The 56,386-nt window shown below is 37.0% G+C and carries 69 protein-coding genes and 2 other annotated features (1 of these 71 cut by a window edge); all 69 genes read left to right on the plus strand.

Features of this window, described 5'->3' with window-relative positions; all coding sequences use genetic code 11:
- Nucleotides 1-356 precede the first annotated feature (356 nt).
- Entirely contained in the window at nucleotides 357-818 is a 462-nt protein-coding gene (locus tag NCCP28_RS21340; RefSeq protein WP_248563241.1) for a CtsR family transcriptional regulator, read from the plus strand.
- A gap of 24 nt (nucleotides 819-842) precedes the next feature.
- Nucleotides 843-1,391, plus strand: a complete 549-nt coding sequence (gene mcsA, locus NCCP28_RS21345) for a protein-arginine kinase activator protein McsA (RefSeq protein WP_248563242.1) — start codon at nucleotides 843-845, stop codon at nucleotides 1,389-1,391.
- A gap of 3 nt (nucleotides 1,392-1,394) precedes the next feature.
- Nucleotides 1,395-2,459, plus strand: a complete 1,065-nt coding sequence (mcsB, locus tag NCCP28_RS21350) for a protein-arginine kinase McsB (RefSeq protein WP_248563243.1) — start codon at nucleotides 1,395-1,397, stop codon at nucleotides 2,457-2,459.
- Between the two features lie 26 nt (nucleotides 2,460-2,485).
- Entirely contained in the window at nucleotides 2,486-4,939 is a 2,454-nt protein-coding gene (gene clpC, locus NCCP28_RS21355; RefSeq protein ID WP_248563244.1) for an ATP-dependent Clp protease ATP-binding subunit, read from the plus strand.
- 90 nt (nucleotides 4,940-5,029) lie between these two features.
- Nucleotides 5,030-6,409, plus strand: a complete 1,380-nt coding sequence (radA, locus tag NCCP28_RS21360) for a DNA repair protein RadA (RefSeq protein WP_248563245.1) — start codon at nucleotides 5,030-5,032, stop codon at nucleotides 6,407-6,409.
- Nucleotides 6,410-6,671: 262 nt separating this feature from the next.
- Nucleotides 6,672-7,751, plus strand: a complete 1,080-nt coding sequence (locus NCCP28_RS21365) for a PIN/TRAM domain-containing protein (RefSeq protein ID WP_248563246.1) — start codon at nucleotides 6,672-6,674, stop codon at nucleotides 7,749-7,751.
- Nucleotides 7,752-7,768: 17 nt separating this feature from the next.
- Entirely contained in the window at nucleotides 7,769-8,467 is a 699-nt protein-coding gene (ispD, locus tag NCCP28_RS21370) for a 2-C-methyl-D-erythritol 4-phosphate cytidylyltransferase (protein WP_248563247.1), read from the plus strand.
- A 5-nt stretch (nucleotides 8,468-8,472) separates the two neighbouring features.
- On the plus strand, nucleotides 8,473-8,955 hold the full coding sequence (gene ispF, locus NCCP28_RS21375) for a 2-C-methyl-D-erythritol 2,4-cyclodiphosphate synthase (RefSeq protein WP_248563248.1): 483 nt from the start codon (nucleotides 8,473-8,475) through the stop codon (nucleotides 8,953-8,955).
- Between the two features lie 79 nt (nucleotides 8,956-9,034).
- Entirely contained in the window at nucleotides 9,035-10,492 is a 1,458-nt protein-coding gene (gene gltX / locus NCCP28_RS21380; protein WP_248563249.1) for a glutamate--tRNA ligase, read from the plus strand.
- Between the two features lie 39 nt (nucleotides 10,493-10,531).
- Nucleotides 10,532-10,819 (plus strand) — a binding site (T-box leader).
- A gap of 134 nt (nucleotides 10,820-10,953) precedes the next feature.
- Nucleotides 10,954-11,604, plus strand: a complete 651-nt coding sequence (cysE, locus tag NCCP28_RS21385; RefSeq protein WP_248563250.1) for a serine O-acetyltransferase — start codon at nucleotides 10,954-10,956, stop codon at nucleotides 11,602-11,604.
- Nucleotides 11,604-13,004 (plus strand): cysteine--tRNA ligase, encoded by a 1,401-nt coding sequence (gene cysS, locus NCCP28_RS21390; RefSeq protein ID WP_248563251.1) that lies wholly within the window; start codon nucleotides 11,604-11,606, stop codon nucleotides 13,002-13,004. Before cysE ends, cysS begins: the two co-directional genes overlap by 1 nt.
- 3 nt (nucleotides 13,005-13,007) lie before the next feature.
- Nucleotides 13,008-13,430 (plus strand): Mini-ribonuclease 3, encoded by a 423-nt coding sequence (locus tag NCCP28_RS21395; RefSeq protein ID WP_248563252.1) that lies wholly within the window; start codon nucleotides 13,008-13,010, stop codon nucleotides 13,428-13,430.
- Nucleotides 13,427-14,170 carry a 23S rRNA (guanosine(2251)-2'-O)-methyltransferase RlmB gene (gene rlmB / locus NCCP28_RS21400; RefSeq protein WP_248563253.1) on the plus strand — a complete coding sequence of 248 codons (744 nt, stop codon included), beginning with the start codon at nucleotides 13,427-13,429 and terminating at the stop codon, nucleotides 14,168-14,170. Before NCCP28_RS21395 ends, rlmB begins: the two co-directional genes overlap by 4 nt.
- Before the next feature lie 2 nt (nucleotides 14,171-14,172).
- Nucleotides 14,173-14,682: an NYN domain-containing protein gene (locus NCCP28_RS21405; RefSeq protein WP_248563254.1), complete on the plus strand. Its 510-nt coding sequence runs from the start codon at nucleotides 14,173-14,175 to the stop codon at nucleotides 14,680-14,682.
- A 70-nt stretch (nucleotides 14,683-14,752) separates the two neighbouring features.
- Nucleotides 14,753-15,412, plus strand: a complete 660-nt coding sequence (sigH, locus tag NCCP28_RS21410) for an RNA polymerase sporulation sigma factor SigH (protein ID WP_248563255.1) — start codon at nucleotides 14,753-14,755, stop codon at nucleotides 15,410-15,412.
- A 99-nt stretch (nucleotides 15,413-15,511) separates the two neighbouring features.
- Nucleotides 15,512-15,655 (plus strand): 50S ribosomal protein L33, encoded by a 144-nt coding sequence (gene rpmG, locus NCCP28_RS21415; RefSeq protein ID WP_248563256.1) that lies wholly within the window; start codon nucleotides 15,512-15,514, stop codon nucleotides 15,653-15,655.
- Nucleotides 15,656-15,708: 53 nt separating this feature from the next.
- Nucleotides 15,709-15,891, plus strand: a complete 183-nt coding sequence (gene secE / locus NCCP28_RS21420) for a preprotein translocase subunit SecE (RefSeq protein ID WP_101176298.1) — start codon at nucleotides 15,709-15,711, stop codon at nucleotides 15,889-15,891.
- A gap of 230 nt (nucleotides 15,892-16,121) precedes the next feature.
- A complete protein-coding gene (nusG, locus tag NCCP28_RS21425; RefSeq protein WP_248563257.1) occupies nucleotides 16,122-16,655 on the plus strand; it encodes a transcription termination/antitermination protein NusG in 534 nt (177 codons plus the stop codon).
- 170 nt (nucleotides 16,656-16,825) lie between these two features.
- Nucleotides 16,826-17,251 (plus strand): 50S ribosomal protein L11, encoded by a 426-nt coding sequence (gene rplK, locus NCCP28_RS21430; RefSeq protein ID WP_141434103.1) that lies wholly within the window; start codon nucleotides 16,826-16,828, stop codon nucleotides 17,249-17,251.
- Between the two features lie 112 nt (nucleotides 17,252-17,363).
- The gene (gene rplA, locus NCCP28_RS21435) at nucleotides 17,364-18,053 is read left to right on the plus strand and encodes a 50S ribosomal protein L1 (protein WP_248563258.1); all 690 of its coding nucleotides are present in this window, start codon (nucleotides 17,364-17,366) and stop codon (nucleotides 18,051-18,053) included.
- 55 nt (nucleotides 18,054-18,108) lie between these two features.
- Nucleotides 18,109-18,260 (plus strand) — a sequence feature (ribosomal protein L10 leader region).
- A 30-nt stretch (nucleotides 18,261-18,290) separates the two neighbouring features.
- Entirely contained in the window at nucleotides 18,291-18,788 is a 498-nt protein-coding gene (gene rplJ / locus NCCP28_RS21440; protein WP_248563259.1) for a 50S ribosomal protein L10, read from the plus strand.
- A gap of 60 nt (nucleotides 18,789-18,848) precedes the next feature.
- Nucleotides 18,849-19,211, plus strand: coding sequence for a 50S ribosomal protein L7/L12 (rplL, locus tag NCCP28_RS21445; RefSeq protein ID WP_248563260.1), 363 nt, complete (start codon nucleotides 18,849-18,851; stop codon nucleotides 19,209-19,211).
- Between the two features lie 117 nt (nucleotides 19,212-19,328).
- Nucleotides 19,329-19,934, plus strand: a complete 606-nt coding sequence (locus NCCP28_RS21450; RefSeq protein WP_248563261.1) for a class I SAM-dependent methyltransferase — start codon at nucleotides 19,329-19,331, stop codon at nucleotides 19,932-19,934.
- A gap of 245 nt (nucleotides 19,935-20,179) precedes the next feature.
- Nucleotides 20,180-23,737: a DNA-directed RNA polymerase subunit beta gene (gene rpoB, locus NCCP28_RS21455; protein ID WP_248563262.1), complete on the plus strand. Its 3,558-nt coding sequence runs from the start codon at nucleotides 20,180-20,182 to the stop codon at nucleotides 23,735-23,737.
- 124 nt (nucleotides 23,738-23,861) lie between these two features.
- Nucleotides 23,862-27,461 carry a DNA-directed RNA polymerase subunit beta' gene (gene rpoC / locus NCCP28_RS21460; protein ID WP_248563263.1) on the plus strand — a complete coding sequence of 1,200 codons (3,600 nt, stop codon included), beginning with the start codon at nucleotides 23,862-23,864 and terminating at the stop codon, nucleotides 27,459-27,461.
- Between the two features lie 155 nt (nucleotides 27,462-27,616).
- Nucleotides 27,617-27,865, plus strand: coding sequence for a 50S ribosomal protein L7ae-like protein (locus NCCP28_RS21465; RefSeq protein ID WP_248563264.1), 249 nt, complete (start codon nucleotides 27,617-27,619; stop codon nucleotides 27,863-27,865).
- Between the two features lie 99 nt (nucleotides 27,866-27,964).
- Entirely contained in the window at nucleotides 27,965-28,387 is a 423-nt protein-coding gene (gene rpsL, locus NCCP28_RS21470) for a 30S ribosomal protein S12 (RefSeq protein WP_101176308.1), read from the plus strand.
- A gap of 37 nt (nucleotides 28,388-28,424) precedes the next feature.
- The gene (gene rpsG, locus NCCP28_RS21475; RefSeq protein ID WP_248563265.1) at nucleotides 28,425-28,895 is read left to right on the plus strand and encodes a 30S ribosomal protein S7; all 471 of its coding nucleotides are present in this window, start codon (nucleotides 28,425-28,427) and stop codon (nucleotides 28,893-28,895) included.
- A gap of 48 nt (nucleotides 28,896-28,943) precedes the next feature.
- On the plus strand, nucleotides 28,944-31,019 hold the full coding sequence (fusA, locus tag NCCP28_RS21480; protein ID WP_248563266.1) for an elongation factor G: 2,076 nt from the start codon (nucleotides 28,944-28,946) through the stop codon (nucleotides 31,017-31,019).
- 114 nt (nucleotides 31,020-31,133) lie between these two features.
- Complete coding sequence (gene tuf, locus NCCP28_RS21485; RefSeq protein WP_248563267.1) at nucleotides 31,134-32,321, plus strand: elongation factor Tu; 1,188 nt, start codon at nucleotides 31,134-31,136, stop codon at nucleotides 32,319-32,321.
- 574 nt (nucleotides 32,322-32,895) lie between these two features.
- A complete protein-coding gene (gene rpsJ, locus NCCP28_RS21490; protein ID WP_009336571.1) occupies nucleotides 32,896-33,204 on the plus strand; it encodes a 30S ribosomal protein S10 in 309 nt (102 codons plus the stop codon).
- Nucleotides 33,205-33,244: 40 nt separating this feature from the next.
- Nucleotides 33,245-33,874: a 50S ribosomal protein L3 gene (rplC, locus tag NCCP28_RS21495; protein WP_248563268.1), complete on the plus strand. Its 630-nt coding sequence runs from the start codon at nucleotides 33,245-33,247 to the stop codon at nucleotides 33,872-33,874.
- A gap of 25 nt (nucleotides 33,875-33,899) precedes the next feature.
- On the plus strand, nucleotides 33,900-34,523 hold the full coding sequence (gene rplD, locus NCCP28_RS21500; protein ID WP_248563269.1) for a 50S ribosomal protein L4: 624 nt from the start codon (nucleotides 33,900-33,902) through the stop codon (nucleotides 34,521-34,523).
- Nucleotides 34,523-34,807 carry a 50S ribosomal protein L23 gene (gene rplW / locus NCCP28_RS21505; RefSeq protein ID WP_101176314.1) on the plus strand — a complete coding sequence of 95 codons (285 nt, stop codon included), beginning with the start codon at nucleotides 34,523-34,525 and terminating at the stop codon, nucleotides 34,805-34,807. Before rplD ends, rplW begins: the two co-directional genes overlap by 1 nt.
- 28 nt (nucleotides 34,808-34,835) lie before the next feature.
- Nucleotides 34,836-35,666, plus strand: a complete 831-nt coding sequence (rplB, locus tag NCCP28_RS21510) for a 50S ribosomal protein L2 (RefSeq protein WP_101176315.1) — start codon at nucleotides 34,836-34,838, stop codon at nucleotides 35,664-35,666.
- 60 nt (nucleotides 35,667-35,726) lie between these two features.
- The gene (gene rpsS, locus NCCP28_RS21515; protein ID WP_248563270.1) at nucleotides 35,727-36,005 is read left to right on the plus strand and encodes a 30S ribosomal protein S19; all 279 of its coding nucleotides are present in this window, start codon (nucleotides 35,727-35,729) and stop codon (nucleotides 36,003-36,005) included.
- A gap of 18 nt (nucleotides 36,006-36,023) precedes the next feature.
- Entirely contained in the window at nucleotides 36,024-36,365 is a 342-nt protein-coding gene (rplV, locus tag NCCP28_RS21520; protein ID WP_233318686.1) for a 50S ribosomal protein L22, read from the plus strand.
- Nucleotides 36,366-36,368: 3 nt separating this feature from the next.
- Nucleotides 36,369-37,025, plus strand: a complete 657-nt coding sequence (gene rpsC, locus NCCP28_RS21525; RefSeq protein ID WP_101176318.1) for a 30S ribosomal protein S3 — start codon at nucleotides 36,369-36,371, stop codon at nucleotides 37,023-37,025.
- A gap of 1 nt (nucleotide 37,026) precedes the next feature.
- Nucleotides 37,027-37,461 carry a 50S ribosomal protein L16 gene (gene rplP, locus NCCP28_RS21530; RefSeq protein ID WP_101176319.1) on the plus strand — a complete coding sequence of 145 codons (435 nt, stop codon included), beginning with the start codon at nucleotides 37,027-37,029 and terminating at the stop codon, nucleotides 37,459-37,461.
- Nucleotides 37,451-37,654 carry a 50S ribosomal protein L29 gene (gene rpmC, locus NCCP28_RS21535; RefSeq protein WP_003351417.1) on the plus strand — a complete coding sequence of 68 codons (204 nt, stop codon included), beginning with the start codon at nucleotides 37,451-37,453 and terminating at the stop codon, nucleotides 37,652-37,654. The genes rplP and rpmC overlap by 11 nt, the downstream gene beginning before the upstream one ends.
- 20 nt (nucleotides 37,655-37,674) lie before the next feature.
- Nucleotides 37,675-37,938, plus strand: a complete 264-nt coding sequence (gene rpsQ, locus NCCP28_RS21540; protein WP_248563271.1) for a 30S ribosomal protein S17 — start codon at nucleotides 37,675-37,677, stop codon at nucleotides 37,936-37,938.
- A gap of 41 nt (nucleotides 37,939-37,979) precedes the next feature.
- A complete protein-coding gene (gene rplN / locus NCCP28_RS21545; RefSeq protein WP_248563272.1) occupies nucleotides 37,980-38,348 on the plus strand; it encodes a 50S ribosomal protein L14 in 369 nt (122 codons plus the stop codon).
- A gap of 35 nt (nucleotides 38,349-38,383) precedes the next feature.
- Nucleotides 38,384-38,695, plus strand: coding sequence for a 50S ribosomal protein L24 (gene rplX / locus NCCP28_RS21550; protein ID WP_248563273.1), 312 nt, complete (start codon nucleotides 38,384-38,386; stop codon nucleotides 38,693-38,695).
- A gap of 26 nt (nucleotides 38,696-38,721) precedes the next feature.
- Complete coding sequence (rplE, locus tag NCCP28_RS21555; protein ID WP_101176323.1) at nucleotides 38,722-39,261, plus strand: 50S ribosomal protein L5; 540 nt, start codon at nucleotides 38,722-38,724, stop codon at nucleotides 39,259-39,261.
- Nucleotides 39,262-39,286: 25 nt separating this feature from the next.
- Nucleotides 39,287-39,472 (plus strand): 30S ribosomal protein S14, encoded by a 186-nt coding sequence (gene rpsN, locus NCCP28_RS21560; RefSeq protein ID WP_009499044.1) that lies wholly within the window; start codon nucleotides 39,287-39,289, stop codon nucleotides 39,470-39,472.
- Nucleotides 39,473-39,501: 29 nt separating this feature from the next.
- Complete coding sequence (rpsH, locus tag NCCP28_RS21565) at nucleotides 39,502-39,900, plus strand: 30S ribosomal protein S8 (protein ID WP_101176324.1); 399 nt, start codon at nucleotides 39,502-39,504, stop codon at nucleotides 39,898-39,900.
- Nucleotides 39,901-39,931: 31 nt separating this feature from the next.
- Nucleotides 39,932-40,468, plus strand: a complete 537-nt coding sequence (gene rplF, locus NCCP28_RS21570; protein WP_248563274.1) for a 50S ribosomal protein L6 — start codon at nucleotides 39,932-39,934, stop codon at nucleotides 40,466-40,468.
- A gap of 32 nt (nucleotides 40,469-40,500) precedes the next feature.
- A complete protein-coding gene (rplR, locus tag NCCP28_RS21575; protein ID WP_248563275.1) occupies nucleotides 40,501-40,863 on the plus strand; it encodes a 50S ribosomal protein L18 in 363 nt (120 codons plus the stop codon).
- A gap of 24 nt (nucleotides 40,864-40,887) precedes the next feature.
- Complete coding sequence (gene rpsE, locus NCCP28_RS21580) at nucleotides 40,888-41,388, plus strand: 30S ribosomal protein S5 (RefSeq protein WP_101176327.1); 501 nt, start codon at nucleotides 40,888-40,890, stop codon at nucleotides 41,386-41,388.
- Nucleotides 41,389-41,401: 13 nt separating this feature from the next.
- Complete coding sequence (gene rpmD / locus NCCP28_RS21585; protein WP_248563276.1) at nucleotides 41,402-41,584, plus strand: 50S ribosomal protein L30; 183 nt, start codon at nucleotides 41,402-41,404, stop codon at nucleotides 41,582-41,584.
- A 32-nt stretch (nucleotides 41,585-41,616) separates the two neighbouring features.
- Entirely contained in the window at nucleotides 41,617-42,057 is a 441-nt protein-coding gene (gene rplO, locus NCCP28_RS21590) for a 50S ribosomal protein L15 (protein ID WP_101176329.1), read from the plus strand.
- Nucleotides 42,057-43,352 carry a preprotein translocase subunit SecY gene (gene secY, locus NCCP28_RS21595; protein WP_248563277.1) on the plus strand — a complete coding sequence of 432 codons (1,296 nt, stop codon included), beginning with the start codon at nucleotides 42,057-42,059 and terminating at the stop codon, nucleotides 43,350-43,352. The genes rplO and secY overlap by 1 nt, the downstream gene beginning before the upstream one ends.
- Before the next feature lie 60 nt (nucleotides 43,353-43,412).
- Complete coding sequence (locus NCCP28_RS21600) at nucleotides 43,413-44,063, plus strand: adenylate kinase (protein ID WP_248563278.1); 651 nt, start codon at nucleotides 43,413-43,415, stop codon at nucleotides 44,061-44,063.
- A gap of 882 nt (nucleotides 44,064-44,945) precedes the next feature.
- Entirely contained in the window at nucleotides 44,946-45,164 is a 219-nt protein-coding gene (gene infA / locus NCCP28_RS21605; RefSeq protein ID WP_016204578.1) for a translation initiation factor IF-1, read from the plus strand.
- 37 nt (nucleotides 45,165-45,201) lie between these two features.
- Nucleotides 45,202-45,315 (plus strand): 50S ribosomal protein L36, encoded by a 114-nt coding sequence (rpmJ, locus tag NCCP28_RS21610; protein WP_000868344.1) that lies wholly within the window; start codon nucleotides 45,202-45,204, stop codon nucleotides 45,313-45,315.
- Between the two features lie 22 nt (nucleotides 45,316-45,337).
- Nucleotides 45,338-45,703, plus strand: coding sequence for a 30S ribosomal protein S13 (rpsM, locus tag NCCP28_RS21615; protein WP_026565543.1), 366 nt, complete (start codon nucleotides 45,338-45,340; stop codon nucleotides 45,701-45,703).
- A 21-nt stretch (nucleotides 45,704-45,724) separates the two neighbouring features.
- A complete protein-coding gene (gene rpsK / locus NCCP28_RS21620; RefSeq protein WP_009791303.1) occupies nucleotides 45,725-46,114 on the plus strand; it encodes a 30S ribosomal protein S11 in 390 nt (129 codons plus the stop codon).
- Between the two features lie 171 nt (nucleotides 46,115-46,285).
- Entirely contained in the window at nucleotides 46,286-47,230 is a 945-nt protein-coding gene (locus NCCP28_RS21625; protein WP_248563293.1) for a DNA-directed RNA polymerase subunit alpha, read from the plus strand.
- A 55-nt stretch (nucleotides 47,231-47,285) separates the two neighbouring features.
- Complete coding sequence (gene rplQ, locus NCCP28_RS21630) at nucleotides 47,286-47,648, plus strand: 50S ribosomal protein L17 (protein ID WP_248563279.1); 363 nt, start codon at nucleotides 47,286-47,288, stop codon at nucleotides 47,646-47,648.
- A 405-nt stretch (nucleotides 47,649-48,053) separates the two neighbouring features.
- Nucleotides 48,054-48,893, plus strand: a complete 840-nt coding sequence (locus tag NCCP28_RS21635; RefSeq protein ID WP_248563280.1) for an energy-coupling factor ABC transporter ATP-binding protein — start codon at nucleotides 48,054-48,056, stop codon at nucleotides 48,891-48,893.
- Entirely contained in the window at nucleotides 48,869-49,741 is an 873-nt protein-coding gene (locus tag NCCP28_RS21640) for an energy-coupling factor ABC transporter ATP-binding protein (RefSeq protein WP_248563281.1), read from the plus strand. The genes NCCP28_RS21635 and NCCP28_RS21640 overlap by 25 nt, the downstream gene beginning before the upstream one ends.
- Nucleotides 49,738-50,535, plus strand: a complete 798-nt coding sequence (locus NCCP28_RS21645) for an energy-coupling factor transporter transmembrane component T family protein (protein ID WP_248563282.1) — start codon at nucleotides 49,738-49,740, stop codon at nucleotides 50,533-50,535. The genes NCCP28_RS21640 and NCCP28_RS21645 overlap by 4 nt, the downstream gene beginning before the upstream one ends.
- An 11-nt stretch (nucleotides 50,536-50,546) precedes the next feature.
- Entirely contained in the window at nucleotides 50,547-51,284 is a 738-nt protein-coding gene (gene truA, locus NCCP28_RS21650; protein ID WP_248563283.1) for a tRNA pseudouridine(38-40) synthase TruA, read from the plus strand.
- A gap of 219 nt (nucleotides 51,285-51,503) precedes the next feature.
- The gene (gene rplM, locus NCCP28_RS21655) at nucleotides 51,504-51,941 is read left to right on the plus strand and encodes a 50S ribosomal protein L13 (RefSeq protein WP_248563284.1); all 438 of its coding nucleotides are present in this window, start codon (nucleotides 51,504-51,506) and stop codon (nucleotides 51,939-51,941) included.
- A 21-nt stretch (nucleotides 51,942-51,962) separates the two neighbouring features.
- Nucleotides 51,963-52,355: a 30S ribosomal protein S9 gene (gene rpsI, locus NCCP28_RS21660; protein ID WP_101176340.1), complete on the plus strand. Its 393-nt coding sequence runs from the start codon at nucleotides 51,963-51,965 to the stop codon at nucleotides 52,353-52,355.
- Between the two features lie 504 nt (nucleotides 52,356-52,859).
- Nucleotides 52,860-53,693, plus strand: a complete 834-nt coding sequence (gene proC, locus NCCP28_RS21665) for a pyrroline-5-carboxylate reductase (RefSeq protein WP_248563285.1) — start codon at nucleotides 52,860-52,862, stop codon at nucleotides 53,691-53,693.
- 74 nt (nucleotides 53,694-53,767) lie between these two features.
- A complete protein-coding gene (gene proB / locus NCCP28_RS21670; protein WP_375709441.1) occupies nucleotides 53,768-54,877 on the plus strand; it encodes a glutamate 5-kinase in 1,110 nt (369 codons plus the stop codon).
- A gap of 21 nt (nucleotides 54,878-54,898) precedes the next feature.
- On the plus strand, nucleotides 54,899-56,164 hold the full coding sequence (locus NCCP28_RS21675; RefSeq protein WP_248563286.1) for a glutamate-5-semialdehyde dehydrogenase: 1,266 nt from the start codon (nucleotides 54,899-54,901) through the stop codon (nucleotides 56,162-56,164).
- A gap of 163 nt (nucleotides 56,165-56,327) precedes the next feature.
- Nucleotides 56,328-56,386, plus strand: partial view of a DUF2521 family protein gene (locus NCCP28_RS21680; RefSeq protein WP_248563287.1) — the 5' portion only. Its footprint extends 382 nt past the window's final position; 59 of the gene's 441 nt are visible here — the first part of the coding sequence; it begins with the start codon at nucleotides 56,328-56,330; its stop codon lies beyond the right edge, outside the window.

Below are 56,386 nucleotides of genomic sequence, written 5' to 3' on the forward strand. Positions count from 1 at the left end.
AAGCAAAAAGATACTCATTTGGGTATCTTTTTTTGTTTAAATTGGAATAAAAACTGATAAATATTAATAAATTGTTAGTTAGACAAAGAAAAAGAAAGTCGATTTTTTAAAATTATAACTTTACAAATGAATAAAAGCATAAAAAGAAGGTTTCTGCTTGAAATATTAGAAAAGTCAGACTATATTTAATGTAACTTAAAAACTCCCCTTTAACATTTTTAATACATAGAAATAAATATGCACGTTTGGAAAGGAAGGAAATTGGGAAAATTAATAAAACGTCAACGTTGCGATAAAACGGTAGTTTCGTGTATAATTATAGTCAAATATAGTCAAAGTCAGAAGGGGGAGGCTTGGTGAAGAATATTTCGGATATAATTGAGAACTATTTAAAAGAAGTTTTAGAAATGAGTGAAAAATCCCTTGTTGAAATAAAACGAAGCGAAGTCGCCGATAAGTTCGAATGTGTACCCTCCCAAATTAATTATGTCATAAATACAAGGTTTACCATAGAAAAAGGCTATGTAGTAGAAAGCAAACGCGGCGGCGGTGGATTTATTCGAATCATGAAAGTACAGTCTCATGATTATGCTCATTTAATTGATCAATTACTATCCCTTATACAAACAAGAATTCCTCAAAGTAGCGCAGAGGATGTTATTTATCGTCTGGTGGAAGAAAAAGTGATTAATGATAGAGAAGCAAAAATAATGCTTAGCGTAATTGATCGCTCTGTCTTGTATCTTGATTTACCCTATAGAGATGAACTAAGAGCAAGGATATTAAAGGCAATGTTAACTACATTAAAATATAAATAAACACAGTAGTTTTGAGGTGGTAAAGTGCTTTGTTCTGAATGTAAACAAAAACCAGCAACCCTGCATTATTCGAAGATTATTAATGGAAAAAAAACTGAATTTCATCTTTGTGAACAATGTGCAGCTGAAAAAGGCGAATTATTTATGTTCAATGGATCTTCAGGTTTTTCATTCAATAGTTTATTAGCAAATTTACTGAATATTGAACCGAGTTTCCAACAAATTAAGCAAAATCCTTATAAAAGGGAAGATGCTCTCCAATGCAAAGAGTGCTCTATGACATTTTCTCAATTTTTAAAAGTTGGCAGGTTTGGCTGCCATAGTTGCTATGAAACATTCAAGGAACAACTTCAACCAGTCCTTAAAAGGCTTCATGGGGGAAATATTGAACACAAAGGCAAAGTTCCCGAAAGAATAGGCGGCCATATATTAATCAAAAAAGATATGGGCAAATTAAAAGAGGAACTTAAAGAACTTATTAATACAGAAGAATTTGAAAAAGCAGCAGAAGTTCGCGATGAGATTAGAAGAAAGGAAAAGCAGCTTTTAGCTTTTCATGAGGGAGGAGAGTGAAGGGTGTCTGTAGAAAACTTTATAAATAAGGCAAAAACATCCTGGATGTGCTCAGAAGGTCCTGATTCTGAAATTGTCTTAACCTCTCGTATTAGACTAGCTAGAAATATAAAAAGAATTAAATTTCCTACTATATTTTCTAAGGAAGATGCTTCTCAAATTATAGAAATATTGAACCAAAGACTTCAAAATCAGGAAGACTTAAGTCTAGAAAAATTAGAATTGCTAAAAATGGATAATCTTCAACAGCTAGAAAAAAGGGTACTTGTCGAAAAGCACTTAATCAGCCCCCAATTGGTAGAGTCAGAACATAGTGCCTGTGTACTTTCAGAAAACGAAGAGATAAGTATAATGTTAAATGAGGAAGATCATATTCGGGTTCAGTGCATTAAGCCAGGATTGCAGCTATTGGAAGCTTTAAATTTAGCAGATAAAATTGATGACTGGTTAGAACAGAAGATTGATTATGCCTATCATTTAGAAATGGGATATCTCACAAGCTGTCCTACTAATATTGGTACGGGTTTAAGAGCTTCTGTTATGCTTCATTTGCCAGGAATGGTGTTAACACAACAAATGAAGCGAATAATACCTGCTATTAACCAGCTTGGTCTAGTTGTTAGAGGTATTTATGGAGAAGGCAGCGAAGCCCAAGGGAATATTTTTCAGATATCCAATCAAATTACATTAGGAAAATCCGAAAAGGATATTGTAGAAGAATTAATAAGTGTTGTCCATCAATTAATTGAACAGGAAAAGCAAGCAAGAAAGTCATTAGTAGAGTCTTCAAACATAGAATTAGAAGATAGGATTTACCGATCCTTTGGAACATTGTGCCATAGTAGAATAATTGAAACAAAGGAAGCAGCACAATGCCTGTCAGATGTCCGTTTGGGTATAGATATGGGATATATCAAAAATATTTCTAAAAATATTTTAAATGAACTTTTAATTTTAACACAGCCGGGTTTTTTACAACTTTACGCAGGGGAGCAAATGACTCCTAATGAACGTGACATCCGTCGAGCTACTCTAATAAGAGAAAGACTTCAAATGGAAGTAAAATAAATAAAAGGAATAGGGAGGATGAAAGCATGATGTTTGGTCGATTTACAGAAAGAGCGCAAAAAGTATTGGCTTTATCACAAGAAGAGGCAATTCGTTTAGGGCATAATAATATTGGTACAGAGCATATTTTACTTGGTTTAGTGCGTGAAGGTGAAGGGATAGCTGCTAAAGCTTTATTAGCGTTAGGACTAGGACCAGAAAAGATCCAAGAAGAAGTAGAAAATCTAATTGGGCGAGGACAGGATGCTTCCCAAACTATTCATTACACACCACGAGCCAAAAAGGTAATTGAATTATCTATGGATGAGGCAAGGAAATTAGGCCATTCCTATGTCGGCACAGAGCATATTTTATTAGGGCTTATTCGTGAAGGAGAAGGAGTTGCAGCTAGAGTATTAAATAACTTAGGTGTCAGCCTTAATAAAGCTCGACAACAAGTGCTGCAATTATTAGGAAGCAATGAATCCAGCAGTCATCAAGGCGGATCGGCAGCTAGTGCAAATACGCCTACATTAGATAGCTTAGCTAGAGACTTAACTGCCATTGCTCGGGAAGGAAGCCTAGATCCTGTCATTGGAAGAAGTAAAGAAATACAACGTGTAATTGAAGTGCTAAGCAGAAGAACAAAAAACAATCCAGTGTTAATAGGAGAACCAGGTGTTGGTAAAACTGCTATTGCAGAAGGGCTAGCACAACAAATTGTTCAAAATGAAGTACCGGAAATTTTACGGGATAAAAGAGTAATGACATTAGATATGGGGACAGTTGTGGCTGGAACAAAATATCGCGGGGAATTTGAAGATCGTCTAAAAAAGGTAATGGATGAAATTCGCCAAGCGGGCAATATTATTTTGTTTATCGATGAACTGCATACTTTAATTGGCGCAGGTGGTGCAGAAGGGGCAATCGATGCATCTAATATATTAAAACCTTCCTTAGCAAGAGGAGAGCTGCAATGTATTGGAGCGACAACATTAGATGAATATAGAAAATATATTGAAAAAGATGCTGCATTAGAAAGACGTTTTCAGCCTATTACAGTAGATGAACCTACAGCAGAGGAATCTGTACAAATTCTTAAAGGGCTGCGAGATCGTTATGAGGCACATCACCGTGTATCTATTACAGATGAGGCAATTGAAGCTGCGGTAAAGTTATCAGATCGTTATATATCAGATCGTTTCTTACCGGATAAAGCAATCGATTTAATAGATGAGGCAGGTTCGAAGGTACGATTAAGATCTTATACAACTCCGCCTAACTTAAAAGAATTAGAAGTGAAACTAGAGGAGGTACGAAAAGAAAAGGATGCCTCTGTTCAAAGTCAAGAGTTTGAAAAGGCTGCATCTTTACGTGATACAGAACAAAGGTTAAGAGAGCAGTTAGAAGAAACGAAAAAAAATTGGAAAGAGAAGCAAGGCCAAGAAAATTCAGAAGTAACAGTGGAAGATATTGCGAGTGTGGTAGCTAGCTGGACTGGTATACCTGTTTCAAAACTGGCACAAACAGAGACAGATAAATTGCTTAATATGGAATCAATCCTGCATAATCGTGTTATCGGGCAAGAAGAAGCAGTTATTGCAATTTCAAAAGCAGTTAGACGTGCAAGAGCAGGATTAAAAGATCCTAAACGTCCAATTGGTTCCTTTATTTTCCTAGGGCCTACAGGTGTAGGGAAAACTGAACTGGCTAGAGCACTGGCAGAATCCATGTTTGGTGACGAGGATGCAATGATTCGTATTGACATGTCAGAATATATGGAAAAGCACTCCACTTCTAGACTTGTAGGTTCTCCTCCAGGATATGTAGGATATGAAGAAGGTGGACAGCTGACGGAAAAGGTTAGAAGAAAACCATATTCTGTTGTTTTATTAGATGAAATTGAAAAAGCTCATCCTGATGTTTTTAATATATTATTGCAAGTATTAGAGGATGGACGTTTAACAGATTCTAAAGGGAGAACAGTTGATTTTAGGAATACAGTCTTAATTATGACATCTAACGTTGGTGCGTCTGCATTAAAACGCAATAAATATGTAGGCTTTAATATCCAAGATGGAGAAGCTGATTACAAAGATATGAAGGGTAAAGTAATGGAAGAGTTAAAAAGGGCGTTCCGTCCAGAGTTTTTAAATCGTATTGATGAAATCATCGTATTCCATTCTTTAGAGAAAAAGCATTTAAAAGAAATTGTTACATTAATGGCAGATCAGTTAGTAAAAAGATTGGCAGAACAGGATATACGATTAACTATTACAGAGGCTGCAAAAGAAAAAATTGCTGCTGAAGGTTACGATCCAGAATATGGAGCAAGACCACTTCGCAGAGCAATTCAAAAACATATTGAAGATCGTTTGTCAGAAGAATTGTTAAAAGGAACAGTTTTAACTGGTCAAAACATCAATTTAGATATAGAAAACGGCACATTTGTTGTAAAGGTTAAAGAAATAAATGAGCCGACACCTAATTTGCAGAAATAAGCAGAAGTAAAAATAAAAAGGGCACACGTGTTACTATTATGCGTGTGCTATTTTTTTTAGAGTATAAAAACAAGGAGGAAATGTGAACAAATGGCGAAGCGCAAAACAAAATTCCTTTGTCAAGAATGTGGCTATGAATCAGCTAAATGGATGGGAAGGTGTCCTGGATGTGGCAATTGGAACACAATGGTCGAGGAAGTGGAGAAAAGTCAATCGCAGCGAAAAGGAGCCTTCGCACATACTCAAAGTTCTGCTATTCTTGCAAAGCCTATTCCTATTACAAGTATAGAAACAGTAAATGAACCACGAGTTTTAACAGATCTTGGAGAACTTAATCGGGTATTAGGCGGTGGAGTAGTGCAAGGTTCGCTTGTATTAATTGGCGGAGATCCCGGCATAGGGAAATCTACTCTACTTCTTCAAGTTTCATCTCAATTGGCAAATAAAAAACATAATGTTTTATACGTGTCCGGAGAAGAGTCGCAAAAACAAACTAAATTAAGAGCGGACCGATTAGGTGTTACTACAGAACATCTTCTTGTATATTCCGAAACAAATTTAGAGGAAATAAGCAAAACAATTGAAAGTTCAGATGTCCAGTTTGTAGTAATAGATTCTATTCAGACAATCTATCATCCTGAAGTAACTTCAGCTCCAGGAAGTGTTTCACAAGTAAGGGAATGTACAGCAGAGTTGATGCGGATTGGAAAAACAAAGGGAATTGCAATCTTTATCGTTGGACATGTTACGAAAGAAGGTTCTATTGCAGGACCAAGGCTTTTAGAGCATATGGTAGATACGGTTCTGTATTTTGAAGGAGAAAGACATCACACATATCGGATATTAAGAGCTGTAAAAAACCGTTTTGGTTCAACAAATGAAATGGGAATTTTTGAAATGAAGGAGTTTGGATTAGAAGAAGTAGAGAACCCGTCTGAAATATTTTTAGAGGAGCGATCTCAAGGAGCTGCTGGATCAACAGTTGTTGCATCTATGGAAGGAACCCGTCCTGTATTAGTAGAGATACAAGCACTCATTTCTCCAACAAGTTTTGGAAATCCTAGGAGAATGGCCACTGGCATTGATCATAACAGGGTCCCATTATTAATGGCCGTTTTGGAAAAAAGAGTGGGGCTGCTATTGCAAAATCAAGATGCTTATTTAAAGGTAGCTGGAGGAGTAAAGTTGGATGAGCCAGCAATTGATTTAGCCATTGCGGTAAGCATTGCATCAAGCTTTAGAGATAAGCCGACAAAAGCAACCGATTGTATAATTGGGGAAGTGGGATTAACAGGAGAAGTAAGAAGAGTATCCAGAATAGAGCAAAGGGTACAAGAAGCAGCAAAATTGGGCTTCGAGCGAGTTATCCTTCCATTTAATAATTTAAATGGCTTGAAGGCGCCAAGCGGTGTAAAACTTATAGGAGTGAATTCTGTAGGTGAAGCGTTAAAAGCAGCATTGGAAGATTAAAAAGGGAGGCTGGCAATAATTTTTGAGAAGAATAATTTAAGAAGTTGGAAAAAAACAAATTGATGCAAAATAGTATGTATGTTAGAATGTACTGTTTATATTTGACATTTTATTATTAATAATGCTACGCTAAATTTATTCTTAAAGGTAATATGTAGTAATTAACGAAAATAACTTTTTCATTACAAATAAACAAATTCTCTGTAATAACAGGTTTTAAATTCAAGAATTTGTTTATAATGTGAAAGAGGAGGTGAAAGTATTGTTAAAACGCATTGTTCAAGCTGGTTTCATCATTATTGGAGGGACGCTTGGAATATTTTTTATTCCAGATTTATTGAAATTATTGACATTTGAATCGAATTTTATAAATAATCCCTATGTTTCTGCAATACTTGGTGCCATTATTTTTTATCTTATCATATTTTGGGCGGTTGATTATGTTGTTAATTTTGTTAAGTTAATGGAAGAATCTCTTGTAAAGGCCCCAATAACGGATATTATATTTGGAAGTGTAGGATTAGCATTTGGTCTTATATTAGCTTTTTTAATAGGGTATGCATTAACAGCTATAAAAGTACCAATTCTTAATACAATTGCACCCATACTATTAACCTTGCTGTTTGGATATTTAGGTTTTCAAGTTGGTTTCAAAAAACGAGATGAATTATTGACTCTTTTTACCGCTAAAAAGAAAAAAGGCACGGAAGAAGATGCAACTAAAACAGAAAAAAATAATTTAAAAATCCTTGATACTAGTGTTATTATTGATGGAAGAATTGCTGATATATGCCAAACAGGCTTTTTAGAAGGGACTATTGTCATTCCTCAATTTGTATTGGGCGAATTGCAGCATATTGCAGATTCCTCAGATGCTTTAAAACGTAATCGAGGGAGAAGAGGATTAGATATTCTTAATCGCATTCAGAAGGAATTGGCCATTAAGGTTGAGATCTATGAAGGGGATTTTGAAGATATTCAAGAAGTAGACAGCAAACTTGTTAAACTGGCCAAGTTGACAAATGGTGTTGTGGTAACAAATGATTTTAATTTAAACAAGGTTTGTGAACTCCAAAAGGTTTCTGTATTGAATATCAATGATTTAGCAAATGCAGTAAAACCAGTAGTTCTTCCAGGCGAAGAAATGAAGATTCAGATTATTAAAGATGGAAAAGAACACAATCAAGGAATTGCTTATTTAGATGATGGAACAATGATTGTGGTAGAAGAGGGCCGCAATTATATCGGCAAACATATTGATGTACTTGTTACAAGTGTGTTGCAGACCTCTGCAGGAAGAATGATATTTGCAAAACCTAAATTATTAGAAAAAGCATTGTAGGAATAGGAGATTGTTTTATGGCTTATGAAGTCATTATACCAGCAGCAGGACAAGGTAAAAGAATGCAGGCGGGGAAAAATAAATTGTTTCTGACAATAGATGATTCGCCTATTTTTATTCATACATTACAGGTTTTTGAACAGGATTCTGACTGTACCCGTATTTGGCTGGTGATAAATCCTGAAGAAAAGCAGCAAATGCAGGAGTGGATAGCTAAATTTGATATCCAAAAAATCGCTGGTCTTGTTGATGGAGGAATAGAGAGACAATACAGCATTTATAATGCAATGAAATTGTTAGGAAACAACGGTATAGTATTAGTGCATGATGCGGCTAGGCCTTTTATTAACAAAAACCAAATAAAACAATTAATAGAAGTTGCAAAAGAAAACGGTGCAGCTGTCTTAGCTGTTCCTATAAAGGACACGGTGAAAAAAGTTTCCGGCGGTATTGTAGAGGCGACAGTTGACCGTTCAAGCTTGTGGGCTATTCAAACCCCACAAGCTTTTCGTATTTCCATCTTAAAAGAAGCGTATGAACAAGCATTGCAAGATGATTTTTTTGGTACAGATGATGCAAGTTTAGTGGAGCGTCTTGGAAAAGAAGTGAAAATTGTATTGGGGGACTATGATAATATTAAGCTAACGACCCCAGAGGATTTATATTTTGCCGAGGCCATTATGCAAAAAAGGAAAAAAGTTAATGAAAAGGAGTAAATTAGATGTTTCGAATAGGACAAGGTTTTGATGTGCATCAGCTTGTGGAGGGAAGACCACTTATTATAGGAGGAATAGAAATCCCTTTTGAAAAAGGACTATTAGGTCATTCTGATGCAGATGTGCTTTTACATACAATAGCGGATGCATGCCTTGGTGCAATAGGCGAGGGAGATATTGGAAAGCATTTTCCAGATACAGACGAGGCATTTAAAGATGCGGATTCTGCAAAATTACTGAAACATGTTTGGGAGATAGTTAAGTCACAAGGTTATGAATTGGTAAATGCTGATTGTACAATCATGGCGCAAATGCCTAAAATGGCTCCTCATATAGATAGTATGCAGGAAAGAATTGCATCTTTATTAGAAACAGAAAAAAGCAATGTAAATGTAAAAGCGACCACAACAGAAAAATTAGGTTTTACTGGAAGAGGAGAAGGGATTGCTTCACAGGCAGTTGTTCTTTTGCAGAAAAAAGTAAAGTAAACACTCTTTTAAAGAAAAAAATGTAATGATAGAATAGATTAGATGAAAATTCAATGATTGAAATCGAGGAGGCAATAGCATGACCAACGAAATCCGTGTTCGTTATGCCCCAAGTCCAACAGGACATTTGCATATTGGGAATGCACGTACTGCATTATTTAATTATTTATTTGCAAGAAATAAAGGCGGGAAATTTATTATCCGCATTGAAGATACAGACAAAAAAAGAAATATTGAAGGCGGAGAAGAAAGCCAATTAAAATATTTAAAATGGCTTGGAATGGATTGGGATGAAAGTGTAGATATAGGCGGTGAATACGGCCCATATAGACAATCAGAACGCACTGATATTTACAAAAAATACTATACGGAATTATTAGAAAGAGAACTTGCCTACAAATGCTATTGTACGGAAGAAGAGATAGAAGCTGAGCGAGAAGATCAGCTGAAAAACAATGAAACTCCTAAATACTCAGGTAAGTGCCGTCACCTGACTAAAGAAGAACAAGAAAAACTTGAAGCAGAAGGAAGAGAACCAAGCATCCGCATAAAGGTTCCTGAAAATGTGGTTTATGAATTTGAAGATATGGTAAAAGGTTCCGTTTCCTTTGATTCCGAAACAATTGGTGATTATGTAATCATTAAAAAGGATGGCACTCCAACATATAATTTTGCAGTGGCAATTGATGATCACTTAATGGAAATCTCTCATGTATTAAGAGGAGATGACCATATTACCAATACACCAAAACAGTTAATGATATATGATGCTTTCGGATGGACAAGGCCGATTTTTGGACACATGACTTTAATTGTGAATGAAAATAGAAAAAAATTAAGTAAACGAGATGAGTCCATTATTCAATTTATTGAACAATATGAAGAGTTGGGCTACTTGCCGGATGCTTTATTTAACTTTATCACATTATTAGGATGGTCGCCGGAAGGGGAAGAAGAACTTTTCTCTAAGGATGAGTTTATTAATATTTTTGATGCTGCTCGCCTTTCAAAATCTCCTGCATTATTTGATCAGCAAAAATTAGCATGGATGAATAATCAATACATTAAAAAAGCTGAATTAAGCAAAGTGGTAGAATTGGCAGCACCGCATTTAGTGAAAGCTGGTTTAATAAATGAACAGGCAACGGAAGAAGAAAAAAATTGGGCGGAAAGTCTAATTGACCTTTATCAAGATCAAATGAGCTATGGGGCAGAGATTGTTGAACTTTCCAAACTGTTTTTCAGTGATGAAATCAGTTATGAAGGGGAGGCCGCTGAAGTATTGGCAGGAGAACAGGTTCCGGCAGTGATTCAATCATTTAGAGAAGAATTGCAGAATCTGGATGAGTGGAATGCAGATAATATTAAAGCAGCTATAAAAAAAGTTCAAAAAGCAACAGGTCAAAAAGGCAAAAATTTATTTATGCCTATTCGTGTTGCGGCAACAGGTCAAACACATGGTCCAGATTTGCCAAAGGCTATTGCATTATTAGGCCAAGCTAAAATAGAAAACAGATTATTATCGATTATAGGTTAACAGATTATAAAAAATGTAATATAGTAATAAAAAGAATAATGTAAAACGTAGAAGAGGAAGAGTAAAAAAAGGAAGCATATTAGAGAGAATCACCACTGGCTGAAAGTGATTTATGCCGCTCCTTTTTTGAAGTGCCCCTCTGAGTCCGATATCGAACAGCTCTTTTTTTAAAGGGAGATGCAAAAGAGAGAAGTCATTACTTGCTGACTGCTTTCATGTGTTTTTAGTAGATTAGGCGGAACCTATCCGTTACCAAGGAAGAGTGGAGATTATTTAGCGATTAATAATCTAAACAGAGTGGAACCGCGCGTTAAAAGCGTCTCTGTCTTTTAGACAGAGACGCTTTTTTATTATTGAAAAAGCGAGAATTACATGTTTTTACATTTATTTTCACCAGGCAAAATAATAATAAAAAATAAAGAGAACTTAAAGGGAAAGTAGTGTTTGTGGGGAGGGGTACAATGTTTCGACGTATAAAAGAAGATATATCTGTTGTATTTGAACAAGATCCAGCTGCAAGAAGTTCTTTAGAAGTTATTCTCACCTATTCCGGTTTACATGCAATTTGGTATCACAGAATAGCGCATGCTTTCTATAAACGTAAATTCTTTTTTTTAGCGCGAGTTATTTCACAATTTAGTCGATTTATGACAGGCGTTGAAATTCACCCAGGAGCAACAATCGGAAACCGTCTTTTTATAGATCATGGCATGGGGATTGTAATTGGGGAAACTTGTGAAATTGGAGATAATGTTACGATATATCAGGGAGTAACATTAGGGGGTACGGGGAAAGAAAAGGGAAAGCGTCATCCTACCGTTAGAGATAATGCGCTTATTGCGACAGGCGCTAAAGTTTTAGGATCTATAGTAATTGGCGAAAATGCTAAAATAGGTGCTGGTTCAGTTGTGCTCAAAGATGTGCCTCCGAATTCTACAGTTGTTGGGATACCTGGAAGGGTGAAAGTGCAAGATGGTGTTAAAATAGACAAAGATTTAAATCATTGCGACCTGCCGGATCCGGTATCAGATCGTATAAAAGAGATAGAAGCTGAAATGTTAAAATTAAAACAGCAATTAATGGAGATGCAGGAAGAAAGGAGCTATAAGTAATGGCTATACAGATTTATAATACATTAACAAGATCAAAGGAAGATTTTAATCCACTAGAAAAGGGTAAAGTGAAAATGTATGTATGCGGGCCAACTGTATATAACTATATTCATATTGGGAACGCAAGACCAGCTATTGTTTTTGATACAGTGAGACGCTACTTAGAATATCGTGGCTATGATGTCCAATATGTTTCTAATTTTACGGATGTGGACGATAAGTTAATTAAAGCGGCCAATGAGCTAGGAGACGAAGTCCCAGTTATTGCAGATCGTTTTATACAGGCATATTTTGAGGATGTGGAGGCGCTAGGCTGCAAAAGAGCAACCATTCATCCTCGCGTGACAGAAAATATGGACATTATTATTGATTTTATTGCGGCATTAGTGGAGAAAGGCTTTGCATATGAATCTAATGGAGATGTGTATTATCATACAAGAAGTTTTGATGATTATGGAAAACTTTCTCATCAATCTATCGATGAATTGCGTTCTGGCGCAAGAATAGCGGTAGGCGAGAAAAAACAAGATTCCTTAGATTTTGCTTTATGGAAAAATGCAAAAGAGGGAGAAATCTCCTGGGATAGTCCATGGGGAAAAGGTCGTCCGGGATGGCATATTGAATGCTCTGCTATGGTGAAAAAGTATTTAGGTGATACCATTGATATTCATGCAGGTGGCCAGGATTTGACATTTCCCCATCATGAAAATGAAATTGCGCAATCTGAAGCGCTGACAGGTGAAACTTTTGCCCGTTATTGGATGCATAATGGATATATTAATATAGATAATGAAAAAATGTCTAAATCTCTTGGGAATTTTATAACAGTAAATGATATTTTAAAAATTCATGATCCACAAGTTCTACGATTCTTTATGTTGTCTGTTCACTATAGAAATCCTATTAATTATAGTGAGGAAGTGTTAGAGAATACTCGTGCTGGTCTTGAAAGAATCCGAACCTCTTATGAGAATCTACAGCATAGGCTAGCTTCTAGCACTGATCTGACTGATACAAATGATAATTGGTTAGGGAAAGTTACTGAGCTTCATGAACAATTTGTCACAGATATGGATGACGACTTTAATACAGCCAATGGAATTTCTGTATTATTTGAATTAGCGAAACAAGCAAATTATTACTTGCTTGAGAAAACAACATCAGTTGCTGTTATTCGTGCATTTTTGAAAGAGTTTGAAGAACTATTTAGTGTACTGGGCTTATCTTTATCAACAAAAAAAGAATTGCTTGATGATGAGATTGAAGCATTAATTGAAAAAAGAAATCAAGCAAGAAAGGCTCGAAACTTTCAATTAGCTGATGAAATAAGAGATCAATTAAAAGCTATGAATATTATTTTAGAAGATACAGCACAAGGTATCCGTTGGAAGAGAGGATAAAGCATGATCCTCTATGAAAAAAGAATAGATGAAAAACAGTTGAACAGCTTAGCCCTTGCTTATATGGGTGATGCTGTTCTTGAAATATATGTAAGAAGGCATTTGTTATATAATGGGAGGGTAAAACCTAATTTGCTTCACAGAGAGGCAACAAAATATGTATCTGCAAAAGGGCAGGCAAAAGTTGTCCATCAGCTGATGGCGGATGCATTTTTTACGGAAGAAGAATATGCTGTACTAAAACGTGGCAGAAATGCAAAGTCTGGATCTATTCCTAAAAATACAGATGTGCAGACATATCGTTACAGTACTGGATTTGAATCGGTTTTAGGATATTTATATTTAGCTAATCGGGAAGAGCGGCTTGAAGAAATTATTAAAGCGGCTTTATCTATCATTGAAAACAGTTGGAGGAGCAAACAGTGAGTAGTGATTATATTGTAGGAAAAAACGCTGTGATAGAGGCATTAAAGTCAGAGCGGGATGTAAATAAAATCTTAATTGCAGAAGGGTCGCAGAAGGGACAAATGCAGACAGTGATTGCGTTGGCTAAGAATGCGAATGTTCTTGTGCAATTTGTTCCAAAAAAGAAATTAGAAAGTCTAGTCGATGCTAATCATCAAGGGGTTGTAGCACAAGTTGCTGCTTATCAATATAGCGAAATAGATGACTTGTTTAAATCAGCAGAGAGAAAAAACGAAGCGCCATTTTTTCTTTTGTTGGATGAAATAGAAGATCCCCATAATTTAGGATCTATTATGAGGACAGCAGATGCAGTTGGAGCTCATGGTATTATTATTCCCCGAAGAAGAGCGGTAGGTTTGACTGCTACAGTTGCCAAGGCCTCTACAGGGGCTATCGAACATATCCCTGTAGTAAGAGTGACAAATATGGCCAGAACAATTGAGGAATTAAAAGAGAGAGGAATTTGGATTGCAGGAACGGATGCATCAGGAAGTGAAGATTATCGCAAATTTGATGGTACAATGCCTTTAGGTTTAGTAATTGGCAGTGAAGGAAAAGGCATGGGAAGATTAATTCGTGAGAAATGCGATTTTCTTATAAATTTGCCTATGGTAGGTTCTGTTACATCTTTAAATGCTTCAGTTGCAGCAGCAATTTTAATGTATGAGGTATATCGGAAACGTTATCCAATTGAGGGATGATAATGGATATTCTAATTGTCGACGGTTATAACATAATTGGTGCTTGGTCTGAACTGAATGAACTGAAAGTAAGTGATTTATCCGCTGCCAGAGACAGCCTGGTCGAAAAAATGGCAGAATATCAAGCTTATTCTGGCTATCGGGTTATTGTAGTTTTTGATGCTTATTATGTCAGAGGAACAGAGACAAAGTATAAAAATTATAAGGTGGAAGTAATTTTTACAAGAGAAAATGAAACAGCAGATGAAAGAATAGAAAAATTAGCTCAAGAACTAAATAATCGGGCGACGCAAGTTCATGTAGCAACATCAGATTTTACAGAACAATGGGCTATTTTTGGACAAGGCGCTTTAAGAATATCCGCTAGAGAACTTCAGTTGGAAATGGAAAACATAGAGAATAATATTGAGAGAAAAGTAAAAAAAATTAAAGAAAAAAAACCAGTAGCTAAGATACCGCTATCAAAAGAAATGGAAGAAATATTTGAAAAATGGCGTCGTGGAGAGAAATGAGCAGTTGACGCTAAAAAAAAGCCTACTGTATAATGGTTTTATCCATGAATGCACAGTCGGGGGGATCTGAATGAGTGCTGACAACTGGTCTAAAAGTAACGAAAGTGTTGAAAAATATTTAGAACTTGAAGATGAAGTAATTGTTGAATTAGTGCATAAAGGTGAAAGTGATGCATTAGATTATCTTATTCATAAATATCGTAACTTTGTACGCGCCAAGGCCAGATCCTATTTCCTAATTGGTGCAGATAAGGAAGATATTGTACAAGAAGGCATGATTGGTCTCTATAAAGCAATTCGCGATTTTAAAGAGGACAAGCTTTCTTCTTTTAAAGCGTTTGCTGAGTTATGTATAACTAGGCAAATTATTACAGCAATCAAAACAGCAACAAGACAAAAGCATATTCCTTTGAATTCGTATGTCTCTCTTGATAAACCAATTTATGATGAGGAATCTGATCGCACCTTAATGGATATTATTTCTGGAGCAAAGGTTTTGGATCCAGAAGAGCTTATTATTAATCAAGAAGAATTTGATCATATTGAAATAAAGATGTCGGAGTTATTGAGCGATTTAGAAAGAAAAGTTTTAGCTTTATATTTAGATGGACAATCATATCAAGAAATTTCGGAAGAGCTTAATAGGCATGTTAAATCAATTGATAATGCGCTTCAAAGAGTAAAAAGAAAATTGGAAAGATATTTAGAAATTAGAGAGTTTTCTCTTTAATTATTGTAGAAAACTATTCTCTATATGGCTTATATTGACATCGATACATGTCCATGGTACAGTTTGGTAAAGATAAAAAGGACGTAGTAGGTGCTGGGTATGAGAAAGAAAATAGTTTTGGCATGTGAAAAATGCGGTTCAAGAAATTATTCTACAATGAGCAATAATGGAGCAGAACGTTTAGAGGTTAAAAAGTTTTGCCAGAAATGTAATGCTCATACTGTTCATAAAGAAACAAAATAATTGGTATTATTAGTTGATGATAGGATACCCGTTTTAAATATGGAGGTAACGAAATGCAACGCACTGTTAACTTTTTTCAAGAAGTAGGCAGAGAGTTAAGGAAAGTTAGTTGGCCAAAAAGAAAAGAACTGACTAACTATACTATTACTGTTATTGTAACAGTCACATTCTTTGCTCTCTTCTTCGCACTTGTTGATCTGGGAATTTCTGAACTAATTCGTTTAATACTTGAATAACTGTTATTAACTCATGGTATAATGGTAAAACGATAACAAACATCTACAAAGCCCGGTAACGGGTTTTTTCATTGCTTTAAAATAAAAAGTGGTCGATATCAATAAACGTAAAGTCGTTATATATAGACCAAATAAAATATTTTCATTGAAGGAAAACCTTTGATGGGGATATTGTTTTCAATATATTTATTAATATGTGCGGGGAGGGAAGGACGAAACAGTCCTCTTTTATGGAAAAAAATTGGTATGTGGTGCATACGTACTCTGGATATGAAAATAAAGTAAAAGCAAACTTAGAAAAACGGGTAGAAACAATGGCAATGCAAGATAAGATCTTTCGTGTTGTAGTTCCCGAAGAAGAAGAAACAGATATTAGAAATGGAAAAACAAAGGTAGTAAAAAGAAAAGTATTCCCAGGTTATGTTTTGGTTGAAATCGTCATGACAGATGATTCTTGGTATGTTGTTCGAAACACTCCAGGAGTAACTGGTTTTGTTGGTTCGGCTGGATCGGGATCTAAACCGACTCCACTTCTTCCAGAAGAAGTACAAGTTATCTTAAAAAGAATGGGTGTTGAAGAACAACGCGTGGAGATTGAGTTTGAATTGGGAGAAACAGTTAAAGTAACAGAAGGACCTTTTGCAAACTTTACAGGCAGTGTAGAAGAAATAGATAAAGATAAGGCAAAAGTAAAAGTGCTAGTAAATATGTTCGGTCGAGATACCCCGGTAGAGCTGGATTTTACACAAATTGAAAAATTTTAACCTGAAAAACTTGAAATGAATGTGAAAAAGTGTTAAGATTTCAAAGGTCAGTATTTCTTATTAAAAGAGATGAGATATTGTCAAATTTCTTTATTTATATAAAGACGATCAGATGAGTGGGAGGGGTATTCCCCTATTACCACATCACGGACTTTAAGGAGGTGTGTCTCGTGGCTAAAAAAGTAATTAAAGTTGTTAAATTGCAAATTCCAGCAGCTAAAGCAAATCCGGCACCACCAGTTGGTCCAGCTTTGGGTCAAGCAGGTGTTAATATCATGGGATTCTGTAAGGAGTTTAATGCTCGTACAGCTGAACAAGCTGGTTTAATTATTCCTGTTGAAATTACGGTTTTTGAAGACCGTTCATTTACATTTATTACAAAAACTCCACCTGCTGCTGTTTTACTTAAAAAAGCGGCTGGGATTGAGTCGGGTTCTGGTGAACCAAACCGTAATAAAGTAGCAACTGTTAAGCGTGATAAAGTGCGCGAGATTGCTGAAACGAAAATGCCTGATTTAAATGCAGCTAGCGTTGAAGCAGCTATGCGCATGGTTGAAGGTACTGCCCGCAGCATGGGTATTGTTATTGAAGACTAAACCGTTTTAAGGTTTGTTGATTAAGGTTGCGACAACGAGTAATCAAAAGTCGCAACCTTAATTCGTGGGAGGTAATTCCGCTAAAACCACAATTCAAGGAGGAAATATCATTATGGCTAAAAAAGGTAAGAAGTATTTAGAAGCTATCAAACTTGTTGATCGTACTAAAGCTTACCCAGTTCAAGAAGCAGTAGAATTAGTTAAAAAAACAAGCACTACAAAATTTGATGCATCAGTTGAAGTTGCTTTCCGTTTAGGGGTAGACCCTAAGAAGGCTGACCAACAAATTCGTGGAGCAGTTGTTCTTCCGCATGGTACTGGTAAAACTCAACGTGTATTAGTGTTTGCTAAAGGTGAAAAAATCAAAGAAGCAGAAGCTGCAGGCGCAGACTATGTTGGAGATGCTGAGTATATCAACAAAATCCAACAAGGTTGGTTTGAGTTTGACGTAATCGTTGCAACTCCAGATATGATGGGTGAAGTTGGTAAACTTGGTCGTGTATTAGGACCTAAAGGTTTAATGCCAAACCCTAAAACTGGTACAGTAACTTTTGATGTTACAAAAGCGGTTAATGAAATTAAAGCAGGTAAAGTTGAATACCGTGTTGATAAAGCTGGAAACATCCATGTTCCAATCGGTAAAGTTTCATTTGAAGAAACTAAACTTGTTGAAAACTTCAAAACTATTTTTGAAACAATGCAAAAAGTTAAACCAGCAGCTGCAAAAGGAACTTACATGAAGAATGTTGCTATAACTTCTACAATGGGTCCTGGAGTAAAAGTAGATCCTGCTACTGTTTAATATAAAAGTATTTGACAAAACAAGTATGATAGAATATACTACATCTTGTTGTTAAAAATAAATAACATTTGTACCATAGACAGTAGGCGCTCTAATTTAGAGCTTAATATCCTACCGAGGTAATACGATAGATTTTAATCAGTTGTTTAATCAACTATTGTATATCCCTCCATGTCTAGTTTGATGTGGAGGTTTTTACTTTCCGGTATAAATGTAGATTCTACAGGAGGTGTAAAGATGAGCGTAATTGAACAAAAGAAACAAATAGTACAAGATATTGCTGATAAATTCAAAGCAAGTAAATCAACAATCGTTGTTGATTACCGCGGTCTAACTGTTTCTGAAGTAACTGAACTTCGTAAACAACTTCGTGAAGCTGGCGTTGAATTTAAAGTATTCAAAAACACATTAACACGCCGCGCTGCTGAAGCTGCAGATTTAGCTGGTCTTAATGATGCTTTAACTGGTCCTAATGCAATTGCTTTCAGTACGGAAGATGTTGTGGCACCAGCAAAAATCCTTAATGACTTCGCTAAAAAGAATGAAGCTCTTGAAATTAAAGCAGGTGTTATCGAAGGTAACATTGCTTCAGTTGAAGATGTTAAAGCTCTTGCTGAACTTCCTTCACGCGAAGGCTTACTTTCTATGTTGCTTAGTGTGCTACAAGCACCAATTCGCAACCTTGCTCTTGCGACAAAAGCAGTTGCAGAACAAAAAGAAGAACAAGGCGCATAATAAAATACGCTATTGTAGCGTATCCTAATAAACTTATAAAACACAAGGAGGAACATAATAATGTCTAAAGAACAAATCTTAGAAGCAGTTAAAGCAATGACTGTTTTAGAATTAAACGACTTAGTAAAAGCTATTGAAGAAGAATTTGGTGTAACTGCTGCAGCTCCTGTAGCTGTTGCTGGTGCTGCTGGTGGAGAAGCTGTAGCTGAAAAAACTGAATTTGACGTAGTTCTTGCATCTCCTGGAGATCAAAAAATCAAAGTTATCAAAGTTGTACGTGAAATCACTGGTCTTGGTCTTAAAGAAGCAAAAGAACTTGTTGATAACACTCCTAAAGCTGTTAAAGAAGGAATTTCTAAAGAAGAAGCTGAAGAAGTCAAAGGTAAACTTGAAGAAGTTGGAGCTAACGTTGAAGTTAAGTAATGTTAGATTCGAAAAGCTCGCTTTATAAGCGGGCTTTTTTCCTCTTAAAAATAATTTGCATCAAAAATGTAATCCTCTGTGATACTTCGGTTATATTCCCCAATGGAGGTGGTTGGTTTGACGGAACATTATTATTCCCGTACTCAAAATGTAAGTAGTGATCCAAATTATTGGAACTATCCTTTGAATGGCAGAAGTTTCCGCTTTAAAACTGATAATGGTGTTTTCTCTAAAAAAGAAGTAGATTTTGGATCGAAACTATTAATTGAAACATACGAAGCACCTAGTGTTTCAGGTGACATTTTGGATGTTGGGTGCGGTTATGGACCGATAGGTCTTTCTATTGCAAAAGATAATAGTGATAGAAAAATTCATATGATTGATGTTAACCAAAGAGCGTTAGAACTTGCAAAAGAAAACTCCATACTAAATGAAGTTCGTAATGTTGCTATATATGAAAGTGATAGGCTTCTACAAGTGGAGCATAAAATATTTGCATCTATCGTAACAAATCCGCCGATTCGGGCAGGGAAAAATATAGTTCATGATATTTTTGAACAAAGTTTTGATCATCTGGCATTTGGTGGGGAACTTTGGGTTGTCATTCAAAAAAAACAAGGTGCGCCATCCGCTATTGCTAAATTAGAACAATTGTTTCAAGAGGTAGAAGTGAAGATAAAGAAAAAAGGTTATTTTATAATCAAAGCAAAAAAGATTGACTAGTCGAAAACGTTGTGATAGCATTGTATAATGCCAATATATTATTTTTCTGATAAGTATTTTTTTATGCATAAAAAGTATAAAAAAGGACTAAATCGGAGAAACTAACAAAATAATACCAGAAATATGAAAATGTGGTTTTTTTGATTTGAAAACCCTTTTTCTTTTTGTCTTATAAATAACGCGGTAAAAGTTTTTATAAGATGATAATAGATGTACTATAACGTTTGATTTGAGGGGTGAATCAGTTGACAGGTCAACTTGTTCAGTATGGACGACACCGCCAGCGAAGAAGCTATGCACGAATCAGTGAAGTTTTAGAATTACCAAATCTAATAGAAATCCAAACCTCTTCCTATCAATGGTTTTTAGATGAGGGATTACGTGAAATGTTCCAAGATATTTCACCAATTGAGGACTTTACTGGCAACTTATCGCTTGAGTTTATTGACTACAGCTTAGGTGATCCAAAATATTCAGTAGAAGAATCAAAAGAGCGAGATGTTACATATTCTGCACCTTTGCGTGTGAAAGTTCGTCTTGTAAATAAAGAAACAGGAGAAGTAAAGGACCAAGATGTATTCATGGGTGATTTCCCACTTATGACTGAAACAGGTACTTTCGTTATTAATGGGGCTGAACGTGTTATCGTTTCTCAATTAGTAAGATCTCCGAGTGTATATTACAATGGTAAGTTAGACAAGAACGGTAAAAAAGGGTTTACAGCAACTGTAATTCCAAACCGTGGCGCTTGGCTAGAATATGAAACCGATGCAAAAGATGTTGTTTATGTACGTATTGACCGTACACGTAAACTTCCAGTAACGGTTCTTTTACGCGCATTAGGATTTGGCTCAGATCAAGAGATTCTTGAATTAATCGGAGACAACGAATACTTGCGCAATACATTAGAAAAAGATAACACCGAAGGTACAGAAAAAGCGTTGCTAGAAATATACGAACGTTTGCGCCCAGGTGAGCCGCCTACAGTTGAAAATGCTAAGAGTTTATTAGTTTCAAGATTTTTTGATCCTAAAAGATATGATCTTGCAAATGTAGGACGCTATAAAATCAATAAAAAACTTCATATAAAAAATAGATTGTTTGGTCAACGTTTAGCAGAGACACTTGTTGATGCAGAAACAGGAGAAATAATAGCAGAAAAAGGTACGCTTTTAGATCGCCGTGCATTGGATCGCATTATACCAAACTTAGAAAATAACATTGGTTTTAAAACGCTTAGCCCATATGGCGGTGTATTAGAAGATGATGTTATTGTTCAATCTGTAAAAATTTATTCTCCTCTTGATGAAGGAGATAAAGAAATTAATGTTATTAGCAATGCGTATGTAGAAGAAGAAGTGAAAAATATTTCTCCAGCAGATATTATCGCGTCTATTAGTTATTTCTTTAACCTTCTGCATGGTGTTGGTTTAACAGATGATATCGACCATTTAGGGAACAGACGTTTACGTTCTGTAGGCGAACTGTTGCAAAACCAATTTAGAATTGGTTTATCAAGAATGGAACGTGTAGTTCGTGAAAGAATGTCTATTCAAGATACTAACACGATTACACCGCAACAACTTATTAATATACGTCCGGTTATTGCATCCATCAAAGAATTCTTTGGTAGTTCTCAATTATCACAGTTTATGGATCAAACCAATCCTCTTGCTGAGTTAACGCATAAGCGTCGTTTATCAGCTTTAGGGCCTGGAGGATTAACAAGAGAACGTGCTGGGATGGAAGTGCGTGACGTTCACTATTCTCACTACGGTCGTATGTGTCCAATCGAAACGCCTGAGGGACCAAATATTGGTCTAATCAACTCACTTTCTTCTTTTGCTAAAGTAAATCGTTTTGGATTTATTGAAACTCCGTATCGCCGAGTTGATCCGGAGACTGGATTAGTTTCAAGTCGTATTGACTACTTGACAGCAGATGAAGAAGATAACTACGTTGTAGCACAAGCGAATGTACGCTTAGGAGACGATGGTGCATTTTTAGATGAGGAAGTTGTTGCTCGTTTTAGAGGGGAAAATACAGTAGTACGCCGTGATCGCGTTGATTATATGGATGTATCGCCTAAGCAGGTTGTATCTGCCGCGACAGCATGTATTCCTTTCTTAGAAAATGATGACTCCAACCGTGCGCTAATGGGTGCAAACATGCAGCGTCAAGCAGTGCCTTTAATGCAGCCGGAATCTCCAAGAGTAGGGACTGGAATGGAATATGTTTCAGGTAAAGACTCTGGTGCTGCCGTTATCTGCAAACATGATGGTATTGTTGAACATGTTGAAGCACGTGAAGTTTTGGTTAGAAGAATTAAAGTTATAGATGGCCAAGAAGTAAAAGGCAATCTAGATAAATATAAAATGCTTAAATTTATTCGTTCCAACCAAGGAACTTGCTATAACCAACGCCCAATTGTGGCAGTTGGAAATAGAGTAAAAAAAGGCGAGATTTTAGCGGATGGCCCTTCTATGGAATTAGGAGAGTTGGCACTAGGTAGAAACGTTCTTGTTGCATTTATGACATGGGACGGCTATAACTATGAAGATGCTATTATCATGAGTGAACGTCTTGTTAAAGATGATGTATATACATCTATTCATATAGAAGAATACGAATCAGAGTCTCGCGATACAAAGCTTGGACCAGAAGAAATAACTCGTGATATACCAAATGTCGGGGAAGATGCACTACGCAATCTTGACGATCGTGGAATTATCCGAATTGGTGCAGAAGTAAAAGATGGAGACCTTCTAGTTGGGAAAGTAACTCCAAAAGGAGTAACAGAACTAACAGCTGAAGAGCGTCTGCTTCATGCTATATTTGGTGAAAAAGCTCGTGAAGTGCGTGACACTAGTTTGCGTGTTCCACATGGCGGCGGTGGAATTGTTCATGATGTAAAAGTGTTTAATCGTGAAGATGGTGATGAGCTACCACCAGGTGTTAACCAGCTTGTTCGTGTATATATTGTTCAAAAGCGTAAAATCCATGAAGGAGATAAGATGGCGGGGCGCCATGGTAATAAAGGGGTTATCTCTCGTATATTGCCAGAAGAAGATATGCCATACCTTCCTGATGGAACACCAGTAGATATCATGTTAAATCCTTTAGGGGTACCTTCACGTATGAACATCGGACAGGTACTTGAACTACATCTTGGAATGGCTGCAAGAAGCCTGAATATCCATGTTGCTTCACCAGTATTCGATGGAGCTAGGGAAGAAGATGTTTGGGAAACAATTCGCGAAGCTGGAATGGCTCAAGATGCTAAGACTGTTTTATATGATGGACGTTCTGGAGAACCATTTGATAACCGCGTTTCTGTTGGAGTTATGTACATGATCAAACTTGCTCACATGGTTGATGATAAACTTCATGCTCGTTCTACAGGGCCTTACTCACTTGTAACGCAGCAGCCACTAGGCGGTAAAGCACAGTTTGGCGGACAACGTTTTGGAGAGATGGAAGTTTGGGCACTTGAAGCTTACGGGGCAGCATATACTTTACAAGAAATTCTAACTGTTAAATCGGACGATGTAGTTGGTCGCGTGAAAACATATGAAGCAATTGTTAAAGGGGAAAATGTTCCAGAACCTGGAGTGCCAGAATCTTTCCGTGTATTAATGAAGGAACTTCAAAGTTTAGGTCTGGATGTTAAAATCCTTTCAAGCACTGAAGAAGAAATTGAAATGAGAGATACAGATGATGATGATATACAACAGGCTGAATCTCTTACTATAGTACCTGATACACAAGAGCCTGAATCAGAAAAAGTGGGCATACAAGAGTAATTTTAAGCATTTAGATGAAGGCTGACACTAAAGAAAAGGGTCAGCCTTCATTAAAGTATATACTTAGTTTTTTATTATGTGGCAATTTTTGGAATGCCTCAAGATCAAAAGGGAGGTAGGACCCTTGTTGGATGTAAACAATTTTGAATTTATGAAAATCGGTCTTGCTTCACCAGACAAGATTCGTTCATGGTCATACGGTGAAGTAAAAAAACCAGAAACTATTAACTATCGGACATTAAAACCGGAAAAAGACGGCCTGTTTTGTGAGCGTATTTTCGGTCCTACAAAAGACTGGGAATGTCATTGTGGAAAATATAAACGTGTTCGCTATAAAGGTGTTGTCTGTGATCGCTGCGGAGTTGAAGTAACTCGTGCAAAAGTTCGACGTGAACGTATGGGACATATTGAACTAGCAGCACCTGTATCACATATATGGTATTTTAAAGGGATTCCTAGCCGTATGGGTCTTGTTCTAGACATGTCTCCACGTGCATTAGAAGAAGTTATTTATTTTGCTTCGTATGTTGTTACTGACTCTGGTGATACTGCATTAGAAAAGAAACAACTTCTATCTGAAAAGGAATATAGAGCGTATCGAGATAAATATGGCTCTAAATTCCAAGCTTCTATGGGAGCAGAAGCTATTAAAAAATTATTGTCAGATATTGACCTAAATAAAGATGTGGAAGCGTTAAAAGAAGAATTAAAGACAGCACAAGGACAAAGACGTACTCGTGCAATCAAACGATTAGAAGTATTAGAAGCGTTTCGTGGATCAGGCAATGAACCTTCTTGGATGATTTTAGATGTACTTCCGGTTATTCCACCAGAGTTGCGTCCAATGGTTCAATTAGATGGGGGCCGTTTTGCAACCTCTGATTTGAATGATTTATATCGCCGTGTTATTAATCGTAATAATCGTTTAAAAAGATTATTAGATTTAGGTGCACCAAGCATTATTGTGCAAAATGAAAAACGTATGCTTCAAGAAGCTGTAGATGCATTGATTGATAATGGCCGTCGTGGCCGTCCGGTAACAGGACCAGGAAACAGACCTTTAAAATCATTATCTCATATGCTTAAAGGTAAGCAAGGGCGTTTCCGTCAAAACTTATTAGGCAAACGTGTCGATTACTCTGGTCGTTCTGTAATTGTAGTAGGACCAAACTTAAAGATGTATCAATGTGGACTACCAAGAGAAATGGCTTTAGAGCTATTTAAACCTTTCGTAATGAAAGAGCTGGTTGAAAAAGGTTTAGCTCATAATATTAAATCAGCTAAACGTAAAATTGAAAGAGTACAACCCGAAGTATGGGATGTGTTAGAAGAAGTTATTAGAGAGCACCCAGTATTGCTTAACCGTGCACCTACTCTTCATAGATTAGGAATTCAGGCTTTTGAACCAACATTAGTAGAAGGCCGTGCTATACGCCTTCATCCATTAGTATGTACAGCATACAATGCCGATTTTGATGGTGACCAAATGGCTGTTCACGTTCCTTTATCTTCTGAGGCGCAAGCTGAGGCAAGACTTTTAATGTTAGCAGCACAAAATATCCTTAATCCTAAAGATGGTAAACCAGTAGTTACACCTTCGCAGGATATGGTACTAGGTAACTATTACTTAACTTTAGAAAGAGAAAACGCTGTTGGTGAAGGGATGGTATTTAATGACACCAGCGAGGCAATATTAGCATATCAAAATGGATATGTTCATTTACACACTCGTGTAGCTGTTCGCGCTAGTTCATTAAATAATGAAACATTCACAGAAGAGCAAAATAAACAATTGCTGATTACGACAGTAGGTAAGTTAATCTTCAATGAGATTTTGCCTGAATCTTTCCCATATATTAATGAACCTACAAAAGCTAATCTGGAAGAGAAAACGCCAGAACGATTCTTTGTTGAACAGGGTACAGATATACCTGCAGCTATAAAAGAAATGCCGATAATTGATCCATTTAAAAAGAAAATTTTAGGTAACATTATTGCAGAGGTATTTAAGCGATTTAAAATTACCGAAACATCCAAAATGCTAGACAGAATGAAAGATCTAGGTTTTAGACATTCAACAAAAGCCGGTATCACTGTTGGTGTTGCGGATATCGTAGTATTAGGTGAAAAACAAGAAATTATCGATGAAGCACAAAAGAAAGTTGATAATGTTTTAAAACAATTTAGACGTGGATTAATTACAGAAGAAGAGCGTTATGATAGAGTTATTTCTATCTGGAGTGCTGCTAAAGACGTGATTCAAGCTAAATTGATGAAATCACTTGATAAACGAAATCCAATCTTTATGATGAGTGACTCGGGAGCTCGTGGTAACGCATCTAACTTTACACAGCTTGCTGGTATGCGTGGTCTGATGGCCAACCCGGCTGGTAGAATTATCGAGTTGCCAATCATTTCAAGTTTCCGTGAAGGATTAACGGTATTGGAGTACTTTATCTCTACGCATGGTGCCCGTAAAGGTCTTGCAGATACAGCACTTAAAACAGCTGACTCTGGTTACTTAACTCGTCGCCTTGTAGATGTGGCGCAAGATGTTATTATTCGTGAAGATGATTGTGGAACAGACAGAGGTTTATTAGTTGCAGCTCTTAAAGAGGGAACAGAAATTATTGAACCTTTAGATGAGCGTTTAATCGGCCGTTATGCTAGAAGACCAATTAGACATCCGGAAACTCAAGCAGTAATTGTTCCTGAAAATGGATTGATTACGGAAGATCTTGCTGTAGAAGTAATGGAAGCTAATATTGAGGAAGTGTGGATTCGTTCTGCATTCACATGTAATACACGTCATGGAGTATGTAAAAAATGTTATGGTCGAAACTTGGCAACAGGTCAAGAGGTTGAAGTAGGGGAAGCTGTGGGAATTATTGCGGCTCAATCTATTGGTGAACCAGGTACACAGTTAACAATGCGTACTTTCCATACAGGTGGTGTTGCCGGAGATGATATTACACAAGGTTTACCTCGTATTCAGGAGATTTTCGAAGCTCGGAATCCAAAAGGGCAAGCGGTTATCACTGAAATGGCAGGGGTTGTAGTAGGCATTAACGAAGGTAGAGACCGCCAGCATGAAATTGTTGTTCAAGGGGAATTAGAAACTAGAACATACACAGCTCCATATACAGCGCGCCTAAAGGTTGCTATTGATGATGTAGTGGAACAGGGGCAAGAGTTAACGGAAGGTTCAATTGATCCTAAAGAATTGATCAAAGTGAAGAATGTAACTGCGGTTCAAGAATACCTTCTTCGTGAAGTGCAAAAAGTATATCGTATGCAGGGTGTTGAAATTGGAGATAAGCACGTTGAAGTTATGGTTCGCCAAATGCTTCGTAAAGTTCGTGTAGTAGATGCTGGTGAGACGGATGTATTGCCAGGTACCTTACTTGATATTCACCAATTTACTGATGCGAATGCCAAAGCATTAAAAGTGGGTAAATTACCAGCAACTGGAAGACCTGTATTGTTAGGTATTACAAAAGCTTCTCTTGAAACAGATTCATTCTTATCTGCAGCATCATTCCAAGAAACAACAAGAGTTTTAACTGATGCAGCGATTAAAGGTAAACGTGACGAATTGTTAGGATTAAAAGAGAATGTTATCATAGGTAAACTTGTACCAGCAGGAACAGGTATGCCAAGATATCGTCATGCAGAACCAATAACAGCAGATGAATTGTCAGAGGAATCAGTAACGGTAGAATAACAATAAATAATGAATATCTCTTTAATCCACTCTTTTGGATTAAAGAGATATTCATAAATATAAAAAAGTTTTTATGAAAGTATTTGACATTAATTCTGTAAGATGTTACTATATCAAAGGTGCTCCTATTCACCTGTTGCTTTGGAGGATATAACATGTCTTATGATAAAGTAATACAGGCTAATAAATTTGTAGTAGGAACAAAGCAAACAGTCAAAGCGTTAAAATCGGGTAATGTAACGGAAATAATAGTTGCAAAAGATGCAGATCCAGTTATAATTGGAAAGGTAATTGAAGCAGCTAAAGAAGTTAATGTACCTTTTATACTTGTTGAATCCATGATGAAGCTTGGCCAATCATGTGGAATAGAAGTAGGCGCAGTAGCTGTTGCCATAATTAATTAAATTGTTTTTGTGGAATATACCATGAAAACTTTGTTTTTGCCCTAATATGAACCACCTGGATGTGTGGGCTTTAAACATAAAAGAAGGGAGGAAAAAGAAATGCCTACAATTAACCAATTAGTACGCAAGCCTCGTCGTTCTGAAAAAGAAAAGTCGAAGTCACCTGCGTTAAACAAAGGTTATAACAGCTTCAAAAAAACACAAACAGACGTATCTTCACCTCAAAAACGTGGGGTATGTACTCGTGTTGGTACAATGACTCCAAAAAAACCGAACTCAGCGTTGCGTAAATATGCTCGTGTACGTTTGACAAACGGAATTGAGGTTACTGCATACATTCCTGGTATTGGACATAACTTGCAAGAGCACAGTGTTGTTCTAATCCGTGGAGGACGTGTAAAAGACTTACCAGGGGTACGTTATCACATTGTTCGTGGTGCACTTGATACAGCTGGTGTTAACAACCGTATGCAAGGTCGTTCAAAATATGGTACAAAAAGACCAAAAGCAGCAAAAAAATAAAAAACAATTAACAGCATGATTGAAAGGAGGAAATCAAATGCCACGTAAAGGTCCTGTAGCAAAAAGAGACGTTTTACCAGATCCAATTTATAATTCTAAACTAGTTTCTCGTTTAATTAATAAAATGATGATCGATGGCAAGAGAGGTAAATCTCAAGCTATCTTATATTCAGCTTTTGAAATCGTTGCAGAACGTTCTGGAAAGGATGCTATCGAAGTTTTCGATCAAGCATTAAAGAACATTATGCCAGTTCTTGAAGTTAAAGCTCGCCGTGTTGGTGGTTCTAACTATCAAGTTCCAGTGGAGGTTCGTCCAGACAGACGTACTACACTTGGTCTACGTTGGTTAGTTAACTATTCTCGTCTTCGTGGAGAAAAAACAATGGAAGAAAGATTAGCTAACGAAATCCTAGATGCAGCTAACAATACTGGTGCATCTGTGAAAAAACGTGAAGATACTCATAAAATGGCTGAAGCGAACAAAGCGTTTGCTCACTACCGTTGGTAAGATTAACTATCTAATAAAAATACTTTCTTATGGAAGGAGAAATACCAAATGGCTAGAGAGTTCTCCTTGGAAAACACTCGTAATATCGGTATCATGGCGCATATTGATGCAGGTAAAACGACTACAACTGAGCGTGTACTTTATTACACTGGTCGTATCCACAAAATTGGTGAAACTCATGAAGGTGCATCACAAATGGACTGGATGGAGCAAGAGCAAGAACGTGGTATTACGATTACATCAGCAGCAACGACTGCACAATGGCAAGGTAACCGTGTAAACATTATCGATACTCCAGGACACGTAGACTTCACTGTTGAAGTTGAACGTTCATTGCGTGTACTTGATGGTGCCGTAGCTGTACTTGATGCGCAATCTGGTGTTGAACCACAAACAGAAACTGTTTGGCGTCAAGCAACAACTTATGGTGTACCTCGTGTAGTATTTGTTAATAAAATGGATAAAATAGGAGCAGATTTCCTTTATTCATTAGGTACATTGCATGACCGTCTACAAGCTAATGCTCATGCAATTCAACTTCCTATCGGTGCTGAAGATCAATTCGAAGGAATCATCGATTTAGTTGAAATGAAAGCAACTTTCTACGGAAATGACCTTGGAACAGATATTCAAGAACGTGAAATTCCAGAAGAGTATCAAGATCTTGCAGACGAATACCGCGAGAAATTGGTAGAAGCAGTAGCAGAACTTGATGAAGACTTAATGGAAAAATATCTTGGTGGTGAAGAAATCACTACTGATGAATTAAAAGCTGCTATCCGTAAAGGTACAGTTAACGTTGAATTCTATCCAGTTATTTGTGGATCTGCTTTCAAAAATAAAGGTGTACAAAAAATGCTTGATGCAGTTATCGATTATCTTCCATCTCCATTAGATGTACCAGCTATTAAAGGTACTGTTCCTGATTCAGATGAAGAAATAACAAGACCATCTAGTGATGACGAACCATTCGCAGCACTTGCATTTAAAGTAATGACAGATCCATTCGTTGGTAAACTAACATTCTTCCGTGTATATTCTGGTACATTAAGCTCAGGCTCGTATGTACAAAACTCTACAAAAGGTAAGCGTGAGCGTGTAGGACGCATTCTGCAAATGCATGCTAACAGCCGTCAAGAGATTTCAGAAGTACATGCTGGGGATATAGCTGCTGCAGTAGGATTAAAAGATACTACAACTGGAGATACTCTATGTGATGACAAAAATCTAGTTATACTAGAATCTATGGAATTCCCTGAGCCGGTTATTGAGTTATCTATTGAACCTAAATCTAAAGCTGACCAAGATAAAATGACTACTGCTCTTCAAAAATTACAAGAGGAAGATCCAACATTCCGTGCACATACTAACCAAGAAACTGGTCAAGTAATTATTGCGGGTATGGGTGAGCTTCACTTAGACATTTTAGTAGACCGCATGCGTCGTGAATTTAAGGTTGAGGCTAATGTTGGTGCACCGCAGGTTGCTTATCGTGAAACATTCCGTTCTTCTGCATCAGTAGAAGGTAAGTTCTCACGTCAATCTGGTGGACGTGGTCAATATGGTCATGTTTGGATTGAATTCGCACCAAACGAAGAAGGTAAAGGTTTTGAATTTGAAAATGCTATCGTAGGTGGGGTTGTTCCTCGTGAATATATCGCTCCTGTTCAAGCTGGACTTGAAGATGCATTAAACAGAGGAGTACTTGCTGGTTACCCTCTTGTTGACATCAAAGCTAAATTATTTGATGGATCATACCATGATGTTGACTCATCTGAAATGGCGTTTAAAATTGCTGCTTCTATGGCACTAAAAAATGCTGCTTCAAAATGTAGTCCTGTAATCCTTGAACCTGTTATGAAAGTAGAAGTTATCATTCCTGAAGAATACATGGGTGATATCATGGGTAACATCACTTCTCGCCGTGGGCGTGTAGAAGGTATGGAAGCTCGTGGTAATGCTCAAGTTGTTCGTGCAATGGTTCCACTTTCAGAAATGTTTGGATATGCAACTACTTTACGTTCAAGTACTCAAGGTCGTGGAGTATTCTCTATGACGTTTGATCACTACGAAGAAGTACCAAAATCAATCTCTGAAGAGATCATTAAAAAAAATAAAGGGTAATTGTTGATTTTACCTTTTTAATCGAGTATAACTTACTATGTAAGCTTAAAAGCTGTGATATATAATCACAGCTCCAAATACTTAATTTTTTCAAATAAAAGGAGGATTTTCCTAATGGCAAAAGCTAAATACGATCGTTCAAAGCCACACGTAAATATTGGAACAATTGGTCACGTTGACCATGGTAAAACTACTTTAACAGCTGCTATCACAACTGTACTTGCTAAAGCAGGTGGAGCTGAAGCTCGCGGTTATGATCAAATCGACGCTGCTCCAGAAGAGCGTGAGCGTGGAATCACTATCTCAACTGCACACGTTGAGTATGAAACTGCAACTCGTCACTATGCACACGTTGACTGCCCAGGACATGCTGACTATGTTAAAAACATGATCACTGGTGCTGCTCAAATGGACGGCGGTATCCTAGTTGTTTCTGCAACTGACGGTCCAATGCCACAAACTCGTGAGCACATCCTATTATCTCGCCAAGTTGGTGTACCTCACTTAGTTGTTTTCTTAAACAAATGTGATATGGTAGACGACGAAGAGTTATTAGAATTAGTAGAAATGGAAGTTCGTGATCTTCTTTCTGAATATGAGTTCCCTGGTGACGATATTCCTGTAATCAAAGGTTCTGCTCTTAAAGCTTTAGAAGGTGAAGCAGAATGGGAAGAAAAAATCACTGAACTTATGGCTGCAGTAGATGAGTATATCCCAACTCCAGCACGTGACACTGAAAAACCTTTCATGATGCCTGTTGAGGATGTTTTCTCAATCACTGGACGTGGAACAGTTGCTACAGGACGCGTTGAGCGTGGACAAGTTAAAGTTGGTGACGTTATAGACATCATCGGTTTAGCTGAAGAGAAAAAATCAACTACTGTAACTGGTGTTGAAATGTTCCGTAAATTACTTGACTATGCTGAAGCTGGTGACAACATTGGTGCACTTCTTCGTGGGGTTGCTCGTGAAGATATCCAACGTGGACAAGTATTAGCTAAACCAGGTACTATCACTCCACACGTAAAATTCAAAGCTGAAGTTTACGTATTATCAAAAGAAGAAGGTGGACGTCATACTCCATTCTTCACAAACTACCGTCCTCAGTTCTATTTCCGTACAACTGATGTAACTGGTATTTGTAACCTTCCAGAAGGCGTTGAAATGGTAATGCCTGGAGATAACATCGAAATGGACGTAGAACTTATTTCTTCAATCGCTATTGAAGAAGGTACAAAGTTCTCTATCCGTGAAGGTGGACGTACTGTAGGCGCTGGAGTAGTTGCTACAATCGTTGAGTAATTAAAGATTAACAAAAAAACAGGCCAATTATTGGCCTGTTTTTTTGTTGTTTGCCCACAGCCTGGGTTAAATGGAACCGCCGTACGGAGGCTACTAGGTGCCTCCGTCTATCTGATTTAAATAAAGCAGGGTATAAGTACCTTATAATAGATTATAAATTTTTCGCAATCTGTTTTTACCAGTATTTGAGATGTTGTAGTTATGATAAAAGAGCTTTAATATAAGAAGAGTGATTTCTTAAAAGCTAATAGACTATTGTCAAAAAAGTAATTAACAAATTAACATTTCTAAAATAGAAATGTTAATGATTGAAGTGAATTTTTTGATTATTACTTAACGACTTGTAATCTCCATCTAATGTATGTATAATAATTTGAGTGTACAAAACAACTTAAAAGAAAAATAATAAAAGTATTGCTTTTCTTATAATGTTTATGTATAATAGACAATGTTGGTCTTTGACTGCGATGATGTGGAAGGTTGCTGACACACCCGGCCGCTTTGCCATGGCGAGTGTGTGGGAAATTTCCGCGGAGAATGTCTATTTTAAAATAGGCGAAAAGGAGGGAAAATAATGGCAAAACAAAAGATTCGTATCCGTTTAAAAGCGTATGATCATAGAATTCTTGATCAATCTGCTGAGAAAATTGTTGAAACTGCAAAACGTTCTGGTGCAGCTGTTTCTGGTCCGATTCCATTACCGACAGAGAAATCAATTTACACTATCCTACGTGCAGTTCATAAATATAAAGATTCTCGTGAACAATTTGAAATGCGTACGCATAAACGTCTAATCGACATCGTTAATCCAACTCCACAAACAGTTGATTCATTAATGCGTTTAGACTTACCGTCAGGTGTAGATATTGAAATTAAATTATAATTTTTAATAAATATTAAGATTATCAGGAGGTGTGACTGAAATGACCAAAGGAATCTTAGGAAGAAAAGTAGGTATGACTCAAGTTTTTGCTGAAAACGGCAATTTAATTCCAGTAACAGTAGTTGAAGCTGCTCAAAACGTAGTTCTTCAAAAGAAATCTGTTGAAACAGACGGTTATGAAGCTGTTCAAATCGGTTTTGAAGATAAACGTGAAAAGTTGGCTAACAAACCTGAAAAAGGACATGTTGCAAAAGCAAACACTGCTCCTAAGCGCTTCGTTCGTGAATTGAGAGAAGTAAGCTTAGATGAGTATGAAGTTGGTCAAGAAGTCAAAGTAAATGTATTCGCTGAAGGCGATATTGTAGATGTAACAGGAATCTCTAAAGGTAAAGGTTTCCAAGGTTCAATTAAACGCCATGGACAATCTCGTGGACCAATGGCTCACGGATCCCGTTATCATCGTCGCCCAGGTTCAATGGGACCTGTAGCACCAAACCGCGTATTTAAAGGTAAAGCATTACCAGGACGCATGGGTGGAGAACAAGTTACTGTTCAAAACTTAGAAATCGTAAAAGTAGATGTAGAACGTAACCTTCTATTAATTAAAGGGAATGTTCCTGGATCTAAAAAGGCGTTATTAAAAATTAAAACTGCTGTTAAAGCAAAGTAATTAATCTAGAAAGGAGGAAATAAGAATGCCTAAAGTTGCATTATTCAACCAAGATGGTACTCAAGCTGGAGATATCGAATTAAACGAAACAGTTTTCGGTATCGAGCCTAACAACCACGTTTTATTTGAAGCAGTTGTTATGCAAAGAGCTTCTTTACGTCAAGGGACTCATAAAACTAAAATTCGTTCTGAGGTTGCTGGTGGTGGACGTAAACCATGGCGCCAAAAAGGTACAGGACGTGCTCGTCAAGGATCTATCAGATCTCCACAATGGCGTGGTGGTGGAACAGTTTTCGGACCAGTTCCTCGCAGCTATAGCTACAAACTTCCTAAAAAAGTTCGTAGATTAGCAATCAAATCTGCATTATCTTCTAAAGTGTTAGAAGAAAATATCTTAGTAATTGAAAGCCTTGCTTTCGAAGCACCTAAAACAAAAGATTTCAAAGGATTCTTAGGAAATCTATCTGTTGAGAAAAAAGCATTAATCGTTACTGGTGACTTAGATGAAAACGTAGCATTATCTGCTCGTAACATCCCAGGTGTAACAGTTGTTACTGCTTCTGGCATCACAGTTTTAGATGTTTTAAATCATGATAAATTAATCATGACGAAAGCAGCGGTTGAAAAAGTAGAGGAGGTGCTTGCATAATGGATGCACGCGAAACGATTAAGCGCCCCGTTATCACTGAACGTTCTACTGATTTAATGGCTGATAAAAAATATACGTTTGAAGTTGATGTAAGAGCGAATAAAACTCAAGTTAAAGATGCTGTTGAAGAAATCTTTGGCGTTAAAGTTGAAAAAGTTAACATCATGAACTACAAAGGTAAGTTCAAACGTGTAGGACGTTTCGGAGGATACACAAACAAACGTCGTAAAGCAATTGTTAAATTAACTGCTGAAAGCAAAGAAATCGAATTCTTTGAAGCATAAAATATAGAAAAAAGAGGAGGGAATAGATATGGCGATTAAGAAGTATAAACCTACCTCCAACGGTCGACGCAACATGACTTCTTCTGACTTTAGTGAAATCACTACAAGTACACCAGAAAAATCATTGCTTGCTCCTTTAACACGTAAAGGTGGCCGTAATAACCAAGGTAAGTTGACAGTTCGTCATCAAGGTGGAGGTCATAAACGTCAATATCGTATTATCGATTTTAAACGTGATAAAGATGGCATTCCAGGACGCGTTGCTACAATTGAGTATGATCCAAACAGATCTGCAAACATCGCGTTAATTAATTATGTAGACGGAGAAAAACGCTACATTCTTGCACCAAAAAATCTAGAAGTTGGCTTGGAAGTTATGTCAGGACCTGAAGCTGATATTAAACCAGGTAATGCACTTCCATTAGCAAACATTCCAGTAGGTACAGTTATCCATAATATCGAGTTAAAACCAGGAAAAGGCGGACAATTAGTTCGTTCTGCAGGTACATCTGCACAGGTACTTGGTAAAGAAGGTAAATATGTACTTGTACGTTTAAACTCTGGTGAAGTTCGTTTAATTCTTGCAACTTGCCGCGCTTCTATTGGCCAAGTGGGTAATGAACAACATGAACTTATCAACATCGGTAAAGCTGGTCGTTCTCGCTGGTTAGGCAAACGCCCAACAGTTCGTGGTTCTGTAATGAACCCTAATGACCATCCACATGGTGGTGGTGAGGGTCGTTCACCTATCGGACGTAAATCACCAATGTCTCCATGGGGTAAACCAACTCTTGGCTACAAAACTCGTAGCAAGAAAAACAAATCAGATAAATTCATTGTACGTAGCCGTAAAAAATAACGGGGTTGAACTACGGTTCATCGTAAGAACCGTAGAACAATCACGAAGGGAGGTTCAATCATGGGTCGTAGCTTAAAAAAAGGGCCTTTTGTTGATGATCATTTATTATCAAAGATCGAGAAGTTAAGCGAAACGGAAAAAAGACAGGTTATCAAAACTTGGTCTCGCCGTTCTACAATCTTCCCACAATTCATCGGTCAAACAATCGCTGTTTATGATGGTCGCAAACATGTACCAGTTTATGTCACTGAAGATATGGTAGGTCACAAACTTGGAGAATTTGCTCCAACACGTACTTATAAAGGTCATGCAAGTGACGATAAGAAAACAAGACGTTAATGAGAGGAGGGCATTCTAATGCAAGCAAAAGCTGTTGCTAATACAGTTCGTATTGCTCCTCGTAAAGCTCGTTTAGTCGTAGATTTAATTCGAGGTAAGCAAGTAGGCGAAGCAGTATCAATTTTAAAGCTAACTCCAAAGGCTGCTTCACCAATCGTAGAAAAAGTATTAAAATCTGCTATCGCTAACGCAGAGCATAACTACGAAATGGATATTAATAACTTAGTGGTTGAACAAGCATACGTAAATGAAGGACCAACACTTAAACGTTTCCGTCCTCGTGCGATGGGACGTGCAAGTCAAATCAACAAACGTACTAGTCACATCACTATCGTTGTATCAGAAAAGAAGGAGGGATAATCAGTGGGTCAAAAAGTAAATCCAGTCGGTTTGCGTGTCGGAATCATTCGTGATTGGGAATCAAAATGGTACGCAGGTAAAGACTATGCTGATCTTTTACACGAAGACCTTAAAGTTCGTGAGTATATCACTAAACGTTTAAACGATGCATCTGTTTCTAAAGTAGAAATCGAACGTGCAGCTAATCGTTTAAATGTTACAATCCACACTGCTAAACCTGGTATGGTAATTGGTAAAGGTGGTACTGAAGTAGAAGCTTTACGTAAAGCTTTAAACTCACTTACTGGCAAACGTGTACACATCAATATTCTTGAAATTAAAAAAGCGGATATGGATGCAAAACTAGTTGCTGAGAATATTGCTCGTCAATTAGAAAACCGTGTTTCATTCCGTCGTGCACAAAAACAAGCTATCCAACGTTCAATGCGTGTTGGTGCTAAAGGTATTAAAACAATGGTATCAGGTCGCTTAGGCGGAGCAGATATCGCTCGTTCAGAGTCTTACAGTGAGGGTACAGTTCCTCTTCATACTTTACGCGCAGATATCGATTATGCTGCTGCAGAAGCCGATACTACTTATGGTAAATTAGGCGTTAAAGTATGGATCTATCGTGGAGAGATCCTTCCAGCTAAGAAGAAAACTGTGGAAGGAGGCAAATAATATGTTACTACCTAAACGTGTGAAATATCGTCGTGTACACCGTGGAAAAATGCGCGGTCAAGCAAAAGGCGGTACTGAAGTTACTTTCGGTGAATATGGTTTACAATCTTTAGAAGCATCTTGGATTACAAACCGACAAATTGAATCAGCTCGTATTGCGATGACTCGTTATATGAAACGTGGCGGTAAAGTTTGGATTAAAATATTCCCACATAAGCCTTACACTGCAAAGCCTCTTGAAGTCCGCATGGGTTCCGGTAAGGGTGCTCCAGAAGGTTGGGTAGCAGTTGTTAAGCCTGGTAAAATAATGTTTGAAGTTGCTGGTGTATCTGAAGAGATCGCACGTGAGGCACTTCGTCTTGCAGCGCACAAACTTCCAGTTAAATGTAAGTTTGTAAAACGTGAAGAAATTGGTGGTGAAACTAATGAAAGCTAATGAAATTCGTGACCTTACCACTGCAGAAATTGAACAAAAAGTTAAATCCTTAAAAGAAGAGCTTTTCAACCTTCGCTTTCAATTAGCGACTGGACAACTTGAAAATACAGCTCGCATTCGTGAAGTACGCAAAGCGATTGCTCGAATGAAAACAGTCATTCGTGAAAGAGAAATCGGCGTCAACAATCGATAACGTGAGAGGAGGTTCGTACAATGAGCGAACGCAATCAACGCAAGGTCTATACTGGACGTGTTGTTTCAGACAAAATGGATAAGACTATAACTGTTGTTGTTGAAACATATAAAAAACATTCATTATACGGCAAGCGCGTGAAATACTCTAAGAAGTATAAAGCTCACGATGAGCAAAACGCAGCAAAAATCGGCGATGTAGTCCGTATTATGGAAACTCGTCCATTATCCGCTACAAAACGTTTCCGTCTTGTAGAAGTAGTAGAAAAAGCAGTTATTATCTAATTGTTCGGAAATAAGCTTCATCCCGAAGGGAGGTTACACACATGATTCAACAAGAATCACGTTTGAAAGTTGCTGACAACTCTGGTGCTCGTGAAGTACTTACAATTAAAGTTCTTGGTGGTTCAGGCCGCAAAACTGCAAACATCGGTGATATTATCGTTGTTACTGTAAAGCAAGCAACACCAGGTGGCGTTGTTAAAAAAGGTGACGTTGTTAAAGCAGTAGTTGTAAGAACTAAAAGTGGTGTTCGTCGCAAAGACGGTACTTACATTCGTTTCGATGAAAACGCATGTGTAATTATCCGTGACGATAAAAGTCCACGTGGAACACGTATCTTTGGACCAGTTGCACGTGAACTTCGCGATAACAACTTTATGAAAATTGTATCATTAGCTCCAGAAGTACTATAATATAAATCTAATTGCCTTTAAGGAGGTGCGAAAAGATGCATGTAAAAAAAGGTGACAAAGTAATGGTCATCTCTGGTAAGGATAAAGGCAAAAGTGGTGTTGTTCTTGCAGCGTTTCCTAAGAAAAACCGTGTGGTTGTTGAAGGAATCAACATTGTAAAAAAACACTCTAAGCCATCCCAATTGAATCCACAAGGTGGAATCAATGACCAGGAAGCAGCTATTCATGTATCCAACGTTATGCCTATCGACCCTAAAACTGGTGCTCCTACTCGTGTAGGTACAAAAACGGTTGATGGTAAAAAAGTACGCGTAGCGAAAAAATCCGGTGAAATTCTAGATAAATAGTTCAATGAAGAAGGGAGGTACAATGAATGAACCGCCTAAAAGAAAAATTTGTTAAAGAAACTACTCCTGCTCTTATGAGCAAGTTCAATTATAAATCAGTAATGCAAGTTCCGAAACTTGAAAAAATCGTAATCAACATGGGTGTTGGTGATGCTGTTGCAAATGCAAAAGCTCTAGACGTTGCTGTTGAAGAATTATCAATAATAACTGGTCAAAAACCAGTAATTACTCGAGCAAAAAAATCTATTGCAGGTTTCCGTCTACGTGAGGGAATGCCAATCGGTGCAAAAGTTACACTTCGTGGAGAACGCATGTATGAATTTTTTGATAAATTAGTATCTGTATCTCTTCCACGTGTACGTGACTTCCGTGGTATATCTAAAAAATCGTTTGATGGTCGTGGTAACTACACTTTAGGTGTAAAAGAACAATTAATTTTCCCTGAAATTGATTATGATAAAGTAAACAAAGTAAGAGGAATGGATATTGTTATTGTTACAACTGCAAATACTGATGAAGAAGCTCGTGAACTTTTAACTCAATTTGGAATGCCGTTCCAAAAGTAATCTCTAATTAGAGGGAGGCGAAGATGTGGCTAAGAAGTCAATGATTGCGAAACAAAAACGCACGCCTAAATACAAAGTACAAGAATATACACGTTGCGAACGTTGTGGACGTCCACATTCTGTGTACCGTAAATTTAAGCTTTGCCGTATTTGTTTCCGTGAATTAGCATATAAGGGACAAATTCCTGGTGTGAAAAAAGCTAGCTGGTAAAACCCCATTTTGGGAAGGAGGTTAAAACAATGGTTATGACAGATCCAATTGCAGATTTGCTTACAAGAATCCGTAATGCGAATATGGTTCGTCACGAGAAATTAGAAGTACCTGCTTCTAACATGAAAAAAGAAATCGCTGAAATTTTAAAGCGTGAAGGTTTCGTGCGTGATGTTGAATATATTGAAGATAACAAACAAGGAATTATCCGCATTTTCCTAAAATACGGTTCTAGCAACGAGCGTGTAATTACTGGACTTAAACGTATTAGTAAACCTGGACTTCGTGTTTATGCGAAAGCTACAGAAGTGCCACGTGTATTAAACGGTCTTGGTATTGCATTAGTTTCTACTTCTCAAGGAGTAATTACTGATAAAGAAGCTCGCGCTAAACAAGTTGGCGGAGAAGTTTTAGCATACGTTTGGTAATATAGTTTTAATTGAATGGAGGTGCAACTAAATGTCTCGCGTAGGTAAAAAACCAATTGAAGTACCAGCAGACGTTACAGTTACTATTGATAAAAGTACTGTAACGGTTAAAGGTTCTAAAGGTGAATTAACTCGTACTTTTAATTCAGATATTGCAATCGAATTAGAGGGTAACGTGATTAATATTTCTCGTCCATCTGACGCAAAGGAGCATCGTGCTCTACACGGTACAACTCGTGCTTTGTTAGCAAACATGGTGGAGGGAGTATCAAAAGGTTTCGAAAGAGGTCTTGAATTAATCGGGGTTGGTTATCGTGCTCAAAAACAAGGAACTAAACTTGTTTTGAATGTAGGTTACTCTCACCCAGTTGAAATCGAGCCAGAAACTGGTCTTGAAATCGAAGTACCATCAGCAACTAAAATAGTTGTAAAAGGTACAAACAAAGAACGTGTTGGTGCTCTTGCTGCTAACATTCGTGATGTTCGTCCACCAGAACCTTATAAAGGTAAAGGTATTCGTTATGAAGGCGAATTTGTACGTAGAAAAGAAGGTAAAACAGGTAAGTAATGCCGCATAGGTAAACGAAAGGAGTGACCTAAATGATTATAAAGGCTGATAAAAATCAAGTCCGCAGAAAAAGACATGCACGTGTGCGTTCTAAACTTAGCGGTACTCAAGCTCGTCCTCGTTTAAACGTGTTCCGTTCAAACAAACACATTTACGCTCAGCTTATCGATGATGTAAACGGCGTTACAATTGCTAACGCTTCTACATTAGATAAAGAACTGAACTTAGATTCTGCTAGCAACGTAGATGCTGCTGTTAAGATCGGTGAATTAGTAGCTAAACGTGCAGTAGAAAAAGGTGTTAAAGCAGTTGTTTTTGACCGCGGAGGGTATTTATACCATGGTCGCGTAAAAGCTTTAGCTGATGCTGCTCGTGAGAACGGCCTAGAATTTTAATAGATAAAGGAGGGACATAAAAAGATGCGTCGTATTGATCCAAACAAACTTGAACTAGAAGAACGCGTAGTTACAGTTAACCGTGTAGCGAAAGTTGTTAAAGGTGGACGTCGTTTTCGTTTCTCTGCTCTAGTAGTAGTTGGGGACAAAAATGGTAACGTTGGTTTTGGTACTGGTAAAGCACAAGAAGTACCTGATGCAATTCGCAAAGCGGTTGAAGATGCGAAGAAAAATCTAATTGAAGTGCCTATGGTTAGCACTACAATACCACACCAAGTAATCGGACATTTTGGTGCTGGTGAAATTTTATTAAAACCTGCTTCTGAAGGTACTGGTGTTATTGCTGGTGGTCCAGTGCGTGCTGTACTTGAATTAGCTGGTGTAGCTGATATTCTATCTAAATCTTTAGGTTCTAACACACCAATTAACATGGTTCGTGCAACTTTAGACGGTTTAAAACAATTAAAACGTGCTGAAGACGTAGCTAAGTTACGTGGTAAATCAGTGGAAGAACTGTTAGGATAAGGAGGGAAATTAAATGGCAAACAAATTGGAAATTACCCTCACTAAAAGCGTAATTGGTCGTCCGCAAGACCAACGCGAAACAGTTAAAGCTTTAGGGTTACGTAAAGTAAACCAAACAGTTGAGCAACAAGATAATGCTGCAATCCGTGGCATGATCAATAAAGTTTCTCATCTTGTAAGTGTTAAAGGAAACTAAAATTCATTCTTCTTCAATAAGGAGGTGCCAATATGAAACTTCATGAATTAAAACCTGCAGAAGGGTCTCGTCAAGAACGTAAACGCAAAGGACGCGGTATCGGTTCAGGTAATGGTAAAACTGCTGGTAAAGGTCATAAAGGTCAAAACGCACGTTCGGGTGGAGGTGTAAGACCAGGATTCGAAGGTGGTCAAACTCCTTTATTCCGTCGTTTACCAAAACGTGGTTTTACAAACATCAACCGTAAAGAATATGCAGTTGTTAACCTTGACGTTCTAAATCGTTTTGAAGATGGAGCAGAAGTTACTCCAGAACTTCTTATCGAAACAGGAATCGTTAGTAACGAAAAAGCGGGAATCAAAATTCTTGCAAGAGGCAAAGTAGAGAAAAAGCTTACAGTCAAAGCACATAAATTCTCCTCTGCTGCAAAGGAAGCTATTGAAGCTGCCGGCGGTCAAACTGAGGTGATCTAATGTTTCAGACAATCTCCAATTTTATGCGCGTGGGTGAAATAAGACGTAAGATCATATTCACCCTATTAATGTTGATTATATTTCGTATTGGAACCTTTATACCGGTTCCATACGTTAATGCTGATTACTTACAGTCACAAGATGCATTCAGTGCCTTTGGGATTTTAAATACCTTTGGCGGCGGTGCATTACAGAACTTTTCCATTCTTGCAATGGGAATTATGCCATATATTACTGCATCTATTATTGTAAGCTTATTACAAATGGATGTTGTGCCAAAGTTTACAGAATGGTCTAAACAAGGTGAGGTTGGTCGCCGTAAATTAACACAGTTTACTCGCTACTTTACAATTGTTTTAGGATTCATACAAGCTTTTGGAATGTCTTATGGCTTTAATAACCTTGCAGGTGGAGCATTGATAACAAAATCAGGTATAACTTCTTACTTAGTTATAGCTGTTGTACTAACAGCTGGAACTGCTTTTCTTATGTGGTTAGGTGAACTAATCACGGCAAAGGGTGTAGGAAATGGCATCTCGATTATTATCTTTGCAGGTATCGCAGCAGGAATTCCATCTATTGCTAACCAAATTTATGCACAGCAATTTGATAATCCTGGTGATCAACTTTTCTTGCGCATAGCAACAATGCTTTTACTTTTAATTGCAATTGTTGCAATTGTTGTAGGAGTTATATTTATACAACAAGCACTTAGAAAAATACCTATCCAGTATGCTAAAAGAATGGTTAATGGAAATAGCGCAGCTGGTGGACAATCAACGCATCTGCCGTTGAAGGTAAACTCTGCTGGTGTTATTCCTGTTATCTTTGCAGTTTCGTTTCTTGTAACTCCAAGAACAATTGCATCATTCTTTGAGCAAAATGATGTAACAACATGGATTCAAAATGTATTTGATTATACTCATCCAATTGGAATGATTATATATACAGTACTTATTTTTGCATTTACCTATTTTTATGCGTTTATTCAAGTTAATCCAGAGCAATTGGCAGAGAACTTAAATAAACAAGGTGGATATATTCCAGGTATAAGACCAGGTAAAAATACGCAAGAATATTTAACACGTGTTCTATCTCGTTTAACATTAGTCGGTGCACTCTTCTTATCCGCTATTGCAATTTTACCCGTTTTCTTCATTAAGATAGCAGATTTACCACAATCTGCTCAAATTGGTGGAACGAGTATACTAATTGTAGTCGGTGTCGCTTTAGAAACAATGAAGCAATTAGAGACGCAACTAGTTAAGCGTCACTATAAAGGTTTTATTAAATAGAGTAATTTAGGGGACATATGTCCCTTGAATTATATGTTAAAGACTTTAGGGGGAATACGCATGAATTTGGTCTTAATGGGACTCCCTGGCGCAGGTAAAGGTACACAAGCCGAGAAGATTGTCGATAAATATGGCATCCCTCATATCTCAACTGGTGATATGTTTCGTGCTGCAATGAAAGATGAAACAGAGCTTGGGCTAAAGGCAAAATCATTTATGGATAAAGGTGAATTAGTACCAGATGAAGTTACAATTGGTATTGTTCGCGAAAGACTTAGTAAGGAAGACTGTGAGAGAGGTTTTCTTCTTGATGGATTCCCACGTACAGTACCACAAGCTGATGCTTTAGAGGGTATCTTGTCTGATTTAGGAAAAAAACTGGATTATGTTATCAATGTTCAAGTAGATAAAGATATTTTAATGGAAAGATTGACAGGTCGCCGCATTTGCAAAAGCTGTGGGGCAACATATCATTTAGTATTTAACCCACCAGCACAATCTGATGTTTGCGATCGTTGTGGTGGCGAGTTATATCAACGTGCTGACGATAATGAAGAAACTGTTAATAATCGTTTAGAGGTTAATATTAAACAATCTCAGCCATTACTTGATTTCTATGGAACAAAAGGTTATCTAAAAGATATTGATGGCCAACAAGATATTCAAAAAGTATTTTTAGATCTTGATGCTTTGCTAAGTACTTTAAAATAAACAATTGTTTATTCCATATTTTTGCTTAGACTAATCTGAATCTAGCATGGACTTAAATCAGAGTTAACAAATAGAAGAATTGGGATGAAATGGCTAAGGAGTTTATTCCTAAACATGATGCATTTCCTTTTTTCAAAAGGTATAATAATTTTTATGGTTATATCTGTAACAAATAAAGCATAACCATGTTTGTTTAAACATGTTTATCTTCGTTTAAAAGATTAATCAATTTAGATAATTGGTGCAGAGTATTTTGGATTTCATGGTAGCTCCGCTTGATTTGCTTTTTTATCTAGTAGTGAAGAAGGTAATGTAACTATTATTCTTTCTATTATGGACATACGGTATAGTACCAGGTGTGCGTTATCGATAACTCCTATCCATTATATTAGATGCGGAATCTAAGTGACTTTTTTAAGTGTATAAGGTATGTGCTTATAAAAATAGGGATACACTCTAAGGGAAGATTATCCTTTACTGGTTATTTTCTATCTACACATAATACTTGAATGTTATTAAAAGATTCGGTAAGATATTACACTAGCTAATGATAGAATATTGCTGGAAGAAAGTATAATGTTAGTTTTCTAACATGCTGTCTACAACAAAGTTTCTAACTAAAGCCTATAGTAATGTGGTAGCATTAATTAATTTTGAACAATGTTCCGCAAAGTTTTACAATAATATTGTAAATTATAGCGGACGAAATTGCTTGTTATATGTTATAATTATTTGGTTGCTGTCAAATGGCAATTTATTATATTATAAGAAGAGTTCAGGTTAGTTTGATGTAAACGGATCGTGTTGTAAACGAAAAGTTGCACTTTACTATAGTAAGATAAAAGTGATTTCGTATTTAAATAAGGAAGGGAGACATATTCGATGGCTAAAGACGATGTAATCGAAATAGAAGGCACAATAACTGAAACTTTGCCGAACGCCATGTTTAAAGTAGAATTAGAAAATGGTCATACTGTATTGGCTCACGTTTCTGGTAAAATTCGTATGCATTTTATCCGTATTTTACCTGGTGATAAAGTAACGGTTGAGTTATCTCCATATGACTTAACTCGCGGAAGAATTACTTACCGCTTTAAATAATCTGATTGCACTCCGTACTATCAAGGAGGTTAGGATAATGAAAGTTAGACCATCTGTAAAACCAATCTGCGAAAAGTGTAAAGTTATCCGCAGACGTGGGAAAGTTATGGTTATCTGTGAAAACCCTAAACATAAACAAAAACAAGGTTAATAACAAGGAGGTGCGCATATAGATGGCACGTATTGCTGGTGTGGATATTCCACGTGAAAAGCGTGTAGTAATTTCATTAACATACATTTATGGTATTGGAAAAAATACTGCACAAAAAGTTTTGGCTGAAGCAGGAGTTTCTGAAGATACTCGTGTGCGTGATTTAACGGAAGATGAATTAAACAAAATCCGTGATATCATTGATAAATTAAAAGTTGAAGGTGATCTTCGTCGTGAAATCTCTTTAAATATTAAACGTTTAATGGAGATTGGATGTTATCGTGGTCTTCGTCATCGTCGCGGTTTACCGGTTCGTGGACAAAATACGAAAAACAACGCTCGTACACGCAAAGGTCCTCGTAAGACTGTAGCTAACAAGAAAAAATAATCAGTAAAGGAGGTACTATAAATGGCACGTAAAACTAATACACGTAAACGTCGTGTTAAAAAGAATATAGAATCAGGTATTGCTCACATTCGTTCAACATTCAACAATACAATAGTTACAATTACTGATGTTCATGGAAATGCTCTTTCTTGGTCAAGTGCTGGAGCTCTTGGATTTAGAGGTTCTCGTAAATCAACTCCATTTGCTGCACAAATGGCTGCTGAAACTGCTGCAAAAACTTCTATGGAACATGGTATGAAAACTCTTGAAGTAACAGTTAAAGGACCAGGTGCTGGCCGTGAAGCTGCAATTCGTGCTCTTCAAGCTGCAGGTCTAGAAGTTACAGCAATTAGAGATGTAACTCCAGTTCCTCATAATGGTTGCCGACCACCAAAACGTCGCCGAGTTTAATTTTTCTGTATAAATTTTATATCCTTGTCTATAATGGGATATGACTGAAGCATTTTAAATGATTACAGAAAATTTATTCCAGTTGTTGTGCACAATGCGGGAACGTAAACATGGGGAATTTCAGCTAATTATTAGCTGAGGTTTCGACGTTTTGAAGGAGGGTATATTTTGATGATCGAAATAGAAAAACCAAAAATCGAAACGGTTGAGATCAACGATGATGCCAAATACGGCAAATTCGTCGTAGAGCCACTTGAGCGTGGATATGGTACTACTTTGGGTAACTCCTTACGTCGTATTCTATTATCCTCACTCCCTGGTGCCGCTATCACATCCATTCAAATTGATGGGGTACTTCATGAGTTCTCAACAATTGAAGGCGTCGTAGAAGATGTAACATCTATCATATTAAACATCAAAAAACTAGCATTGAAAATCTATTCTGATGATGAGAAAACTTTAGAGATAGACATTCAGGGTGAAGGTGTAGTTACAGCAGCTGATATTACACATGATAGTGACGTAGAGATTTTAAATCCAGATCTTCATATTGCTACATTAGGTTCTAATGGAAATATGCGTATGCGTTTAACTGCTAAGCGTGGGCGCGGTTATACTCCTGCTGAACAAAATAAGCGTGAGGATCAACCTATTGGTGTAATTCCTATTGACTCTATTTATACACCTGTATCTCGAGTATCTTATCAAGTTGAAAATACTCGTGTTGGTCAATTGACTAATTATGATAAATTAACGTTTGACGTTTGGACTGACGGTAGTACAGGTCCTCAAGATGCAATTGCACTTGGTGCAAAGATCTTAACGGAGCATTTAAATATCTTTGTTGGTTTAACTGATGAAGCGCAAAATGCTGAGATTATGGTTGAAAAAGAAGAAGATCAAAAAGAAAAAGTTCTTGAGATGACGATTGAAGAATTGGATTTATCTGTTCGTTCTTATAACTGCTTAAAACGTGCTGGCATTAATACAGTACAAGAGCTAGCTAATAAAACAGAAGAAGATATGATGAAAGTTCGAAATCTAGGTAGAAAATCTCTTGAAGAAGTTAAACATAAGTTAGAAGAACTTGGCTTAGGCCTAAGAAAAGACGACTGATTGAACATTTAAATAACAGTCATCTTAGAATTTCAACAAAAGGAGGGAATCTCACATGGGTTACAGAAAGTTAGGACGTACTAGTTCACAACGTAAAGCTATGTTACGCGATTTAGCAACAGACTTAATCATTAATGAGCGAATTGAAACAACTGAAGCTCGTGCAAAAGAACTTCGTTCTGTTGTAGAAAAAATGATTACACTTGGTAAGCGTGGAGATCTTCATGCTCGTCGTCAAGCTGCTGCATACATTCGTCATGAAGTTGCTAATGCTGAAACAAACCAAGATGCAGTTCAAAAATTATTCAGTGATGTTGCTGCTCGTTACAATGAACGCCAAGGCGGATACACACGCATTATGAAATTGGGACCTCGTCGTGGAGACGGAGCACCAATGGTAATCATCGAGTTAGTTTAATAGACACTTAAAAGACAACAAGGGTGCGGGACAGTTTATATTGATATGAAACTTGTTCAAGTGCCCTTTTTCTTTAACGCATTAAACTATTATGAACTGGCCACCTATAGAGTGTTACGATGAGCATTAATAAAAGAAGTAATAAAATATATTAATGACTCGTCTAGCTCGTGCACCTCATTTATATGGATATTATAAATAGAGGTGCGGGCTTTTTTGTATTGTTAATGAACTTTACTGGGTGCTACGAGATGGAATAGCATAAGAAAAAATAGATTAGCCTTAGATAGAATAATGTAAAGAGTATAATGAGGATTATCACTAAATAATCTTATGTTAAACCAATTCAAAGCTCGCCCAATTGGCGGGTTTTCTTTTTATTTAAAAAGACGTGGAGGAAAATAGATGAGCCCTAAAGTACTGGTATCTGTTGAAAATGTATCCTTCCGATATAATGAAGAAGGGACTAAGGCTTTGGATGAGGTTTCTTTTCAAGTCAAAGAAGGAGAGTGGGTAGCCATTGTCGGCCATAATGGCTCTGGAAAATCTACTCTTGCTAAGTTATTAAATGGTTTGTATTTTCCTCATGAAGGTTCTATTATAATTGATCATAATGTATTATCAGAGGACTCTGTATGGGAAACTAGGAAAAAAATAGGAATGGTTTTTCAGAATCCTGATAATCAATTTGTCGGCACAACTGTAAAGGATGATGTGGCTTTTGGTTTAGAAAATAATGGGTTCCCAAGAGAAGAAATGATCAAAAGAGTGGAGTATGCTTTAGGTAAAGTAAAGATGTTATCTTTTCTAGATCAAGAGCCGCACCATCTATCCGGAGGGCAAAAACAAAGAGTTGCAATTGCAGGTGTCATAGCATTAAAACCTGCTGTTATTGTTTTAGATGAAGCAACATCTATGTTAGATCCACAAGGTAGAGAAGAAGTATTGCAGCTTATTAAAGAATTGAGAGAACAGCAAATGACCGTTATTTCAATTACTCATGATTTAGATGAAGCATCCAAAGCTGATAAAATTATTGTAATGAATAAAGGAAAAGTATATGCAGTAGGAACGCCGGCGGAAATATTTCAATTAGATAAAGAGCTAATTGAAATAGGCTTAGATATTCCTTTTACAATTAAGTTAAGAAGTGAACTAGCTAATAAAGGAATAAATCTTACTAATGTATATTTATCGGAAGAAGAGTTGGTGACAGAATTATGGACATCTCACTTCAAGAAGTAGATTATCGTTATCAGGTTAATACACCTTTTGAAAGATTAGCTATTCAAGATGTAGATATAGATATACCAAAAGGAATATATATGGCGATTATTGGACATACAGGTTCAGGGAAGTCTACCGTCTTACAGCATTTAAACGGCCTATTGATTCCATCTAAAGGAACAGTCGTTATCGGTGATAGAAAACTGGAAGCTAAAAAAAAGAATAAAAGTTTACGTACTATCCGTCAAAAAGTAGGGATTGTTTTTCAATTTCCAGAACAACAGTTATTTGAAGAAACAGTAGAAAAAGATATATGTTTTGGTCCCTTGAATTTTGGAATTTCAGAAAATGATGCAAAATTGCGTGCGAAAAAGGCATTAGCTGAGGCTGGACTAACAGAGGATGTTCTCCAAAAGTCTCCTTTTGATCTATCCGGAGGACAAATGCGAAGAGTGGCCATTGCTGGAGTGCTAGCCATGGAGCCAGATGTATTAGTGCTTGATGAGCCTACAGCTGGTCTTGATCCAAGAGGCCGACAAGAAATCATGGATATGTTTTATAATCTGCATAAAAAAAGAAACTTAACAACTGTGCTTGTTACACACAGTATGGAAGATGCTGCTTTATATGCGGAAAAAATAGTGATTATGAATAAGGGAAAAGTATATAAAAGTGGAACACCAGAACAAATATTCTCTAAAGCTGATGAATTGCAAGAAATTGGACTGAATCTTCCGGAGGTTGTGCGCTTTCAAAAAAAGATAGAAGCTAGATTTGGAAGAAAAATGAAACAAGTTCATTTAAATATGGAAAGTTTTATGTTAGAGTTTGTGAGTTATTTGAGAGAGGGCGTAGAAAGCACATGATGGGAAAGATGCTGATTGGTCGATTTGTTCCTCTTAATTCAACTTTGCACCGTATGGATCCACGTGCCAAACTAATCTTAGTTTTTTTATTTATCTGTATTGTTTTTTTGGCAACTAATATTTGGGGCTATTTGCTTTTAATAGCATATGTACTTTTTATGACGCTTCTTTCCAAAGTGCCTATTAAATATATATATATTGGATTGAAGCCAGTATTATGGCTAATACTATTTACCTTTTTTCTTCATCTTTTTTTTACTAAAGAAGGAAATCTGTTCTTTCATTATGGCTGGATTAGGATATATGAAGAAGGAATACGAATGGGTATTCTTATATCGATTCGGTTCTTTTTGCTTATTATTATGACATCGCTGCTTACTTTAACTACAACACCAATTGAATTGACGGATGCTATTGAAACTTTATTAGCTCCGTTAAAAAAGGTGAAATTTCCTGTTCATGAGCTTGCTTTAATGATGTCCATCTCATTAAGGTTCATTCCTACCTTGATGGATGAAACAGAAAAAATTATGAAAGCGCAAATTGCAAGGGGTGTAGAATTTTCTAGTGGGCCAATAAGGAATCGTATAAAGGCAATTGTCCCTCTTTTTATCCCATTATTTGTTAATTCATTTAAGCGAGCGGAAGAGTTGGCTATTGCAATGGAAGCTAGGGGATACCAGGGTGGAGAAGGACGCACGAAGTATAGGCAGCTAACATGGCAAATGACAGATACTGTAATGATTATTATATTGCTTCTACTTACTGCTTTCCTTCTGTTATTAAGAGGATAATGGAGAAGAATATGCAACGATATAAATGTGAAATAAGCTACGATGGTTCTGTGTATTGTGGCTTTCAAATTCAGCCGAAAGACAGAACTGTACAAGGAGAGATAGAAAAGGCACTAAAGAAGCTGCATAAAGGCTTAGATGTTAAAATTCAAGCCTCTGGACGAACGGATGCAGGCGTACATGCAGTGGGACAAGTTATTCATTTTGATTCAGATTTAGATATTCCTATAGGAAAATGGGAGCTGGCGTTAAATACGCTTTTGCCACACGAAATTGTAGTAGTTAAAGCAGAAGCTGTTAGCAGGAATTTTCATGCTAGATATAATGTTACTGGTAAAGAATATCGCTATTTTATTCAGCTAGGCGAAAGAAGAGATCCCTTTAAACGTAATTATGCCTATTATTATCCATATCCATTAAACCTTGATGCCATAAGAGAGGCAATGGGGTATTTTATTGGAGAATTTGATTTTACCAGTTTTTGTTCCGCAAAAACGGATAAAGAAGATAAAATAAGAAAAATTACCTCCATGGAGTTAATGCAAGAAGGGGATATGTTAATATTTAGCTTTAAAGGCAATGGTTTTTTGTATAATATGGTACGTATTATTATTGGTACTCTTTTAGATGTTGGAAGAGGCAAAAGACGTCCCGATTCTATCTTGGACATTATTGCAGGAAAAGATCGAAAACTAGCTGGTAAGACGGCTTCTGCTAATGGTTTATATTTATGGAAAGTCAATTATTAGAGAAAATCATAGAAGTTTTTTTTGTTTTTCAAAAAAAAATCTCATAACAACTAATCCTGGTGTAACATTTCCTTGACATATACAATTCTAGGATATATCATAATATGGTATGTATTTTAATCCCACATTAAGCCCCGGAACTTAATTGTGTGAACATATAGACGTAATAAAACTTAAAACAATTTATTGAAACAATTTCAATTTCAGGAGGGAAAACTAATGCGTACAACGTTTATGGCTAATTCAAATACTGTTGATCGTAAATGGTACGTTATTGATGCTGAAGGCAAAACTTTAGGTCGTCTTTCTAGTGAAGTGGCATCAATACTACGTGGTAAACATAAACCAACTTTCACACCACATGTGGACACTGGTGATCATGTTATTATCTTAAATGCTTCAAAAATCGAATTGACTGGTAAAAAATTGACTGACAAAATTTACTACCGTCATACAATGCACCCAGGTGGATTAAAATCAAGAACAGCATTAGAAATGCGTACAAACTACGCTGAGAAAATGTTAGAACTTGCTATCAAAGGCATGCTTCCTAAAAATTCTCTTGGTCGTCAAATATTTAAAAAATTACATGTATACGCTGGTAGCGAGCATCCGCACCAAGCACAACAACCAGAAGTTTACGAACTTCGCGGATAATTATTAAGGGAGGTAACAGAAATGGCACAGGTTCAATATATCGGTACTGGTCGTCGTAAAAGCTCCGTTGCACGTGTTCGTTTAGTTCCAGGCGACGGTAAAATCATCATCAATGGTCGTGAAATCGAAACTTATATTCCGTTTGCAGCTTTACGTGAAGTTGTTAAACAACCATTAGTAGCTACTGAAACAACTGGAAGCTACGATATCTTAGTAAATGTTAGCGGTGGAGGATATACTGGTCAAGCTGGAGCTATCCGTCATGGTATTGCTCGTGCTTTACTTCAAGCAGATCCTGAATTCCGTCCAACATTAAAACGTGCAGGATTATTAACTCGTGACGCTCGTATGAAAGAACGTAAAAAATACGGTCTTAAAGGCGCTCGTCGTGCACCTCAGTTCTCAAAACGTTAATTATTATACGTTTCAAAGGCTCCCAAGTTTTTGCTTGGGGGTCTTTTTTATTTATAAAATGGAATGCAGCTTGCTAGAGAATAAGTGGAGTCATGGCTAAAGTAATTCAGGTATATTTCAATGCTGCATTTTATTTTCTTATTTTGGATTATTTTAAATGGTTGACGTATATGAAAGAATGTTTTGTTTAATAATCAAGAGTGCTTATTTGGAAGAAATCTAATCAGCAAATTTTAGAAAGAAGATGTTGATCTTTTCTCTAAAATGCGATTTTTAACAGGAGTTTTAATAATGGGCTTATCTATATAGTCGGCATATACGGTGAAAATAACGGTTATTTACTTTCCTATTGGCCTGAATAGGAAAGAAATCCAATTTGCAAACATTCCTTCACTATCTCGCTTTTTTCCTCGTTAATTGATTGCCTCCCCTTGAATATACATCTAGGCATGTTACCATTAAAAATGTTGGAAAATTCAGATTGAAAAACAAGGGAGGATGTTCATGGATAGAAATAAAACAATTGCTTTTTTGGGAGCGGGTTCAATGGCCGAGGCTATGATATCAGGAATTTTGAAGGAAGGAAAAATATCTGCAGATAGACTTTATGTAACAAATAAAGAAAATGAACAGCGGCTTCAACAAATAAAAAATAAATATGGAGTAAAAGTAGCAGCGAAGGAAATGCTGCCATATGAAGATATTGATTTATTTATTTTGGCAATGAAGCCAAAAGGAGCAGCAGAGGCCCTTGCAGCGATAAAAGACAGATTGCATCCAGACCAAGTAATTGTATCTGTGCTAGCTGGTGTAACAACAAGCTTTATGGAAGAGCATTTAAATAAAGGGCAACAAGTGGTTCGTGTTATGCCTAATACATCTAGCATGATTCAAGAATCAGCAACAGCGGTAACTCCAGGAATGAATACAGCAAAAGAAACTACTCAGGCTGTAAAAGAATTGCTTGCATGTATGGGAAAAGTTTTTATCATTGAAGAAAAGCAAATGGACATCTTTACAGGAATAGCTGGAAGCGGGCCTGCCTACTTTTATTATCTAATGGAACAGATGGAATTGATGGGAATGCAAAATGGAATGAATGAAGAAATGGTTCGTGAAATTGTGGCGCAAACCGTATATGGGGCAGCAAAAATGGTTATGGAAAAAGGGGATTCCCCAACAGTTCTTTGCAAAAGGGTAACCTCGCCGAATGGTACAACAGAATCTGGTTTGAGAGCTTTAAAAATGTTTAATGGCGGGGAGGCTTTGTCACAGGCTGTGAATCATGCGGCTAGACGTTCAAAAGAATTATGCAAGGAACTAGAGAGGGTATATTAAAGGAGGAAGGGCCTTCAGTTCTTATGTAAGTACAGGGTGAGAATTTAAAAATAGCCATAAGTAGGAGGTAAAGAATGATAATTGGGGATAAACAGATAAAAAGAGTTGTAATTAAGATTGGAAGCAGCTCCTTAACGAGCATGCATGGTGAAATCAGCCGCAAAAAGCTGGAGAAACTGGTAGAGCAAATTGTAGTGTTAAAAGATCAAGGCTATGAATTGGCGGTTGTTTCATCAGGAGCAGTGGCTGCGGGCTATCGCAAGCTTGGATGCATAAATCGTCCTACAGAATTGTCTGAAAAACAAGCAGCAGCTTCGATTGGTCAAGGATTATTAATGGAATCTTACTCAGAACTCTTTTTATCTCATGGATATGTCGCATCACAGATCCTAATTACGAGAGGTGATTTTTCTGATGAAATTCGCTATGCCAATATGAAAAATACCTTAAACGTATTAATAGGGCGTGGAATAATCCCTATAATAAATGAAAATGATACTGTAACGGTTGACAGGTTAAAGTTTGGAGATAATGATACGCTGTCTGCAAAAGTTGCAGCGCTTATTGATGCAGATCAGTTAATTATTTTATCCGATGTTGATGGACTTTATAATAAAAATCCTAAAAATCCAGGAGCTAAAATGCTAGCAAGAGTCCATACCATTACTCCTGAAATTGAGGCGGCAGCAGGAGGGTCTGACAGTTCAGTAGGAACAGGTGGAATGAAATCAAAGCTTTGTGCGGTTAAGATTGCATTAGCATCTGGAATTGAATCATTTTTGGGGAAGGCTGGCACGAGGGACATCTTAATTGATGCAGTTAATGGTACAGCGAAGGGGACTTACTTTGAGCATAAGGCAAGCTCCTTTAATCTTGATGAGGAGCAGCAGTGGATTGCTTTTCATTCAGGACCAGAGGGGCAAATAATTATTGATCAAAAGATGAAAAGAAATTTTATCAATCAGAAGAAAAATATTTACCCTAAAGATATTAAAGAGATAAAGGGGAGGTTCAGTAGAGGAGCGGTCGTTAGGATTTTGGATGAGTTGGAAGAAGAACTTGGCATCGGCAGAGTTAATTATTCAAGCGATAGATTAAAAGCAAAGGATGATAACGCAAAAGCAGCCATAGATCTTGAAACCTTTGTATACTCTTGCGATTTTAATACACAAGAATTGGTATAAAAATATTAAGGAGGATGAGGGATGACGGAGAGGTTGATTAAGAGTGTGACAGTAGAGGAACAGGCGGCGGCAGCTAAAAAGGCAGCAAAAATACTTGGTGCTCTAAAAACAAGTGAAAAAAATGAAGCATTAAGAATGTTGGCCGATGAGCTTGAAGCAGAATATAAATCTATATTAGCTGCAAACCAAAAAGATCTTCAAAGAGGAAGAGAAAATGGATTTGAAGAGGCTTTTTTAGATCGTTTGGAGCTTAATCATGAACGCATTTTAGATTTCGCAGAGGGTTTGCGTGCCATTGCAGAACTTGCCGATCCAATTGGGGATATTCTTTCAGCGTGGAAATTGGAAAATGGTCTGCAAGTAGAAGAAATACGCGTTCCTTTAGGTGTAATAGGTATGATTTATGAAGCACGCCCAAACGTAACGGTAGATGCTGCTGGGCTGGCATTAAAATCTGGGAATGAGATTGTGCTTAAAGGCGGATCATCGGCGATTTTTTCCAATATAGAAATTGTTAGAATCATACATAATGCGCTGAAAAAGACAAAGGTTCCAAAAGAGGCTGTTCAATTTATTGCTGCTACAGATCGTAAAGCAACTCAACAGTTATTTACGCTGAAAAGCCATATTGATGTACTGATTCCTCGTGGTGGAGGCTCTCTTATTCAAACAGTTGTAGAAAATGCTACTGTACCTGTTTTGGAGACAGGAGTAGGCAATTGTCATATATACGTGGATAAAGAAGCTAATGTGCAGAAGGCTTTAAAAATTATTATTAATGCAAAAACAGATCGTCCAGCTGTGTGCAATGCATTGGAAACATTAATTGTTCATAAGGACTGGCTGGAAAGCCATAAAAAAGAATTGGGCAAAAAATTTGAGGAGCACAATATTCTTATTCATGGCGATCAAAAGGTAATGGCAGCACTGCCTAATGTATTGCCAGCGGATGAAAAGGATTGGGCAAATGAATATTTAAGTCTGGATATCGCTATTAAAACGGTTGGCAGTCTAGACGAAGCAATTGATCATATCGACCGATACGGTACAAAACATTCAGAAGCAATCATTACGGAAAATGAAGAAAATGCAAAAAGGTTTATGCAATTAACTGATGCAGCTGCTTTATACCATAATGCTTCAACACGTTTTACTGATGGAGGAGCTTTGGGGTTTGGAGCAGAGATTGGCATTTCCACGCAAAAGCTTCATGCGCGAGGACCAATGGGGCTACCAGCCTTAACCACTAGAAAATATATCATAAGTGGAAACGGGCAAATAAGATAACCAAACAGTTTGTTTATCTTTTCTGATTTAGTCGATAGATGCAGAGGAACGGCAAATATCTCCATTCTTAGCAATAATCTTATTTATTGGATATGGAAACTTTAAAGGGAGTGGTATCACTCGTTAATCTTAGAAAAAACTAAGTTAAGGGGTGAGAAATATAGTGACAGTTATTACAAATTTTGATTTAAAAAAAAGAGAAAAACAAATTAAATACGAAAG

Source organism: Niallia sp. NCCP-28 (assembly GCF_023168165.1).
GTDB lineage: Bacteria > Bacillota > Bacilli > Bacillales > Cytobacillaceae > Niallia.

What these genes read in the sequence shown, in the direction of transcription:
- clpC (WP_248563244.1), top strand. Translation starts at nt 2,486, where the DNA reads ATGATGTTTGGTCGATTTACAGAAAGAGCGCAAAAAGTATTGGCTTTA.
- radA (WP_248563245.1), top strand. Translation starts at nt 5,030, where the DNA reads ATGGCGAAGCGCAAAACAAAATTCCTTTGTCAAGAATGTGGCTATGAA.
- ispD (WP_248563247.1), top strand. Translation starts at nt 7,769, where the DNA reads ATGGCTTATGAAGTCATTATACCAGCAGCAGGACAAGGTAAAAGAATG.
- ispF (WP_248563248.1), top strand. Translation starts at nt 8,473, where the DNA reads ATGTTTCGAATAGGACAAGGTTTTGATGTGCATCAGCTTGTGGAGGGA.
- gltX (WP_248563249.1), top strand. Translation starts at nt 9,035, where the DNA reads ATGACCAACGAAATCCGTGTTCGTTATGCCCCAAGTCCAACAGGACAT.
- cysE (WP_248563250.1), top strand. Translation starts at nt 10,954, where the DNA reads ATGTTTCGACGTATAAAAGAAGATATATCTGTTGTATTTGAACAAGAT.
- cysS (WP_248563251.1), top strand. Translation starts at nt 11,604, where the DNA reads ATGGCTATACAGATTTATAATACATTAACAAGATCAAAGGAAGATTTT.
- NCCP28_RS21395 (WP_248563252.1), top strand. Translation starts at nt 13,008, where the DNA reads ATGATCCTCTATGAAAAAAGAATAGATGAAAAACAGTTGAACAGCTTA.
- NCCP28_RS21405 (WP_248563254.1), top strand. Translation starts at nt 14,173, where the DNA reads ATGGATATTCTAATTGTCGACGGTTATAACATAATTGGTGCTTGGTCT.
- sigH (WP_248563255.1), top strand. Translation starts at nt 14,753, where the DNA reads ATGAGTGCTGACAACTGGTCTAAAAGTAACGAAAGTGTTGAAAAATAT.
- rpmG (WP_248563256.1), top strand. Translation starts at nt 15,512, where the DNA reads ATGAGAAAGAAAATAGTTTTGGCATGTGAAAAATGCGGTTCAAGAAAT.
- secE (WP_101176298.1), top strand. Translation starts at nt 15,709, where the DNA reads ATGCAACGCACTGTTAACTTTTTTCAAGAAGTAGGCAGAGAGTTAAGG.
- nusG (WP_248563257.1), top strand. Translation starts at nt 16,122, where the DNA reads ATGGAAAAAAATTGGTATGTGGTGCATACGTACTCTGGATATGAAAAT.
- rplA (WP_248563258.1), top strand. Translation starts at nt 17,364, where the DNA reads ATGGCTAAAAAAGGTAAGAAGTATTTAGAAGCTATCAAACTTGTTGAT.
- rplJ (WP_248563259.1), top strand. Translation starts at nt 18,291, where the DNA reads ATGAGCGTAATTGAACAAAAGAAACAAATAGTACAAGATATTGCTGAT.
- rplL (WP_248563260.1), top strand. Translation starts at nt 18,849, where the DNA reads ATGTCTAAAGAACAAATCTTAGAAGCAGTTAAAGCAATGACTGTTTTA.
- NCCP28_RS21465 (WP_248563264.1), top strand. Translation starts at nt 27,617, where the DNA reads ATGTCTTATGATAAAGTAATACAGGCTAATAAATTTGTAGTAGGAACA.
- rpsL (WP_101176308.1), top strand. Translation starts at nt 27,965, where the DNA reads ATGCCTACAATTAACCAATTAGTACGCAAGCCTCGTCGTTCTGAAAAA.
- rpsG (WP_248563265.1), top strand. Translation starts at nt 28,425, where the DNA reads ATGCCACGTAAAGGTCCTGTAGCAAAAAGAGACGTTTTACCAGATCCA.
- fusA (WP_248563266.1), top strand. Translation starts at nt 28,944, where the DNA reads ATGGCTAGAGAGTTCTCCTTGGAAAACACTCGTAATATCGGTATCATG.
- tuf (WP_248563267.1), top strand. Translation starts at nt 31,134, where the DNA reads ATGGCAAAAGCTAAATACGATCGTTCAAAGCCACACGTAAATATTGGA.
- rpsJ (WP_009336571.1), top strand. Translation starts at nt 32,896, where the DNA reads ATGGCAAAACAAAAGATTCGTATCCGTTTAAAAGCGTATGATCATAGA.
- rplC (WP_248563268.1), top strand. Translation starts at nt 33,245, where the DNA reads ATGACCAAAGGAATCTTAGGAAGAAAAGTAGGTATGACTCAAGTTTTT.
- rplD (WP_248563269.1), top strand. Translation starts at nt 33,900, where the DNA reads ATGCCTAAAGTTGCATTATTCAACCAAGATGGTACTCAAGCTGGAGAT.
- rplW (WP_101176314.1), top strand. Translation starts at nt 34,523, where the DNA reads ATGGATGCACGCGAAACGATTAAGCGCCCCGTTATCACTGAACGTTCT.
- rplB (WP_101176315.1), top strand. Translation starts at nt 34,836, where the DNA reads ATGGCGATTAAGAAGTATAAACCTACCTCCAACGGTCGACGCAACATG.
- rpsS (WP_248563270.1), top strand. Translation starts at nt 35,727, where the DNA reads ATGGGTCGTAGCTTAAAAAAAGGGCCTTTTGTTGATGATCATTTATTA.
- rplV (WP_233318686.1), top strand. Translation starts at nt 36,024, where the DNA reads ATGCAAGCAAAAGCTGTTGCTAATACAGTTCGTATTGCTCCTCGTAAA.
- rplP (WP_101176319.1), top strand. Translation starts at nt 37,027, where the DNA reads ATGTTACTACCTAAACGTGTGAAATATCGTCGTGTACACCGTGGAAAA.
- rpmC (WP_003351417.1), top strand. Translation starts at nt 37,451, where the DNA reads ATGAAAGCTAATGAAATTCGTGACCTTACCACTGCAGAAATTGAACAA.
- rpsQ (WP_248563271.1), top strand. Translation starts at nt 37,675, where the DNA reads ATGAGCGAACGCAATCAACGCAAGGTCTATACTGGACGTGTTGTTTCA.
- rplN (WP_248563272.1), top strand. Translation starts at nt 37,980, where the DNA reads ATGATTCAACAAGAATCACGTTTGAAAGTTGCTGACAACTCTGGTGCT.
- rplX (WP_248563273.1), top strand. Translation starts at nt 38,384, where the DNA reads ATGCATGTAAAAAAAGGTGACAAAGTAATGGTCATCTCTGGTAAGGAT.
- rplE (WP_101176323.1), top strand. Translation starts at nt 38,722, where the DNA reads ATGAACCGCCTAAAAGAAAAATTTGTTAAAGAAACTACTCCTGCTCTT.
- rpsH (WP_101176324.1), top strand. Translation starts at nt 39,502, where the DNA reads ATGGTTATGACAGATCCAATTGCAGATTTGCTTACAAGAATCCGTAAT.
- rplF (WP_248563274.1), top strand. Translation starts at nt 39,932, where the DNA reads ATGTCTCGCGTAGGTAAAAAACCAATTGAAGTACCAGCAGACGTTACA.
- rplR (WP_248563275.1), top strand. Translation starts at nt 40,501, where the DNA reads ATGATTATAAAGGCTGATAAAAATCAAGTCCGCAGAAAAAGACATGCA.
- rpsE (WP_101176327.1), top strand. Translation starts at nt 40,888, where the DNA reads ATGCGTCGTATTGATCCAAACAAACTTGAACTAGAAGAACGCGTAGTT.
- rpmD (WP_248563276.1), top strand. Translation starts at nt 41,402, where the DNA reads ATGGCAAACAAATTGGAAATTACCCTCACTAAAAGCGTAATTGGTCGT.
- rplO (WP_101176329.1), top strand. Translation starts at nt 41,617, where the DNA reads ATGAAACTTCATGAATTAAAACCTGCAGAAGGGTCTCGTCAAGAACGT.
- secY (WP_248563277.1), top strand. Translation starts at nt 42,057, where the DNA reads ATGTTTCAGACAATCTCCAATTTTATGCGCGTGGGTGAAATAAGACGT.
- NCCP28_RS21600 (WP_248563278.1), top strand. Translation starts at nt 43,413, where the DNA reads ATGAATTTGGTCTTAATGGGACTCCCTGGCGCAGGTAAAGGTACACAA.
- infA (WP_016204578.1), top strand. Translation starts at nt 44,946, where the DNA reads ATGGCTAAAGACGATGTAATCGAAATAGAAGGCACAATAACTGAAACT.
- rpmJ (WP_000868344.1), top strand. Translation starts at nt 45,202, where the DNA reads ATGAAAGTTAGACCATCTGTAAAACCAATCTGCGAAAAGTGTAAAGTT.
- rpsM (WP_026565543.1), top strand. Translation starts at nt 45,338, where the DNA reads ATGGCACGTATTGCTGGTGTGGATATTCCACGTGAAAAGCGTGTAGTA.
- rpsK (WP_009791303.1), top strand. Translation starts at nt 45,725, where the DNA reads ATGGCACGTAAAACTAATACACGTAAACGTCGTGTTAAAAAGAATATA.
- NCCP28_RS21625 (WP_248563293.1), top strand. Translation starts at nt 46,286, where the DNA reads ATGATCGAAATAGAAAAACCAAAAATCGAAACGGTTGAGATCAACGAT.
- rplQ (WP_248563279.1), top strand. Translation starts at nt 47,286, where the DNA reads ATGGGTTACAGAAAGTTAGGACGTACTAGTTCACAACGTAAAGCTATG.
- NCCP28_RS21635 (WP_248563280.1), top strand. Translation starts at nt 48,054, where the DNA reads ATGAGCCCTAAAGTACTGGTATCTGTTGAAAATGTATCCTTCCGATAT.
- NCCP28_RS21640 (WP_248563281.1), top strand. Translation starts at nt 48,869, where the DNA reads ATGGACATCTCACTTCAAGAAGTAGATTATCGTTATCAGGTTAATACA.
- NCCP28_RS21645 (WP_248563282.1), top strand. Translation starts at nt 49,738, where the DNA reads ATGATGGGAAAGATGCTGATTGGTCGATTTGTTCCTCTTAATTCAACT.
- truA (WP_248563283.1), top strand. Translation starts at nt 50,547, where the DNA reads ATGCAACGATATAAATGTGAAATAAGCTACGATGGTTCTGTGTATTGT.
- rplM (WP_248563284.1), top strand. Translation starts at nt 51,504, where the DNA reads ATGCGTACAACGTTTATGGCTAATTCAAATACTGTTGATCGTAAATGG.
- rpsI (WP_101176340.1), top strand. Translation starts at nt 51,963, where the DNA reads ATGGCACAGGTTCAATATATCGGTACTGGTCGTCGTAAAAGCTCCGTT.
- proC (WP_248563285.1), top strand. Translation starts at nt 52,860, where the DNA reads ATGGATAGAAATAAAACAATTGCTTTTTTGGGAGCGGGTTCAATGGCC.
- proB (WP_375709441.1), top strand. Translation starts at nt 53,768, where the DNA reads ATGATAATTGGGGATAAACAGATAAAAAGAGTTGTAATTAAGATTGGA.
- NCCP28_RS21675 (WP_248563286.1), top strand. Translation starts at nt 54,899, where the DNA reads ATGACGGAGAGGTTGATTAAGAGTGTGACAGTAGAGGAACAGGCGGCG.